Here is a 57,671-nt window from a genome sequence, read left to right as displayed (position 1 = left end):
TGTACCTATTAAATTAGAAAATGATGCGTTAAAAGCAATAATGCTTTATGATTGTCCAGGCAATATTGGACAATTGAAAAGTGATATAAAGTTAATTTGTGCAAGAGCATTTTTGGATTATATAATTGAGGAAAAAGAGATGGTAGAGGTCTCGTTATCAACATTACCGCAAAATGCAAAAGAAGGCCTTTTGAAAATTCACAATTTGAGGGATGAGATTGTATTCAAGGAAATAAGCAATAATGGAGATATAGTATTTAGCAAAAACACCGTAGGCGTAAAAGATAAATTGAACATTAATTTTCTAAAAAGTTCCTACAGTGCAGATGATGATTTGTATGACTTCATAATGGATAACTGGGAAAAATTTAACAGACAAGGGATGTCATCAGAGCACATAAGGGAAAACATAGAAAATCAGATACAATTGTACTATAAAAATTATCTATATCCAATAGAACAGAATACTGACGGCGTAAACAGAAGTGTTTTGTTTAAGTTTGTTGATCCGTATATATTGACTGCTGTGGAATATGCTTTTAATGCCGTTCGTGAAAGCTTTGATGGAGTAATAACTCAGAAAGCAATTTATCTATTGTCATTTCACATAAAAACAATGATTGAGAGGCTTAAAGTAGGAATTGCTATTTCGCATCCTGATAGAGAAAGTATAGCAAGAAGTTATAAATCCGCTTATAGTGCTGCAAATGTCATAAAAGAGAGGCTTGAAGAAAAATTGAATATGAATATCCCCGAAGATGAGACAGCTTTTATAGCGATGTTTTTGCAGGCGTTGCAGTATGGAAAGAATAGCAGCAAGATTGGTATATTAGTTATGGCACATGGAAATAGCACTGCAAGCAGTATTGCGGAAGTAACCAATAGACTTCTTGGCACTGATCATGTAAAGGCTTTGGATATGCCGTTGGAAGAAAAACCGGAGGTGACTCTTAATAAAGCTATCAATATGATAAAAGAGATTGATCAAGGTAAAGGTGTACTGATTCTTGTAGATATGGGGCTTCTTAGGACTTTTTCTGACATTATTACCGAAAAAACTGGTATAAAAACCAGGACTATTGAAATGGTCAGTACTCCATTAGTGCTTGAAGCTACAAGAAAGGCTTTGACTCCAGATATGGATATAGACAAGCTTGTAGATGAGATAATATCTTTGCATCCATTGTTAAGTGGTGATGGCAATGCAAGCGATATTACATCTGATGCCAACAATATTTCGCTATACGAAAAAAATTTAAAAGACCTTTTAGCCCAGACATTGAATTTTTTAAATCCTGATAAGGTTTATCCTGTCTTAAAAGGGATTTTAAATGATATTCTTAATGAGAAAGATAAAAAAGTAGAGGATGAGATATGGATAAAATTTTTATTTCACTGTGCTTGTTTGATAGAGAGGGGGATTAGAAAGGATTATTTGCCAAATAACGATTTAGATGTGATAAAAAGCCGCAAAAATGGTTCATTTCAATTGATAAAGAAGCATTTTGAGGCTGTGGAGAATCTTTTTGGAATAGAGATTCCAGATAGTGAGTATGCATATGTGGCTGAGATGATTGACACATATATTGACACACTTGAACTTAGGAACATGACACACATTTAATTGAATAAAAACATTTACATGAAGAAGTGTTTTCATGGCACACATTTTGAAAATGATGTTTTTTTCTCCTAAGAGACATTCATTTGCAGATAGGTCATTTTCATGGCATGATTTTTGCATTATAGAATTTATGAAAGATAAAACATCGCATTTTGAAAGGATGATGATCTTGATAGGGATATTGGTTGTAACACACGGTGAGTTTGGTAAGGAATTATTAAAAAGTGCTGAGTTAATATTGGGAAAACAAGAAAAAGTTATGTGTTTGGGACTAAATGAAGGTGATGATGTTTTAAAACTAAAAGATAAAGTAAGGCAAGGCATCATTGATCTTGATGAAGGAGAAGGTGTGTTGGTCTTGACAGATATGTTTGGGGGAAGTCCTTTTAATGTGACATCAGCCAACTTAAAGGAATTGACCTTTAATTATTTGACAGGAGTAAATTTACCTATGCTTATTGAAGCATTATCGTCAAGGCATAGCTATGATGTTGATACATTAGCTGATATGTGTTATAAGTCGGGAATTGAAGGGATTAGAAACATGAATAAAGAAATACTCAACAAGTAAATTTATACACTGCAATAAAGATGGCTCTTTAAAGAGTTATCTTTAAATATAAAAACTTAATAAAAAAAGGAGGACTTTATATGCATGTAAGTATTAGTGCATCACAAGCTGCAATCATTGCTTTATGGGTGGCTATAGTCGAGGCACGTGCTCTTGGTTATTCAACATTGATGCTTCGCTTCACGCCTTTGATGACAGGTCTTGTAGTAGGTATCGTCATGCACAATGTACCGGAAGCAATGGTAGTCACTGCTGCCATACAGTTAATCTACATGGGGTTAATCGCACCTGGTGGAACATTGCCAAGTGAGCCAGCAGTTGCGGCTTCTATAGCAGTTCCGGTTGCGGTTATGGCACATCTTGATCCATCAGCAGCAATTGCAATCGCAGTGCCTGTAGGACTATTAGGGTCATATTTGTATTCTTTTAGATTCCTTTTGAATACGTTTGTATTACGACTTACAGATAAGTATGCAGAAGAATTAAACGATAGAGGTTTGACATTGACAATAATTGTTTTGCCTATTTTAGTAAGCCTTGTATTGTTCTTCCCAGCCATATTTATAGCACTTTACAAAGGTACTCCTTTGATAGCGGCGTTGATAAAAACAGTCACAGCCGGCAAGCTATTCCATGTTTTGACGGTGATAGGTGGAGGATTACCTGCATTAGGAGTTGCATTGACACTTACAGTTATAGGCAAGAGAAAATTTGTCGTATTTTTCCTCTTGGCATACTTTATGGCTGTCATACTAAAATCGTTAAATGTAAATACTGTGACGTATGCTGTCTTAGGAGGAATAATGGCATATCTCTACGTTATGTTTACAAGCAAAGAAGCAGATAGCCAACAAATTTGAAGGAGGTAAGTGGCATGGAAGATGTAAAAGTGAAAAACAGTGTAAATTCAGCAAAAATTGATGACAGCAGCAAAAAAATCACAAGAAAAGATTTGCTTTTAGGATGGTTTAGATGGTGGTACGCCAATGAAATACCTCATACATTTGATAGAATGTTGGCACCCTCACTTTTGTTTGGGTTAATGCCTATTTTAAGGAAAATATACAAAAAGAATGAGGATCTTAAAGAAGCGTATAAAAGGCATCTTTTGTTTTACAATACGCAAGCAGTATGGGGCGGTGGCACAATACTTGGAATAATGGCATCATTGGAGGAGGAAAGGGCTAAAAAGCTAAATGAAGGCAAAATCGATGAAGCAGTTGATCCAGAGATCATAAATAGTACGAAAGTTGGATTGATGGGACCTTTGGCGGGCATAGGCGACGCAATAGATTCAGGTACGGTGCAGTATATTTTGATAGGCATATTCCTACCGTGGGCAAAAGCTGGCAGTGCATTGGGAGCTCTTCTTCCTTGGATATTGTTTGTTGCATTGACATTCACATATGGATATTATTTTACTGAATTGGGATACAGGCTTGGACGTTCTGCAGTCGTTGAAATTGTAAGCGGTGTAAGAATTAGAAAAATCATTGATGGATTATCTGTTTTAGGTACTTTTATGATGGGAATTTTGGCGGCTTCTTATGTGACAGTAAATACATCGTTAAAATGGACTTTGTCAGGAAAACAATTCGTCTTACAAGATATTTTAGACAAAGTATTACCTGGGTTGTTACCACTACTGACAGTTATGCTTGTATACTGGTATTTCTCAAGAAAAGGTTTAAAAATAGTGAAAGTGCTTTTGTGGCTAATAGTCATATTTGCGGTTTTAGGCTTTACAGGACTTTTATAATATTCATGGTTTAGCTTAATTGCCTTTAAAGGTGATTTAGCTAAACCTCTATTTTAAATAATGAGAAAGGATGATCATTATGGGAGAAATCATTTTTGCCAGAATAGATGATAGACTTATACATGGTCAAGTTATGACAAAATGGGTAAAAGGGTATAATTGCGACTCAATATTTGTCATTGATGACCAATTAGCAAAGGATGAATTCATGAAAAATATTTACATCATGTCTGCATCTACTGCTAATATTACATTGATGATATTGACCGTCGATGATTCAATAAAATTGTGGGAAAAAGATCATTACGACGGATTTAAAGTTATATTATTGTTTAAAAATATAAAAACAGTCAAAGACACAATTGAAAAAGGACTGCCTATAAAGAAGCTAAACATTGGCGGTATAGCAAAAAGCGCCGACAGGAAATTCATAATACCGACTGTAAGTCTTAACAAAGAAGAGACGGAATCACTTTTAAAACTTGAAGAAAATTATGGTGTGGAAATATTTTTCCAGACGGTACCTGAAAGCAAGAGAGTTGGACTTGATGCAGCACTTGGCGTCTTTAACATTAAAAGATAATTTTGTTTTTTCCAGCAATCTACTATTGCAATGAAAAGCATTTAGGTATATACTGTAATCAACAAGATGGTCCTGAGGAGTTTAGTTACGGTGAATTTGTTTTCAACCAACACCATGACAACGGGAATTTGGGTTCAATTACGTATGAAAAGCCCACGTTTTAAGGGACTTCAGAAGTAATTGACAGGATACCCACTTTAGAAGCGGGCTTGAAAACATAGCCGAACGGCTTCGCGGGATAGATTGGATGTAAAAAACCGGCAATTGCCGGTTTTTTTATACACAGATTTAAAAATCTCTTCATTTGTATTATAATTTATGGTGAGGTGATTTTATGAATCTAAATGTAGAAGGTGCTGTCTGTACTTTTCCAGATCATGTGACGCTGGAAGAAATATCAGAGCAGTTTAAAGACAACCATAAGTATAGGATAGTTGCAGCAAAAGTGGATAATCTCATGGTTGATTTGTCTACAAAGATAGACAGGGACTGCGAGATACAATTTGTCGATATGTCAACAGAAGAAGGGATGATGGTATATAGAAGAAGCCTTACGTTTGTTTTGATTAAAGCAGTTAAAGATATTTTGCCGACTTCAAAGGTTACAATTGAGCACTCTTTAGGTAAAGGTTTGTACTGCGAAATTCATGGTTCTACTGTGAACAATAAAATTGTGCATGATATAAAGCATAGGATGAGAGAGATAATAGATGCAGATTATCCGATAATAAAAAAGTATTTAGACAAAGAAAGTGCTGTAAATCTATTCTCGAAAGAAGGCTTAGAAGAAAAAGTAAGTCTTTTTAAATACAGCGATAAAGAAAAAATCCCTGTTTACTTTTGCGAAGATGTTGTAGATTTTTTCTACAGCCCATGTGTTCCATCTACAGGATATTTAAAGCTGTTTGATCTTATACTCTATTTTCCAGGAGTAATACTTTTATTTCCTGAACCAAAAAGTCCAGATGTGCTTCCTGTATTTGAAGATGTTCCTAAATTGGCATCTGTATTTAAAGAAGCTGAGGAATGGGCAAATATACTTAATATAGGATATGTAGCGTCTTTAAATGATATGATTAAAAGCGGAAATGGTAGAGAGCTTGTCTTAATATCGGAAGCGCTTCATGAAAAGAAGATTGCCACTATAGCAGATCACATATATCAAAATAAAATGATAAAGTTGGTCCTTATTGCTGGTCCTTCATCATCTGGTAAGACGTCATTTGTCCACAGATTAAGTGTTCAGCTTAGAGTAAATGGATTAAAACCGCTGCCAATATCACTTGACAATTATTTTTTGCCAAGAGAATTGACGCCAAAAGACGAATTTGGCAACTACAATTTTGAAACGATCGATGCTTTAGATTTAGAGCTTTTTAATGATCACATAATAAAGCTTATGCAAGGTGAAGAAGTAGAGCTTCCGATTTTCAATTTCAAAAAAGGAGAAAGAGAAAAAGCAGGGAGAAAGGCTAAACTTGACAGAAATCAGATAATTCTTGTAGAAGGAATACACGGTTTAAACGAAAAGCTCACAAAGGATATACCAAAAGACAGCAAGTACAGGATATACATAAGCGCTTTGACACAGTTAAACCTTGATGAACACAACAGAATATCTACTACCGAGACTCGACTTTTAAGAAGGATTGTGAGAGATAATCAGTTCCGCTCCAGTGATGCCGAGGAGACAATTCTTATGTGGCCTTCCGTAAGAAAAGGTGAGGAAAACTATATTTTCCCGTACCAAGAAGATGCAGATATCATGTTTAATTCTTCGCTTCCATATGAACTGCCTGTTATAAAGAAATACGCTGAACCACTTTTAAAAGAAATAAATAAAGATAGCAAGGCTTTTTCAATTGCACAGGAGCTTTTAGAGATATTGAGTTACTTTGTAAATTTAGAAGATGAATCTCCCATACCTCCAAATTCTTTGATGAAAGAATTCATTGGAGGAAGTTGTTTGGATGTGTAAAAAGTTCTAAAAAGGTATTGAATTAATATATTATTAGTGCTAATATTTTTTTAAGAAGAATTTTGGTCTTTTTGGTAATTTTAAATTTATTGGTATAAGGAGGGGATGTTATGAACATCATCGATCCTGTTGTTGGAGCTCTTATCAATTACATCGACAAAGATCCAGAGAAAAACCTTCAAGCAATGGCCAATCTAATGTCAAAAATAGCGGTATTGCCGAATCACAGACAGCAAATAGAAAGTGTAAAATCGTTTTTAGACGACAAGGACAGCAACTGGTATAAGTTTACAGTAAAAGGGATAAAAAACATTGACAAGAACATCTTAAAGACGCTCATGATAAACTTCCTTGTAAACGCAAGCCTTAAAGGTATTCCGAAACAGCAAGAGTGGGAACAAAAATTAGATGCCAATGTTCCGTGGGCGATACTTATGGATCCCACTGAAGCATGCAATCTAAATTGTGTAGGCTGTTGGGCAGGAAAGTACAATCCACACAATCTATCATTTGAGACGATGGATAGAATATGCAAAGAAGCAGAAGAACTGGGAGTTTACTTTATAGTTCTATCTGGCGGTGAGCCGACCGTCAGGATGAAAGACATAATAAAGCTTGCTGAAAATCATAAGAATCAGGTATTTCATCTCTTTACAAATGGTACGCTTATAGATGAAGACATGATAAAAGAAGTAAAAAGAGTGGGCAATATAACATTTGCAGTAAGCATTAACGGCTTAAAAGACAAAAATGATGAGATAAGAGGCAAAGGCACTTTCGATAAAGTGATGAAAGCCATGGATCTTATGAGAGAAAATGGGGTATTATTCGGTTACTCTGCTACATACACTAAAACTAATATTGAAGAAATATTCAGTGATGAGTTTGTAGATATGATGATAGACAAAGGTGCTTACTTTGCATGGTACTTTACTTACATTCCTGTTGGAAAAGATCCTGATGTAAAATTCATGGTATCGCCTGAACAAAGAAAATACGCTTATGAAAGGATAAACTATATAAGAGCTACGAAAGAGCTGTTTGCAATCGACTTTTGGAATGACGGAGAATTTAGTGGGGGATGCATAGCAGGAGGCAAGAGGTATCTCCATATAAATGCAGCAGGCGATGTTGAGCCATGTGCTTTCATCCATTATGCTAATGTCAACATAAATGACGTAAGTCTGAAGGAAGCCCTTATGTCTCCTATTATGAAAGCTTACAGAAAGAGGATGCCGTTTAATCAAAATCATTTGAGGCCATGTCCACTTATAGACAACCCAGAAGAGCTTTTAAATATAGTGAGAGAATCCAACGCAAGGCACACGGAAAACAGCGATGCATCACATATTGAAAATTTGTACAGTGATTTAAAGGAAGTTGCAGAAAGATGGGGAGAAGTAGCGGATGATATCTGGAATTCAAAGACATCTGCCAAAAAAGAAGCTTGACTGCAAAGGCAAAATACCCTATTATATGTGAGAGAAATGGGGTGTTTGTGTGCCTTTAACGAAAAGAAAGGTAGACTTTTTGGAAACGCTTATAAAGCTTTATGACAAGGATAAAGCTCCTGTACACTATGCTGACGTTGCAAGTTTTATGGGCATAAGCAAATGGACTGCCTATGATATGTTGACAGAACTAGAAGAACTGGGATATGTGAAGCGGCAGTATTTTATTGGTGAGGATAAATCTATAGGTAGATCCATATTGGTTTACATGCCTAATGAAAGTGCTTATGATGTGGTAAATAAAAGCAGTATACATGAGTGGAACAGTGTAAAAGAAGTCTTATTGAATGTGATCAAAAAAAATGATGATTCCATATCAGTTGACGATTTTATGAACGAAAAAAAAGCTGCTTTAAAGCCTCTTAAGTTTTGTGCTTATGCCTTGACAACGTTGCTTTTGCAGATTAAGACACTTGATGTAACAGTAATTGAAAATATAAAAAATTCCATAAACATTAATGGCAGTGAAGCGCCTGTGATTTTGTTTGTTGGAATCGTGATTGGATTCTACATCGACTATCATTTGTCCAGTGAAAGCAGGAAAGTTTTTGAGAAGGTTAATATATTCCACAAATATATAAAGGAGCTAAGCGCAAATGACAAAACATTGTTAAATAACTTTTTGAAAGAATCGCTTTTGTACATTTAAGACCGTTTAGGTCTTTTTTTGTATAATAAAAGTTTTTTTTTAGAAACTAAATATTTAGGAGGTGTTTTTATGGACAGAGAAAAAGAGATAAGTGAGATAATAGATTTTGTGGAAAGGTACAAAGAATCAATGGCCAGTCAAATGGTGGTGTCGCGGATTTTAGGCGACAAAGGCGCTAAAGTAAATGAAGAAACTATTGATAAATTAAAAAACAGTATTGTAAATGCAGCGGAAGATGATTTGGAAGCGTGTTACTATATAATAAAATAAATATTTTGTTTTTTGCAAAAATATGATATATTAGATGTATAAAATAGCATAGGAGGTAAATATATGAAGGTATATGTAGATCAAGATTTGTGTATAGCTTGTGGCCTGTGCATCGACACGTGTCCAGCGGTTTTTGACTGGAATGACGAAGGCAAATCGCAGGCAATAGTCGATGAAGTGCCTGAAGGCGAAGAACAGGCTTGCCGTGATTCCATAGATGGTTGCCCTACTGAGGCAATAAAAGAAATATAAGTTTTGACAAATATATAAGTTTGGATATATACCTTCGCTGGAGGAAAAATAAAAGCGGAGGTGTTTTTTCTATGTCAAAGAGAAAGAAATTGTATGAAAAGGCTGAAGACGAGCTTGACTCATTAAAAGAAGAAGTTGCCGAAGAATTACACCTTGATGATGACATTGAAAGGCGTGGTTATGAAAATATGACTACCAGAGAAGTTGGAAAAATTGGTGGTAACATGGTTAAAAAGATGATTAAATACGCTGAAAAACAAATGGATGAAAAAGATGGCAAGATAGATTGATATTAGGCTGAAGGATATCCTTCAGCTAATTATTTATAAGTAATTCCTCTCATATAATTAAGCGATCATTTATGTAAAAGAAGGGAAAAAAGAGTCTATGTCGAATTCTTATTTATAAAAGGAGGGCTTTGAATGAGGGAATTAACACCAGAAAGTCTTAAAAAGCATATAGATCCAGATTTGCTTGGTTTTGAAACGACGGATGATGTGGAACCTTTGAAAGATCTCATAGGGCAGGAAAGAGCTAAAGATGCCATGGAGTTTGGTTTAAGAATCAAACAGAAAGGATACAACATATTTATTACTGGGATTACTGGTACTGGAAAATCCAGCTTTGCCATAAGCAGTGTTTCTAAAATCGCATCTTCAGAAAAAGTGCCAGATGATTGGGTGTACGTGTTTAATTTTGATAAACCGTCACAGCCAATTGCTATAAATTTAAGACCAGGTGATGGCAAGAGATTTAAAAACGACATGAGAGATTTTGTGGAGCAGCTTCAAAGAGAAATCCCTAAGGCATTTAATTCAAAAGCATACGATTTGCAAAAAAATGAAATTGTGAAGAAATTTCAAGACAGAAAAAATCAATTGATCCAAGAACTAAACGATTTGGCAAAAAATTTTGGCTTTGTGCTTAAAGAGACAAAAACTGGTATAGTAAGTATACCTGTTGTAGACGGTAAACAGATAAGCAATGAAGAATACGAGCTATTAGACGATGAGAAAAGAAAAGAGATAGAAGCTAAAGCGGCAAATTTTGAAGAAAAGGCACTGCAGATATGGAAGGATATACAAAGTATAGATAAAGAAACAAGGGATGCTGTTCACGAGCTTGACAATAGCGTAGGACTTATAGCTGTTGGACATTTGATCGATGATTTAAGAAATAAATATGCGGAATATGACGGTGTATCGAGATATCTTGACAGCCTTCAAAGAGATATATTAGAAAACATCGACAGTTTCAGAAGCGATGATGATGAAGACAATCAATTTCCATTTATCATGCGAAAGAACAAAAAAGATGTTTTCAAAAAGTACAGTGTAAATCTTTTTGTAGATAACAGCAATACAAATGGTGCGCCTGTTGTGGTGGAGTACAATCCCAACTACAACAATGTATTAGGAAACATTGAATACGAAAGCGATTTTGGAGTGGCGATTACTGATTTTACGAAGATTAAAGCAGGGGCTCTTCACAAGGCAAATGGAGGATATCTTATTTTACAGGCTAAGGATGTCTTGACGTATCCGTACGTATGGGATGCCATTAAGCGTACGCTAAAGACGGATAAAATAGCAATAGAAAATGTTGCGTCGTCTTACGGCCTTTTGTCCATATCATCACTAAAACCTGAGCCAATTGACTTAAATGTCAAGGTAATACTCATAGGAACTCCGTATTTATACTATATTTTATATAATTACGATGATGATTTTAAAAAGCTTTTTAAAGTTAAAGTTGATTTCAACGACGTGATGGATTTAAACGAAGAAAGCATCTTAAAAATGGCTTCTTTTATAAAGAAACATTGTATTGAAGACAATTTAAGGCCTTTTCACAAAACAGGAGTGGCAAAAGTCATTGAGTATTCAACAAGGATATCGGAAGACCAAAACAAATTATCTACACAGTTTAATGATATTGTTGAGATTTTATATGAATCAAATATCTGGGCGGAAATAGAAGGAAGCAAAGCTGTCACGGCTCATAATGTAGAAAAGGCTATAAAGGAAAAGATAAAGCGTGTCAACATGATAGAGGAAAAGTATATGGAATATTTTAAAGATGGAACTTTTTTGATGGATGTAGATGGTGAAAAAGTTGGGATTGTAAATGGGCTTTCTGTCATAAATTTAGGTGATTACCAATTTGGAAAGCCTTCCAGGATAACGGTTACCACTTACCCGGGCGAAGAAGGTGTGGTAAACATCGAAAGAGAAACCAAAATGAGTGGTCACATTCACGACAAAGGCATAATGATAATAACGGGATTTATAGGCAATAGGTATGCTTTGGATTTTCCCCTTACTTTATCGGCCAGAATATGCTTTGAGCAGCTATATGAAGGCGTAGAAGGTGACAGTGCTTCCAGCACAGAGCTTTATGGGCTGCTTTCAAGCTTATCAGATATTCCCATTAGACAGGACATAGCTGTAACTGGTTCTGTCAATCAATTTGGAGTCATACAGCCTGTAGGAGGCGTAACACATAAGATTGAAGGATTTTTCAAATTATGCAAAGTGAAAGGACTTACAGGAAGGCAAGGCGTCATAATCCCAGAGCAGAATGCAATAAACCTTGTTTTGGACGATGAAGTAATAGACGCATGCAAGAGTGGAAAATTTCACATATATACTGTAAATACGATAGATGAAGGTATGGAAATATTGACAGGTCATAAGATGAGTGATATAAACGAAAGAGTGAAAAACAAGCTAAGATTATTTTACAACATATTGACAAAAGAAAAGTCATCTGATAAAGAAAGGAATGTTTGATGTGACTTGCGTCACAAAAGAGGAGATTAAGGATTTTGCCTATAAGTCCGGCATTGACGTAATAGGCTTTGCAAGTCCTGATTGTCTTTTTGAGTATAGGGATTTATTGCTTTATAGACTTAACAATGGTTTAAATTGCAATATTGAAGAAAAGGATGTAGATAAAAGGATAAATCCCTATTATCTCCTTAGTGATGTTAAGTCGATAATATCTGTTGCTATATCTTACAACGTAGATTATAAATTTGAAGCACCGAGGTATGGATATGGGACTATTTCAAAGACTGCATGGGGCGTAGATTATCATAAAGTCATGATTGATTTGCTTAAAAAGCTGGAAAAATTTATTTCATCTAAATGCGGTGATGCCAAGACAGTTTTGCTTGTTGACAATAATCCACTTTTGGAAAGAGTCATCGCTTACAATGCAGGCATTGGATTTTTCGGGAAAAATAATATGATAATAAATGAGGAATATGGATCATACATTTTTTTAGGAGAGATGCTGATAAACATATCTTTTGAACCAGATTCAAAAGTTGAATCAAAATGTGGAAGCTGCAGAAGATGTCTTAAAGCATGTCCTGGGAAAGCATTGATTGAAGAATACAAAATAGACGCCAATAAGTGTTTGTCATATGCTACAATTAAGAAAGGATACTTAAGCGATAGCACATTAAAAAGATTAGGCACTCGCATATATGGATGTGATATATGCCAGGATGTTTGTCCATTTAATCAAAAAGCAAAGAAAGTCACAAGGCGCGAATTTACGCCACAAAATCTTAAACTTAAACACGATTTGAAAGATATTTTACGTCTTGACAACAAAAAGTTTAAAGAATTATTTGGAGATACATCGGCATCTTGGAGAGGCAAGAATACTATAATAAGAAATGCCATAATTGCAGCTATTAATTCAAATGACAAGGATGCAATCGAACCATTGAAAAAGCTTATAAACTCTGAAAGTGCTTATATAAGAGGCTATAGCGCATACGCTTTAAGCATCCTTGATAAAGAAAATGCTTTTTCATATATTGAAAAAGCTTATCTAAATGAAAAAGATGAATCTACAAAGGAGTTTATGAAGAAAGCCATAATGAATATTAGAGGTGAGACTTTTGAGGGTAACGAAAGATGAAGCGCTGGAGGTTGTAGAAATTCTTAAAAAAACATATCCTGATGCAAAGCCTGGTTTACATTTTAAAAATGCCTTTGAGTTATTGGTAGCAACAATACTGTCAGCACAGTGTACTGACAAAAGGGTCAACATGATTACAGAAAAACTTTTTAAAAAGTACAAATCGCCATTTGATTTAAAGGACGTTGATCCATTAGAACTTGAAGAAGAAATAAGGGATTGCGGTCTTTACAGGAATAAGTCGAGAAACATAATAAATACATGCAAAATTTTGTGCGATAAGTATGGCGGTACTGTTCCTAATGATATGGAAAAGCTTATGGAGTTGCCGGGTGTTGGCAGGAAAACTGCAAATGTGGTTATAAGCAATGCCTTTAAACAAGATGCGATTGCAGTTGATACCCACGTTTTTAGGGTGTCAAATAGGATTGGACTTGCAGAAAGCGATGATGTTTTAAAGACAGAACAACAGCTTATGGATATTCTACCTAAAAATTTGTGGTCTTTGTCTCATCACCTTCTTATATACCATGGACGAAATATCTGTATTGCACGGAAGCCTAAGTGTGATATTTGCCCTATCAAACATATTTGTAAGTTTTATAAAAATTTTATAAAAAATTAATCAGTATGTAATTTATTTGCAATGTATTTATAATATAATTAAATTGTTCTAAATTTAAAAACTAAATAATGGGGAGATCAAAATGGAGACAAAGGACACAAAAAGCATAAAGAGCAAAAGCAATTATTTTTATATCATTCTTCTTATATTAATAATAACTGTGTTTGCTGGTTCATTTGTGATGTTTTATTCTGTCATGAATCAAAATACTATCGCAAAGGGAGTTTTTGTAAATGGAATTAGTCTTAGTGGACTTACTAAATCTGAAGCGAATTCAAAACTGCAAGATAACCTTAAGACGGTGAACAATTTAAAAGTCGTTTTAAAGTACAATGACAAGCAGTTTGTGCTTCCAAGAGATGACGTTAAAATAGGCTACGACTATGATGCTATCGTCAATGAAGCTTATTCTATCGGCAAAAGTGGGAACTTCATAAATCGCATAAAGACCATATACAATATATCTAAGAACGGTAAATATCTTAAGTACAGTCCTATAGCCGATTTTAATGGTTTAGATAAATTTTTAATGGATGTATCGAAAAACATAGACAAAAATCCTGTTGATGCTAAGATATACGTGTCTGACGGCAAGATTAACATTACAAATGATATTTCGGGTTTAAAAGTCGATGCAAATAATACAATTGAAAGTATAAAAAGTGCAGTTAATAATGCGATTATGACAGGTGATGAAGATTATGTAGAAGTTCCTATCACGGTTAAAAAAGTCGATGCAAACATAAAGGCTTCAGAACTCGGCATGATAAAAGGCAAAATTGTCAGTTTTTCCACACAATTCAATACTGGTGATGCAAATAGGTCAGAAAATCTTGCTGTAGCTGCAAAAGCTGTAAATGGCAAGCTGCTTATGCCGGGGCAAGTTTTTTCACTTAATAAAACGTTAGGACCGAGAATCATACAGAATGGATATAAAGAAGCGCCTGTGATAATTGGCAACAAGCTTGTTCCGGATATAGGTGGTGGGGTGTGTCAAGTTGCTACTACCATTTACAACGCTGCGTTAAGAGCAGATATGAAAATCGACGAGAGGTACCATCACACATTTCCTGTTGGATACGTTTCGCCTGGGCAAGATGCTACAATCTCAGGAGATGTTCTCGATTTAAAGTTTGAAAATCCAACGAAATACCCTATATACATTGAATCGTACATCAGCGGAAATAACTTTGTAGTGAATTTTTATGGATATCCGGAAGATCCATGGAAAAGGATCGACATATATTCTGAAATTGTGGAGAAGTACGAACCAAAAGTAACGTATGTTGATGATCCTACTTTGCCTGAAGGAGTCACACAGGTAGATGTGGAAAAGCATACAGGATACAAGGTAAATACTTACAGGCTCATTTATGAGAACAATGTTTTAGTGAAAAAAGAATTTTTGTATACAGACATCTACAAGCCAGTTGACGGCGTTATAAGACGGGGTGTGAAAAAAGATGAAGTAAGTAACAATGAAAGTGTTCAAAGCCAAATTGATGACAAAAACGTATCTACAGAGGATTTAAATGGAAAACCACAAAATATAAATCCTACAAATTAAAAAACGAGCGATGCTCGTTTTTTAATTTGTTATCTTTTTTTTGCAATCAGGGCAGTAGCCATAAAAATACAATTTTTGATCCATCAAAAGGTAATCTGTGTGTTTGCTTACTTCACCAAGGAGATCATCTAATGCTGAGTCGTCAAGGTCATCTACCCTATTGCATCCGTAACATATCAAATGTGGGTGTGAATTGACATTTGCGTCATATCTGAAACTACCTTCACCAACATTAAGTTCTTGCACAAGTCCTATACTTTTTAACATTTCAAGCGTCTTGTAGACAGTAGCCAAACTCATTGTTGGGAAATCGGACGACAACGTCTTGTATATGGTTTCAGCACTTGGATGTTCTTTGGTATTTTTAAGCATGTTGATGATAGCAAGTCTCTGTGGTGTTACTTTTAATCCCTTTTCTTTCAGGATTGACGAGATATCGTCCATAATATCCCTTCTTTCTATGAAATATTAATTAATAAAATTTCTCTTGTAATATTTATAGTTACATTATACTATTGCAATTTTATGCTGTCAATCATTTTTTGAAATGCATAGTGAAAATCGTGAAAACTTGAAGTTGATTGTCAGTAATGGTATAGTAATATTGAAAAAATATTCTGATGAATGGGGGACTACGATGACATATAAATTAATTGCAATAGATATGGACGATACACTTTTGACGCATGACAAGCAAATCTCGAGAGAAAACTTAGAAGCTTTAAAAAAAGCTCATGATGCAGGTATTTATGTTGTCATATCAACAGGCAGGATTTATGCTTCTGCTTACGCATACTCGGAATTTTTAGGATTCAAACCATACATCATTGCCAGCAATGGAGCCATGGTGATAGATGACAATGATGAAGAAATTTATAAAAGTGTGCTTGATATAGACATATTGTCGTATTTGATAGATTTGGCGAAGGAAAACGACCTTTATTATCATTTTTACAGCGATAAAATTGTTTATTCACCGGAGATTACCAGCAAATTTCAAAAGTACGGCGAGTGGAACAGATTGTACGCCGAAACATTACGAGTAGAAGTGGAGAATATACCTTCTCATACAGAATTTGAAAGCAAGTTGAAAGACAGCATTGTGAAATTTGTAATGTTTGACGAAGATTCAGAGAAAATAAAAGCAGTGAGAAAAACGATAGATAACGAAAAAGGCGATAGATTAGAGACCACAAGCTCATTTCACAATAATATAGAAATATTAAATAAAGGTGTAAATAAAGGAAACGGCCTCAAGATATTGGGAGAATATCTGGGAATAGATAGATCAGAAATGGTGGCAATAGGTGATAGCGAAAATGATGTAGAGATGGTTGAGTATGCAGGTCTTGGTGTGGCAGTGGAAAATGCCATAGATAAACTTAAAAAAACAGCAGACTTTATCACAAAATCAAACATGGAAAACGGCGTCGCTTACGTCATAAATAAATTTATCTTGTAAGTAGATTTGCTTTTGAAAGGAGGGGTTCTTGTGAAAAAAACGGTCCATCTTAATTTGACAGGCCATGTGCAAGGTGTTGGGCTTAGGTATTCTGTTTACAACATAGCTTTGCGGCTTAATATAACTGGATATGCAAAGAATCTGTACGATGGAAGTGTTGAAATTGTGGCAGAAGGCAATGAAGAGGATATAAATATGCTTATCGATTACATAAAAAATGGACTAAGATGGGCAAGGGTAGAAAGTATAGCTCAAAAATGGGATGACTACCAAGGAATGTATCACACTTTTGAGATAATGTAGGTCACTTGTCTCCAAACTAAAAATATCCATTTTATAAACGGTTACAAGTATGTTATAATTGAAATGAAAATATTGATGTATATGAGGGTGTAGAATATGAAGCTGGATATGGGACTTAATTTAAAACAAGTACAGAAATTATTGATGACGCCTCAGCTTAAACAAGCCATTGAGATATTACAGCTAAATTCGTACGAGCTAAATGAGCTTATCACAAGTGAATTGGAAACCAACCCTATGCTGGAGGCGTACGAAGATAAGGAAGACATCATTGAGATTTACCATGAATTAAATAAAAATAGCGACCTTGAAAAATACAATTATAGCAGCGATGATGAAGAAAGAGACGACTTAAGCTTTGAAAACATGGTCTCGACTGATACGTCCCTCACAGATCATTTGCTGTTTCAACTTCATATAACACCTCTTACAAAGAAAATAAAAGAGATATGCAAAGTTATAATTTACGATCTTGACAGCAATGGTTATCTAAACGATGATATCGAAAAACTCAGTGAAGATTACAATTACAGTGAAGAAGATATTATGACGGCTTTAAATGTAGTGCAATCATTTGACCCGCCTGGGATCGCAGCGAGAAATTTAACGGAATGCCTCATGCTTCAGTTAAAAAGCAAAAACATGTATAATGGCGTAGTAAAAGAAATTGTGGAAAATTATTTAAACGAAATTGCGGACAACAAGCTTTCGTTTATAGCAAAGAAGTTGAATGTGGACATTAGAGAAGTGCAGAATGCTGTAGACGAGATAAAAAAGCTAAATCCGAGGCCTGGAAGTAGTTTTTCAAGCTACAATGATATAAAATACGTCATTCCAGATGCTTATATAAAGAAGATAGACGGCGATTATGTTGTGCTTATAAATGAGTCTTTGTATCCTGGCTTGAGGATAAATAAGTCGTATGAAAGTATTTTGACTGCTACTGATGATGACAATACAAGAAAATACCTTTCAAATAAAATTCAGTCAGCTATGTGGCTTATAAAAAGCATTGAGTCGAGAAGGGATACTTTGTACAAAGTGTTAAGCGCGATAGTGAAAGAGCAAAGGTCATTTTTTGACAGAGAGCAGAAATACATTAAACCTATGAACTTAAAGAAGATTGCAGATGCAGTAGGAGTTCATGAATCGACGGTAAGCAGGGCAGTAAACGGAAAGTACGTTGATACACCTTTAGGTGTTTTTGAAATCAGATACTTCTTCCAAAGCGGCATCGGCAATGGCGATGGTGAGATGTTTTCGCAGGAAATGATAAAAGAGATGATAAAGCAATTGATAAACGAAGAAGACCCTCAAGATACTTTAAGCGATCAAAAAATCGCTGAGATTTTGTCTCAAAAAGGCATAACGATATCGAGAAGGACTGTCGCTAAATACCGAGAAGAGATGAATATCCCATCGTCCAACAAGAGAAAAAGATATTGATAAAAGAGAGCAATAATTTTAGAAAATGCTCTCTTTTATCATATTGTCTATTGAAAAATTAGAAGTCTTAATATAAAATAGTATTGAAGGTAAAAATATTTATTTGATGTTTTGGTGGGACAGTTAAAATACAACGGGTCTATAAAAGTCCTGAAGAAGGTTTTGATACATGAATGACATAATATCATTACAACAGAAAATTGTGCCTGAGCTAATAGAACTGCTGCAAAAAAGGTATACTATAATGCGTAATATATATTTCAGCCAGCCAATAGGAAGGCGAGCTTTGTCATATCAGCTTAATATTGGCGAGAGGATAATAAGGACAGAGGTATCTTTTTTGAAGCGACAAGGCCTTATCGATATAAATCCTTTAGGAATGACTGTGACTAAAGACGGCGAGAAACTTTTGGAGGAGCTTAAGGAGTTTATCCATGAGTTAAAAGGCTTAAACAACTTGGAAAAAACTTTAAAAGATCGCCTGAAACTAAAAAAAGTCATCGTGATACCGGGTGATGTCGATAATGATAGGCTTATAAAAAAAGACATGGGCAAATCTGCTGCAGCTTACCTTAAAAGCATAATAAAGAATGACAGCATCATTGCATTGACTGGCGGTTCAAGTGTGATGGAAGTTGCAAATGAAATGCCTCAGTGCTACACCAAATCAAATATAATGGTTGTACCTGCAAGAGGTGGCTTAGGTCGCGAAGTGGAAAAACAAGCAAATACAATTGCATCAGTCCTTGCAAAAAAGTTAGGTGGTTCCTACAAAATGCTTCATATTCCTGACAACGTAGGTAAAGAAGCTATAGAGACCCTTATGAATGAGCCAGACATAAAAAGCGTTATTGACATATTGAAAGAAGCTGATATAGTGCTTTTTGGCATAGGACGTGCAGATGTGATGGCTGACAGGCGAAATTTACCTTCATCGACTAAAGAGTATCTTAGGAGTGTTGGTGCCACGTCAGAAGCATTGGGCTTTTACTTAAACATAAACGGTGAAACAGTTTATGAGACGCCAAGCATATTTCTCACAAAGGATGATTTAAAAAAAGTCAAAAATTTGATAGCTGTTTCAGGTGGCAAAAGCAAAGCTGATGCGATTATATCAACTTGCATAAGTGGAATGGTGGATGTCCTCATAACTGATGAAGGTGCTGCATTTGAAATATTAAAAAGTTGTTAATACACCGAAAGGTGTTTAATATAAAAAAATAAAAATTAAAGGAGGAAATATTATGACAGTAAAAGTAGGTATTAATGGCTTTGGTAGAATAGGCAGAAACTTTTTTAGAGCAGCATTAAAGAAAAATGTAGATCTTGATATTGTTGCATTCAACGATCTTACTGATGCAAAAACATTAGCACATCTATTAAAGTACGATTCAACATTCGGTCAATTCGAAGGCGAAGTCGTTGCAAAAGAGGATTCACTTGTTGTAAATGGCAAGGAAATAAAGATATTAAAAGAAACAGATCCTGCAAAATTACCTTGGAAGGAATTAGGTGTTGACATAGTTATCGAATCAACAGGTAGGTTTACAAACAAGGAAGATGCAGTAAAACACATTGAAGCTGGAGCAAAGAAAGTAATAATTTCTGCACCTGCTAAAAATGAAGATATAACAATCGTTATGGGTGTTAACGAGGACAAATATGATCCAAATGTACATCACGTTATTTCAAATGCTTCATGCACAACAAACTGCTTAGCACCATTTGCAAAAGTTTTACATAATAAATTTGGAATTAAGAGAGGTTTAATGACAACTGTTCACTCATACACAAACGATCAGAGGATACTGGATCTTCCTCATAAGGATTTAAGAAGAGCAAGATCAGCAGCAATGTCAATTATTCCGACAACAACTGGTGCTGCAAAAGCAGTTGCACTTGTATTGCCTGAATTAAAAGGGAAATTAAACGGTTTTGCAATGAGAGTTCCAACACCAGACGTATCTGTTGTTGACCTTGTTGCAGAGCTTGAAAAGAGCGTAACTGTAGAAGAAGTAAATGCAGCATTGAAAGAAGCAGCAGAAAACGAACTTAAAGGCATTCTCGGATATACAGATGAACCATTAGTATCAATGGACTTCAAAGGTGATTCAAGATCATCGATTGTTGATGGCTTGTCAACAATGGTTATGGAAGGCAATATGGTAAAGGTTGTTTCATGGTATGACAACGAATGGGGTTATTCAAACAGGGTTGTTGACCTTGCTAAGTATGTAGCAGATAGACTGTAATATCATAGGACAAGGCTTATAACCTTGTCCTAAAATATATAGATAGGAGGTATATTATGAAAAAAACTGTAAGGGATATCGATGTAAAGGGCAAGAGAGTCCTTGTAAGGGTAGACTTTAATGTGCCTATGGACAGTGAAAAAAATATAACTGATGATACGAGAATAAAAGCGGCATTGCCTACTATCCAATATCTTTTAGACAATAATGCAAAGGTGATATTAGTATCACACTTAGGAAGGCCGAAGGGCAAGTTCAACATGGAGTATTCTATGAAGCCTGTTGCAAAAAGGCTTTCAGAGTTACTCGGAAAACAAGTCATTGTAGCTGATGATGTAATAGGTGAAGATGCTAAGGCAAGAGCTAACGCATTGAAAGACGGTGAAGTGCTGCTTTTAGAAAATGTCAGATTCCACGCTGAAGAAGAGAAAAATGATCCGGATTTTTCAAAAGAGTTGGCATCATTGGCTGACGTATTCGTCAACGATGCATTCGGTACAGCTCATAGAGCGCATGCATCTACAACGGGAGTTGCAAGTTACCTGCCAGCAGTATCTGGATTTTTAATTGAGAAAGAGTTAAATTTCATGGGCGGTGCTTTGGAAAATCCAGAAAGACCTTTTGTAGCAATACTTGGCGGTGCAAAAGTTTCAGATAAAATCGGCGTCATCACGAACCTTTTAGACAAAGTTGATAGTTTGCTTATTGGCGGCGGTATGGCATACACATTTATAAAGGCTGAAGGCCACGAAATAGGTAAATCCCTTTTGGAGGAAGATAAATTAGAGCTTGCCAAAGACTTAATCGAAAAGGCTAAGCAAAAAGGAGTCAAATTGCTTTTACCGGTAGATACAGTAGTCAGTGCAGAATTAAAATCAGGCGTTCCATACGAAGTGGTTGACATAGACAAGATGCCTAATGACAAAATCGGTGTAGACATTGGACCGAAGACAATTGAAGAATTTTCAAAAGTCATAAAAGGTGCAAAGACAGTAGTTTGGAATGGCCCTATGGGTGTATTTGAAATCAGAGAATTTGCAAAGGGAACAGAGGCAATCGCAAAAGCTATGAGTGAATGCAGTGGCACTACTATAATCGGTGGCGGAGATTCTGCTGCGGCAGTTGAACAGTTAGGCTATGCAGACAAGGTGTCACATATATCGACAGGTGGCGGTGCGTCATTAGAATTCTTAGAAGGCAAGGTATTGCCTGGAATAGCTGCATTAAACGACAAATAAAGAGGTGTTTTGATTGAGAAGACCTATTATCGCAGGTAATTGGAAGATGTACATGACGCCATCTGAAGCTATAAACCTTGTAAATGAGCTTAAGCCTTTAGTGTCTGGTGCAGAAGCAGAAGTTGTAGTAATACCGCCGTTTGTGGATCTTATAGACGTAAAGAAGGCCATAGATGGCTCTAACATAAAGTTAGGTGCACAGAATATGCACTGGGAAGAAAAAGGCGCATTTACAGGAGAAGTTTCACCGACTATGCTCAAAGAGATAGGTGTAGAGTACGTCGTAATCGGCCATTCCGAGAGAAGACAGTATTTCGCTGAGACAGATGAGACTGTGAATAAAAAAGTTAAATCTGCATTAGGTCATGGTCTTAAGCCTATTGTATGTGTAGGCGAATCATTATCTCAAAGAGAAGCAGGAGAAGCTTTCAATGTAGTAAGAGAACAGACAAAAAAAGCATTGGATGGCATTAGAAGTGAAGATGTCTTAAATGTCGTCATAGCTTATGAGCCTATTTGGGCTATTGGTACAGGTAAAACAGCTACGTCGAAAGATGCAAATGACGTAATAAAGGTCATAAGAGAGACTATTGCAGACATATACGGTATAGACATCGCTAATGAGGTAAGAATACAATATGGTGGCAGTGTTAAACCTGATAATGCTAAAGAGCTTATGTCAGAAAGCGATATTGATGGTGCATTAGTGGGCGGAGCTAGCCTTAAAGCGCAGGATTTCGCTAAAATTGTAAATTATTAAGGAGAGGATTGCATGCCCAAAAACTTTGTAATGCTTGTTGTCTTAGATGGATTTGGGATCTCTGACAGCAAAGAAGGAAATGCCATTTATTCAGCTAATACACCAAATTTAGATTATTACTTTAAAAATTATCCAAATACAAAGCTTATACCAAGTGGCTTAGCTGTAGGGCTTCCTGAAGGACAGATGGGAAATTCGGAAGTTGGACATCTTAATATAGGTGCTGGTAGAATAGTTTATCAGGAGCTTACAAGAATAAGCAAAGAGATTAAAGAAGGTGCTTTTTTCAAAAAGCAAGAGTTTCTTGATGCCATACAAAATGTAAAGAAGAATGGTTCAAAGCTTCATCTTTTTGGACTTCTGTCTGATGGCGGTGTCCACAGTCACATTACACATCTTTTTGCACTTATGAAGCTGGCAAAAGATGAAGGATTAGATGAGGTATACGTCCACGCATTTTTAGATGGCAGAGATGTTCCACCTGCATGTGCCAAAGAATACATAAAGGCTTTTGAAGATGAAGCGAATAGACTTGGCATTGGTAAGATTGCTACAATATCTGGAAGGTACTATGCAATGGATCGTGACAAGAGATGGGAAAGGACTAAAAAAGCTTACGATGCTATAGCATTAGGCAAAGGCGTTTTTGCTAATTCGCCTGAAGAAGCGATAGATATTGCATATAGCAAAGATCAGACAGATGAGTTTGTAGAACCGACGGTTATTTTAGATGGTGGCAAGCCAACTGCGACTGTGGATGCCAATGATTCGATAATCTTCTTTAATTTCAGGCCTGATAGGGCAAGACAAATTACAAGAGCTTTTATCGATGAAGTGTTTAACTTTTTTGATAGAGAAAAAGGATATATTCCTGTTTACTTTGTCTCCATGACGCAGTATGATATAACATTTGAAAATATACACGTTGCGTATAAGCCTGAGAACTTGAAGAATACTCTTGGCGAGTACCTAAGCGACAAAGGCATAAAACAGCTTAGAATAGCGGAGACAGAAAAATACGCCCATGTTACATTCTTCTTCAATGGAGGTGTAGAGGAGCCAAATAAAGGAGAAGACAGGATACTGATACCATCTCCTAAAGTAGCAACGTACGATTTAAAGCCTGAAATGAGTGCGTACGAAGTTACAGATACTGTGGTTGAAAAAATAAAGTCAAAACAGTATGGTTTTATACTGCTTAACTTTGCAAATCCTGACATGGTAGGTCATACAGGCGTATTTAGTGCTGCTGTCAAAGCGATAGAAGTAATTGATGAGTGCGTTGGCAGAATAGTGACGGCTTGTCAGGAAGTGGGTGGTACTATTCTTATAACTGCTGACCATGGAAATTCTGAGCAGATGATCGATCCAGTGACTAAAGAGCCACAGACGGCTCATACGACAAATCCGGTACCATTCATAGTGATAGGTGAAGGCGATGTAACACTTAGAAATGATGGTATTTTAGCAGATATAGCACCAACGGTGCTTGACATATTGGGACTGCCAAAACCACAGGAAATGACAGGTACGTCCCTAATAATAGGAAGATAAAAAACGAAAGGAGAATGTTTATGTCTATAATTGTTGATGTTTATGCAAGAGAAATACTTGATTCAAGAGGAAATCCAACTGTAGAAGTAGAAGTGGAATTAGATAGCGGTGCAGTAGGTCGTGCTGCAGTTCCATCTGGTGCTTCAACAGGTCAGTTTGAAGCTGTTGAGTTAAGAGATGGTGACAACAACAGATACTTAGGAAAAGGTGTATTGAAAGCTGTAGAAAATGTAAATGAAAAGATCGCTCCAGAAATAATTGGAATGGATGCAATAGACCAAGTGGCAATAGACAAAGCCATGATTGATTTAGATGGAACTCCAAACAAATCAAATCTGGGTGCGAATGCAATTTTAGGTGTTTCATTGGCAGTTGCTAAAGCTGCTGCTGAAGAAGTTGGCTTGCCACTTTACCAGTACTTAGGTGGAGTAAATGCAAAAGTGCTTCCTGTGCCAATGATGAACATTTTAAACGGCGGAAAGCACGCTGACAATAACGTCGATATACAGGAATTCATGATCATGCCTGTTGGTGCGCAAAGCTTCCATGAAGCTTTAAGGACATGCGCTGAAGTTTTCCACAATTTAAGATCAGTGCTTAAATCAAAAGGATTAAGCACTACAGTTGGCGATGAAGGTGGTTTCGCACCAAACCTTACATCAAATGAAGAAGCAATACAGGTAATATTGGAAGCAATCCAAAAGGCAGGATATGTACCTGGTGAAGATGTAGCTATAGCTCTTGACCCAGCTTCATCTGAAATGTACAAAGAAGATGGGAAATACCATTTCGATGGAGAAGGCGTTGTGAGAACATCAGAAGAAATGGTGGACTACTGGGAGCAGCTTATAAATAAATATCCTATCGTTTCGCTTGAAGATGGTTTAGCAGAAGAGGATTGGAACGGATGGAAGCTCTTAACAGAAAGATTGGGCAAGAAAATCCAATTAGTTGGCGACGATCTTTTTGTTACAAATACAGAAAGACTCTCAAGAGGAATTAAGATGGGTGTTGCAAACTCTATCCTCATTAAGCTTAATCAGATTGGTACACTTACTGAAACGCTTGATGCGATAGAGATGGCTAAGAAAGCAGGATACACTGCTGTCGTATCACATCGCTCAGGTGAGACAGAAGATTCAACTATTGCAGATCTTGTTGTTGCTGTCAATGCAGGGCAAATTAAGACTGGTGCTCCTTCCAGAACAGATAGAGTCGTGAAGTACAACCAATTGATGAGGATAGAAGAAGGGTTAGGCGGAATAGCACAATACCTTGGAAAAGACGCATTTTACAACGTAAGATAATTTATCTCTGCATAAAAAGAAGCTCAGTATCAATATACCTGAGCTTCTTTTAAATTTTTCTTTTCAAATCCGATCGCATCTACAAATGCACCTGATGCAATCATAAAACTGCCAGCCAAAATAAGCAAATCAGGATTTTCGATGATAATTTCATCTTTGTTTTCATTTTGTCTTATCGATATTATATTCAAGGCGTACAGTAAAAAAGTTCCTATAAAAATAATCCATCTGCCAGAAACTGCAAGATTTTCTTTTGTTATTCCATCGCTATTTATACCTATTGCGAAAAGTATATAACCGATAGCTGTTACAAGAGAGTTTGCAGACGATAACTTTGAAATAATGGAAGATAGCGTCATAAAAATCATCCTTTATAATCTTGTTAACTAATTTATGCTATTCATTGTATTAGAAATATGTGTGCATTGTATTTAAAAGTATCTTGATATAATTAACTTATAGGTGATAAAATAGTATTATGATTATGCAAAAAAAGAAATGGGATGTGATAAAATGCCAAGACCTCAAAAATGCAGATGGGTAAAATGTGAACCAAACATAAATTATTTTAAGCCAGTAGGAATACCTATGCACTCATTAAGTGAAGTGGTGCTTACAGTTGAAGAGTTTGAAGCTATACGTCTAAAGGATTTAGAAGGATTAGAACAAGAAGATTGTGCGGAAAGGATGAAAGTATCAAGGCCTACATTTTTTAGGATCATCATGTCAGCTCGTGAAAAAGTTGCAGATGCACTTGTAAATGGCAAAGCCATAAGAGTAGAAGGCGGCAATTACAAAGTCTACGGTGAAGACGTACCCCACCATGGACATGGACATTGCAATAGGCATGGCATGATGAGTGAATCAATTTCTGATGAAGAAAATTAGTGCTTGATATAAATATGCTATTGCTATATAATATATAATAGTGTAAATATGATTTTCGGAGGTTAAACATATGCTAAAAATAATAGTACTTATAATTCATATTATTGTTAGTTTGTTTATGATGGCAGTTATACTCTTGCAACAAGGGAAAAGTGCAGGTATATCCGGGGCAATTGCAGGTGGTGCAGAGACTTTCTTTGGTAAAAACAAGGCCAGGACGATGGAAGGTACTTTGGAGAGGCTTACGACGATAAGCGCCGTAGTTTTCATAATTACTTCATTGATATTGACGTTGCTGATGGGAAAATAATATCGTCTATATAAAATAAAACCCTTATTGGGTTTTATTTTTGTGAGAAGGTGATATGATGAAAATAAGGGAAATATCCGAGGATATGGAGTATAAGATACTATCACCGTATGCAGCACACAGTAGAGAATCAAAAGGGAGAACAAGAGACGAGGAAAAGTGCGATATTCGCACAGATTACCAAAGGGATAGAGACAGAATCATACATTGTAAGGCTTTTAGGAGATTGAGTCATAAGACGCAGGTTTTTATATCTCCTGAAGGTGACCACTACAGGACGAGACTTACGCATACTTTGGAAGTTGCACAAATATCAAAAACTATCGCAAGGGCATTGCGGCTTAACGAAGACTTAACCGAAGCTATAGCGTTAGGTCACGATTTAGGGCATACCCCTTTTGGCCATTCGGGTGAGGAAGTTTTAAATAGGCTTTTAAAAGATGGCTTTAGGCATAGTGTCCAAAGCTTAAGAGTGGTGGATGTGATAGAAAATAATGGTTTAGGGCTTAATCTGACATGGGAAGTGCGAGATGGCATCTTAAATCATTCCACATCCGGAAATCCTGGAACATTGGAAGGTAAAATCGTTCAATTAGCAGACAAGATTGCCTATGTGAATCACGATATTGATGATGCAATTCGAGGTAAAGTATTGACAAATGATGATATACCAAAAGATTTAAGGCGTATATTAGGAGAGACTCACAGCAAGAGGATAAACACAATGGTTAAGGACATAATTGAAAACAGCATGGGAAAAGATAGTATCTCCATGAGCCGTGAGATTTATGATGCTACTTACAGCCTTAGAGATTTTTTGTTTAAAAAGGTTTATATAGGTTCGAAGGCAAAAAGCGAAGAGGCAAAAGCGAAAAAAGTTGTTGAACAGCTTTTTTATTATTTTTGTGAAAATGTGGACGACATGCCAGATGAATTTATCGAATTAACACATGAATATGGTAAAGAACGGGCAGTTGCTGACTATATAGCAGGAATGACTGATAAATACGCTATAACAAAGTATAAAGAGATTTTCTTACCATCACCGTGGGAAGATAAAAATTTCTAATATGTAAAAATTTCAAGAAGGATTTTAGGAATTTATGTCGAATATATTAATTCCATGAAAATTTTATAATTCTTTTTTAAAAAGAGGATTTTCCTATTTTTTGTCGAACTATTAATTAAGGTGGTGTTTATGTCTTATTCAAAAGACGTAATTGATAGGGTAATAGAAGAAAATGATATAGTTGATGTTGTCTCAAGTTATGTTTCGCTTAAAAAATCTGGCAAAGACTTTAAGGGATTGTGCCCATTTCATCATGAGAAAACACCATCTTTCAATGTAAGCCAAGAGAAGCAGCTTTATCATTGTTTTGGTTGCCAAGCCAGCGGAAATGTCATTACCTTTGTAATGAATATTGAAAATGTAGGTTTTAAGGAGGCCGTTGAGTTCTTGGCAGATAGAGCTGGTATAGAGATTGAAGAAGAAAATTTGTCAGGTTTAGAGTATCAGAAAAAAAAGCTGAAAGATGAAATATATGAAGTCAATAGGTTAGCTGCTTTGTTTTATCACAGGTATCTTTATTCTAAATTTGGACAGGCTGCATTAAAATACCTCTACGATAGGGGCATAGACGACATTACGATAAAGAGATTTGGATTGGGGTTTTCTCCGCCAAGTGGACTTGAATTGCTTAAGTATTTAAAGCGCCGCAATTACAATACTGACGTACTTGTAAGCGCTGGTCTTGTTTCAAAAAGCAGCACTGGATCATATTACGATAGATTTAAAAATCGGGTAATGTTTCCTATAATAGACGAGAAAAACAATGTGATAGGTTTTGGCGGCAGAATCATGGATGATGCAAAGCCAAAGTATTTAAATACTCCTGAGACGGTTGTTTTTAAAAAAGGAAAGACCTTATATGGAATTAATTACGCCAAAAAATCTAAAGAAGATATGTTTATTATCGTTGAAGGATATATGGATGCTATAGCATTGTACCAAAGCGGACTTGACAATGTCGTCGCATCGTTGGGTACTGCGCTGACTTTAGAGCAAGGTAGACTTATAAAAAAGTACAAAAACACTGTCGTAATTTCATATGACGCAGATGAAGCAGGCATTGAGGCCACAATGAGAGGTCTTAACCTTTTAGATGAACTGGACCTAAATGTAAATATATTGACAGTACCTAATGGCAAGGACCCTGATGAATATGTGAGAAAAGAGGGTTTTGACGCATTTAAAAAGCTTCTTGAAAAGACAGATACATTGATAGAATATAAGATAAAGAAGTACAAGCAAGATTTGGATTTAGAAAAACCATCAGACAGGATAAAGTATATCAAAAAGGTGTGCAAGGATCTTGCCACAGTTAAAGACGAAGTAAAGCGAGATGTGTATATTTCCATTGTATCAAAAGACGCTGAAATACCTGAAAATACTATTAGAGCAGAAATAGACCAATTTGTCAAGGGTTTTTTGCAAAATAATAAAAAAATTAGGTATACAGTTGGCAATAATAGGCATAATATTAAATACAGTGGAGCAAAAAAGATACCGTCTCTTAAGTACTTGATTGCACTGCTTTTAATTGACAACAAGCTTTATAGCAGGGTGAAAGGTAAGCTTTCTGTAGATGACATCGAAGACGAACATTTAAAGTCAGTGATGTCGTATATTTTTGAAAGGCTTGAAGATGGTGGCCATGTGGATGTAAAAGACCTAAGCTTTATGCTGGACAATGCTGATTTAAAAGACGAATTTAACGATATATTCAACGTGCTGTATAGCGAGAAAGTGGCAAGCGAAAAAATAGTGGATGACTGTGTAAGAGAGATAATCAAAGACGACATACGAAGAAAAATAGCGAGCATTAAACGCGAAATTGACGATTCATATAATGCTGGTGACATTGAGAAGGAAAGAGAACTTTTGATACAATTACAGAAATATGAAAAGGAGATGCTGAGTTTAAAAAATGGCTGAGAAAAAGGTTGCCCAAAAGGAGGGGACACCCATGAATAAAGAAAAAGTAAAAAATTCTATAAAAGAGCTTATTGATAAAGGCAAAAAGAATGGCATGCTGACGTATAATGAAATAATGAATTCTCTTGAAGATATTGATATGGATGCAGATCAGATAGAAAAAGTATATGATACATTCGAAAAGTTGGGTATAGAAATCGTGGGAGAAGAACCACAACAAGATGAATTAATTCCAGAGGAAGATCTGGATTTGGATCTTACTATTCCTGAAGGAATAAATATTGATGATCCAGTAAGGATGTACTTAAAGGAAATAGGAAAAATACCTCTTTTATCTCCTGATGAAGAGATAGAGTTGGCAAAGAGGATAGAAAAAGGCGATGAGGAAGCTAAAAAAAGGCTTACGGAAGCGAATTTGAGGCTTGTTGTAAGCATTGCTAAACGATACGTAGGCAGAGGTATGTTATTTCTCGATTTGATCCAAGAAGGAAATTTAGGTCTACTAAAAGCTGTAGAAAAGTTTAACTACAGAAAGGGATTTAAGTTTAGCACATACGCTACGTGGTGGATAAGACAGGCAATCACGAGGGCTATAGCTGATCAAGCCAGGACGATACGCATTCCTGTCCATATGGTAGAGACTATTAATAAGCTTATAAGGGTTTCAAGGCAACTTTTGCAGGAATTGGGACGTGATCCTCTACCAGAGGAGATCGCTAAAGAGATGGATATGTCAGTTGACAAGGTCAGAGAGATAATGAAGATTGCTCAGGAACCAGTATCGTTAGAGACTCCTATAGGCGAAGAAGAAGACAGCCATCTTGGCGATTTTATACCAGACGAAGATGCTCCAGCCCCTGCTGAAGCGGCAGCATTTACTATGCTTAAAGAGCAGCTTATAGACGTTTTGGATACTTTGACGCCGAGGGAAGAAAAGGTGTTGAGGCTAAGATTTGGATTGGATGACGGAAGAGCAAGGACATTGGAAGAAGTGGGCAAAGAATTCAATGTTACAAGAGAGAGAATAAGACAGATAGAGGCAAAGGCATTGAGGAAATTAAGACATCCAAGCCGCAGCAAGAAATTAAAAGATTTTTTGGATTAACACTGCTTGACACCGGTTAAAAATGTAGTATAATAATAAATGTATTCCTCAGTAGCTCAATGGTGGAGCAACCGGCTGTTAACCGGTAGGCTGTAGGTTCGAGCCCTACCTGAGGAGCCATATTTAGGGCCTTTAGCTCAGTTGGTAGAGCGGTCGGCTCATAACCGATTGGTCCGGGGTTCGAGTCCCTGAAGGCCCACCATATAATGATGAAAGGATAGGCATTTGATTTTACAAATGCTTTTTATTTTATAGTATGAAGCTGTCACAGAGATTAAATTCTATCGTCAAAATGATAAAACTTCATTCTAAAGTTGCTGATATAGGTACAGACCATGGATATATACCAGTCTACCTTTATTTAAATGGCATTTCAGACTACATAATTGCATCAGATGTAAAATCTACTTCTCTCAATAAAGCAATTGATGTTATTAAAAAGTACAATCTGTCAGAAAATATAATTGTACGGCTTGGCGATGGATTAAGCGTTTTAATGCCAAATGAAGTTGATACGGTTGTAATAGCCGGTATGGGTGGCATTTTGACTTCAGATATTTTAGAAAAAGGCAAAAGCATTGCTTCAACTGTAGAGAGATTTATCTTGCAGCCTATGACGGCATCTGACCATCTTCGCAGGTATATTTATGAGAATGGGTATTTGATTGTTGATGAAGGTTTAGTCTTTGAAAAAGGGAAGTTCTTTGAGATAATTGCTGTAGAACATGGCAAGGGGAGAGTCCACGACGAAATTTTTTATGAAATCGGTGAAAAACTCTTTCAAAAAAGTCACCCATTGCTTAAAGATTATATATCATATAAGATAGGAAAGCTAAAAAAGATTTTTGATGAAGTCTCGAAAAGCAATGAAAGTGATTTACTGAAAGAGGATATTTTAAATAAAATAAAAAAATATGAGGTGTTATTGTATGAGTCTGAAATGCCAGACAATAGCGGGAATGATTGACAAACTTGCACCACACAAATGTGCTGAAGAATGGGACAATGTTGGGCTTCTTGTGGGGAATCCCAGAAAAGATGTGTCGTCTGTCATGGTGGCTTTGGATGCCACAAGAGAAGTTGTATTAGAAGCCATATCAAAGAAAGTCGACATGATTGTAACGCATCACCCTATAATATTTAAACCATTTAAGAATTTACGTACTGATAATCCGTTAGGCGAAGTTTTGACGATGCTTATAAGAGAAGACATACCTGTGTATTCAGCGCATACCAACTTTGATGCTGCAAAGGGCGGAATGAACGATATTCTCTGCAACATACTGGGAATATACGACGAGGAGATTTTGCAAGTTACGTATAAAGAAGGCTATAAGAAAATTGTAGTATATGTTCCGATTGGATATGAGGAAATAGTAAAGACAGCTATGTGCAATGCAGGTGCAGGCTACATAGGAAATTACAGCGATTGTACTTTTCAAACGATGGGCATAGGAAGTTTTAAACCGTTAGAGGGAACGAATCCTTTTATAGGTGAGATAGGAAAAGTGGAAAATACTCAGGAGGTTAGAATAGAGACTATAGCACCAGATAAATTGGTAAATAGGGTTATAAGTGCTATGTTAAAAGTTCATCCATATGAAGAGGTAGCTTATGACATATACCCTGTTGAGACATTGTATGACGAATATGGAATCGGGAGAGTAGGCTTAATAAAAGACACTACATTAGGCAACCTCGCAAATGATGTAAAAGCAAAACTTGGCTTAAAAAACATACGTGTCGTAGGCGATTTAAACAAGACAGTTAAAAAAGTGGCTGTATGCGGTGGCAGTGGTGGTAGCTTTGTATCAATTTCAGCTTTTAAAGGTGCCGATGTTTTGATAACAGGTGATGTTGGCTACCATGATGCAGTAGATGCAAGGCATATTGGACTGGCTATAATAGATGCGGGTCATTTTGGCACAGAGAAGATTTCTGTAAATTTCATCGCTGAATACATAAGGGATGAAGCGCAAAAAATGGATGTAGACTTAAATGTCATTACCAGCGAAGCACAAGCTGATCCGTTTATGTTTATGTAATAATTGCCAGTTGACAAACTTATTTGATAGTGGTATCATTCTATATCTGGAGAGTAATACTTACGAGTAAGCCAGATGGTCGCGTACATTATGTACGAGGAAAGTCCGAGCTCCACAGGGCAAGGTGCCGGGTAATACCCGGTGGAGGTGACTCCAAGGAAAGTGCAACAGAGATATACCGCCTATCACTAATTCGTAAATAATAATGCTTTTATTAATAGCGAATTGGCGGTGGGTAAGGGTGGAAAGGCGAGGTAAGAGCTCACCAGCATCCAGGCGACTGGAATGCTCTGTAAACCCCACCTGGAGCAAGGTAGAATAGGAGGGAAATACAAGTGGCCCGCTTGACCCTCGGGTAAAACCGCTGGAGGTATCAGGTAACTGATATCGTAGATAGATGACCATCTAAAACAGAACTCGGCTTATAGACTTGCTCGTATTAAAAGGCAAAAACTCAATGTCATGTGGCATTGAGTTTTTTTAAATAATTTTTTATGAGAGAGGTTGTAATTTTAAATGGCTTATGAGAATCAAAATGTAAAAGTTGTAGTTGGAATGTCTGGAGGAGTAGATTCCTCTGTGTCTGCACTGCTTCTTAAAGAACAAGGATACGATGTGATAGGCATATTTATGAAAAATTGGGATGAAGAAGATGATTCTGGGTACTGTACTGCAGCAGAGGATTACGAGGATGTTGTGAGAGTTTGCGATAAAATAGGCATTCCTTACTATTCGATAAACTTTACAAAAGAATATTGGGACAGAGTTTTTCAGTATTTCTTGAATGAATACAAAAGCGGTAGAACACCCAATCCAGACGTAATGTGCAACAAAGAGATAAAGTTTAAGGCTTTTTTGGAGTTTTCGATGAAAATTGGAGCAGATTATATTGCAACAGGCCACTATGCAAGGATAGAGCATACAGATGGGCACTACAAGATGCTAAAAGGTGTAGACAAAAACAAAGATCAGACGTATTTTTTATGTGAGCTTGGGCAGAAGCAGTTGTCAAAGACGATGTTTCCAATAGGACACCTTGATAAATCGGAAGTGCGGGAGATAGCACGAAAGGCAGGTCTGAAGACGGCTGATAAAAAAGACAGCACAGGTATTTGCTTTATCGGAGAGAGAAAGTTTAAAGAATTTTTAAATCAATTTCTGCCTGCGAAGCCGGGAGAAATAAGGGATCTGTCGGGGCGCGTATTGGGACGTCATGATGGGCTTATGTTTTACACATTAGGACAGAGAAGGGGCATCGGCATAGGTGGTGTAGGTACAGGAGAGCCTTGGTTTGTAGTTGACAAAGATGTTGAAAACAATATACTTTATGTTGCACAAGGTGATAAAAATCCTGCATTGTATTCATACGGCTTGTTTACGAAGAATGTAAATTGGATAGACGGTGACATGAACTTCGATGAACTTAGGTGCAAAGCAAAATTCAGGTATAGACAGCCTGACCAAGACGTAATGGTTTTTAAGAAAGACAATGGTTATTTAGTTGTGTTTGATAAGCCTCAAAGAGCTGTTACTCCAGGGCAATTTGTCGTCTTTTACGATGGTGAATACTGCCTTGGAGGTGGCGTGATAGAGACCATATATAAAGATGAAAAAGCCTTGATATAAAAAGCGATTGAAGGTTTACATCATTTTTGATATTATATAATTGTAAAATATTAAAAGGAGATGGATGAATTGAGTATTCACATAGGTGCAAAAGATGGAGAAATTGCAAGTACAGTATTATTGCCTGGAGATCCACTGAGGGCTAAGTACATTGCAGACAATTTTTTAACTGATGTAATTTGTTACAATGAAGTTCGCGGAATGTACGGATTTACTGGTTATTATAAAGGTAAAAGAGTATCTGTTCAGGGAACAGGTATGGGTATACCATCTATATCCATATATGTAAACGAGCTTATCCAAAGCTACAACGTAAAAAATCTCATAAGGATAGGCACATGCGGATCAATGCAAGAAGATATAAACATAAGGGATGTAATATTAGCAATGGCGTCATCGACAGATTCCGCCATAAATAAGATCAGGTTTAATGGCATGGACTATGCTCCTACAGCCAGTTTCAAGCTCCTGAAAAAAGCTTATGATGCGGCTTTGGAGAAAGGTATCAACGTAAAAGTAGGCAATATACTTTCATCAGATACATTTTACAACGATGATAAAGATAGCTGGAAATTATGGGCTAAGTTTGGCGTTTTAGCAGTTGAGATGGAAACAGCAGGTCTTTACACTTTAGCTGCTAAGTATGGAGTAGATGCTCTTACCATATTGACAGTAAGCGATAGTTTAGTTACAGGTCATGCTACATCTGCAGAAGAAAGGCAGAAGACATTTAACGATATGATAGAAATTGCTCTAAATATCGCTGAATAATATGTGGGAGTGATGAGAATGCAACCACTAAAGTTTAAACCCATATTTATGGAAAGGATATGGGGCGGAGATGCCTTGAAGACAAAGTACGGCTTTAATGTACCTTACGGCAAAAAGATAGGTGAGCTTTGGTGCATTTCTGACAATACAACTGCTGTAAGTGAAGTAGATGGCGGTATTTACGATGGAGTTAAATTAAGCGAACTTGCAAATAAGCATGGAGACGAGCTTTATGGAGAAGGCAAATCGTACGGTAGATTTCCATTGCTTATAAAGATAATAGATGCCAATGATAAATTGTCTGTTCAAGTGCATCCAGATGATGATTACGCTTATCATCATGAAAATGGCGATATAGGCAAAACAGAAATGTGGTATATAATCGATGCAAAGCCTGGTGCCAAACTTATCTGTGGTTTAAAAGAAGGCACGACGAAGGAACAATTTAAGTCATTGCTTGAAAAGGAAAGTCTTGAAGAATGTCTAAATGAGATAGAGGTAAAGCCAGGAGATGTAGTGTACATACCTTCAGGGATGGTACATGCCATCGGAGAAGGCATACTAATCTGCGAAATACAGCAGAATTCGGATTTAACTTACAGAGTCTATGATTACAATAGAGTAGATGACAATGGAAACAAAAGAGAGCTTCACATTGATAAAGCTTTAGACGTGATTGATTTTAATTTAAAAAGCGATAAAATAGTTCCTAAATATAAAAAGGTAGATGGGGGAAGCATTGCCAATGTCGTTCAGTCAAAATACTTTAAAACGGATGTAATCTATGTTGAGTCAACGGTCAATATAGAGACTAACGGCATTTTTAATACGTTGGTGATGGTAGAAGGCGAAGGAAAGATAATTTACGAAGATGGGGAAGCCGATTTGAAAAGCGGTGAATCGCTTTTGATACCTGCGTCAATTGGCAAATACACCATTACTGGAAATTGCAAACTTATAAGGTCTTACGTGTAGAAAGTGATGTTGACATAGAGGTAAAAATATAATATACTAAACATGTAAGGCGAGTGGGGTTATAGCCCAGCTGGTTAGAGCGCTACGTTGACATCGTAGAGGTCACAGGTTCGAGCCCTGTTAACCCCACCATTTTAACTAATTTAAAATTTAAATATAGATTTTTAAGTGGGGTTATAGCCCAGCGGTTAGAGCGCTACGCTCACATCGTAGAGGCCACAGGTTCGAATCCTGTTAACCCCACCAATCTGAAATATGCAGCTTAAAAAGCTGTTTTTATTTTGCAAAAAACCGCCTCTAAAAGGCGGCTTGAACAACATTTCTACTTTTTGACAAAAAAGTAGAAATCATCACCATCTTATGATATAATTATTTTTGATGGGGATGTAACTCAGCGGGAGAGTACCACATTCGCATTGTGGGAGTCGAGGGTTCAAATCCCTTCATCTCCACTTAGAAAAATCAAGGGTTTGGACATTTTACTTAAGTCCAACCCCTTTTTTGTGCCCAATTGGTGCCATATTTTTTTATTTTTTTCATTTTAGTGGATGGAATAAAAGGTTCCCATGATATAATAGTTTGGGAGGGATGATTATGAATGAAATGTGCATAATAGACAGATTCGAAGGTGATTACGCTGTAATTGAGTTTGGGCGTATTACATTTAATTTTCCTCGTACTCTTTTACCAAAAGATTTAAAAGAAGGCGATGTAATAAAGTTTGATGTACGAATTGACAGTGAAGAAACGCTTAAGCGAAGCCAGAAAATAAAAAGGCTGGCAGATGAACTTTTTAGAGAGTAGAGAGGTGCATCATGTTTAAAAAAATAGCAATTTTCGGTTTGATATTTGCTTTAGTTTTTTCTTTGGTTGGATGTTCTGACACCACAAATTTCAATCAGAAACAAGGCGAAATTCAGAATTCTACAGTACAATCTAAAGATGGCTTACTTAAAGTGTATTTTATCGATGTAGGACAAGGCGATAGCATTTTTATTAAGACACCTGACAATAAGACAATGCTAATCGATGCTGGTGTACCAGAAATGGGGAAAAAGGTCGTCGACTACATAAAAAGTTTAGGTGTAACAAAAATCGATATATTAGTTGGAACACACCCACACGAAGATCACATTGGTGGAATGGATAGAGTAATAGAAAGCTTTGAAATAGGAAGATTTTACATGCCAAAGGTGACTACAAATACAAAGACATTTGAATATGTATTAAATGCTGCAAAAAATAAGGGATTGAAGATAGATGTGGCAAAAGCAGGAGTGACTTTGGACCTTGGTCCTTCTGTTAGTGCTGAAATTATAGCGCCAAATAGCTCTAAATACGCCGATCTTAACGAATACAGTGCAGTGATAAAACTTACTTATAAAAACACATCGTTTTTGTTTACTGGCGATGCTGGTGCTGAATCGGAGAGGGAAATGATTGAAAAGGGGTATGATTTGAAGTCGGATGTACTTAAAGTTGGTCATCATGGAAGCTCAACATCAACTACTGCGAGCTTTTTAGATGATGTCAGTCCTAAATATGCTGTAATCTCCTGTGGAAAAGGCAATGACTACGGACATCCCCACAGTTCTACATTGAAAAAACTTAAAGCCAGAAACATACCGGTCTATAGGACAGACGAATGTGGGACAATAATTGCTGTAAGCGATGGGCAAAGTATTTCGTTTAATGTGAAACCAGGCGATTACACACCGGGACAAAAAAACTAAAAACGGATTTTTGTTACATAAATATGTAGATTTCATGAAAAGATATAACCAGAAAGAATTATGAGGAGGTTATATCTCATGAAAAAATATAAAAGATATATTGCGATGATGCTGATTTTTGTTATGGTGCTTGCAACTGCATCATTGGCAGGATGCAAAAGCTCAGTTAAAAAACCAGTTACATCAAAGAGAAGTTTAAATGTTGTTGGATTTTATGTTGATTCACCTGGATACGACAACTCATACAATTCGCTTGTAAAATACGCGAAGTACATGGACACAGTTTCACCACTTTGGCTTACTGTTCAAGGTGATGGATCTGTTAAAGATTCAACAAATCCGCAAGCTTTAAACTTTGCAAAGAAAAATGGTTTAAAAGTTGTACCGCTTGTAAACGTGGCTGACAGCAAGGATTCAGTTTTGCTGGATTCTAAAGTGAAGACTGAGACCATGAATGAGCTTATAAGTCTTCTTAAAAAACATGGATTTGACGGATACAACATAGACTTTGAGTTTATCCCACATGGCACAAAAAATTATGTTAAGGATAAAGACTACCTTACGGCATTTATGGGTACTTTTAGGACGATGATGAAAAGAGAGGGTAAAATCTTAGATATGTCTGTGATTCCTCATTATCAGGTTTCACCTGATATATCGGGAATTTACGATTATCACAAATTGGCACCATTGGTTGATCATGTGACATTGATGACTTACGACAGGCATAATGCCTCATCGCCACCGGGACCAGTATCTCCGGAGCAGTGGGTTGAGAACAATGTGAAGGATGCATTAAAAGAAGGCTTTAAACCAAGTCAGATTTGCCTTGGTGTTGCGACGTATGGATACGATTGGCCTGCAAATAAGTCAGGTGGTTTTTCTGCTCCAACAAAGACGATACTTCAGAATGCTCAGCAGAAAGGTGTGACAGTACAGTGGAGCAATACGTATCAAGAGCCATATTACACATATTATGACAGCACATATGGCGCCACAAGGCAGGTATGGTTTGAAAATTCTACGACGATGGCTGAGAAAATAGATATAGCGAAAAAATACGGCATTCATGGCATTTGCATATGGAGAATAGGTTTTGAAACACCATCATTTTGGCAGGTTATAGCCAAAAAGATTGGAGCAAAGTAAGTAGTAGCCACTCGCATAGCGGGTGGTTTTTGATTCATCTGTAAATTCAATAAAACGTTGACTTACTGTTAAAAGAATAATATAATCAAATCATGACAAATAAACATATATTGGAGGTTAGTTATGTATATACCATCTATTAGCCCGTATGCATTTAAAATTGGACCGATTGCTGTACATTGGTACGGAATTTTTATGGCTTTATCTATAGCTGCTGGTGCATATTACTTGTACGTTAGGTCGAAAGAGCTTAACTACGATGAAGATTTCTTGTTAAATCTTTTGATGATTGTGGTTATATCCGGAATAGTAGGAGCAAGATTGATGTTTGTATTGGCGAATGACATTGATTGGTTTTACAAAGATCCGATACATATTCTTAAGATTTATCAAGGTGGACTATCATGGCATGGAGCTGTATTGGGAGGATTTCTTGCAGGCCTTTATTACTGCCATAAGAAAAACGTCAAGATAAATCCATTGGAAGATTATGCTGTCATAGGATTGGCTATAGGGAATATGCTTGTAAGAATAGGAAATATATTTAACCAAGAGGTTTTGGGAAGGCAAACTGATTTTGCTTTTGGAAGATGGCCCGCACAATTAGTTGGTGTAGCAATGGGACTTATCCTTTTAATACGTTATTTTTACATCGAGAGAAAGCACATGCCGTATGGGTATCAGTTTTGGTCTTTTATATTTTACTATCAGCTTATGAGAGGGCTTATTGAAGAAACTGTAAGGGACAATCCACTATTTTGGCCAGTTTATCTAAATAAGCACCTTGGAATCGGCTTTTTTACTTTGACGCAGATTGCAACTCCTTTCATACTTATATTGGCATACTGGATGATGAGGCGTGTATTAAATGATCCAGAAAATAAGAAAGTAAATTATTGACCTGCTTTACGCGGGTTTTTTATATAATGAAAAATGAGAGAGGGAGATTGTGATGGAGAAAAAAGAATTATTTAAAAGATTGCTTTCGATGATAGAGAAATCATCAAGTGAGATAGATGATTTAAACTATTTTTACCATGAGGTTGTGAAAATATTGGACAGCAATTTACCTTACTACAATTGGACAGGTTTTTATTTCATGGAAGATGGGATGTTGAAACTTGGCCCATACATAGGAAGGCCCACAGAACATGTGAAGATAAACGTTGGTCAAGGTATATGCGGCAGAGCCGTGACTGAAAATGCCACAATTGTCGTAGATGATGTGACAAAAGAGGACAATTACTTGGCTTGTAGCATCGAGACAAAGTCTGAGATAGTAGTGCCTATAAGAATTGGCGATGAAATAATCGGCGAAATTGACATAGACAGCGATGAAAAAGCGGCTTTTGACGATGATGATAGAGCATTTTTAGAAGCTGTGGCAGAAATAGTCAGCAAAAAAATAAAAAATGATCATATAATATCAAAGAAAACTGAGAAAGGAGAGACAACATGAAAAGATCTTCTGTTGTGTTGATTTCAGTAGCAGCAGTCGTGCTATTAATAGTTGTTTACTTTTTTTCAAGTTATAACGGGCTTGTAAGTCAGCAGGAAAATGTAAATAGCAAGTGGAGCCAAATAGAAAATCAGCTACAAAGGAGGGCTGATTTGATTCCTAATCTCGTTGAGACTGTAAAAGGTTATGCTGCACATGAACAGTCTGTGTTTGATAGCGTAAATAAAGCCAGAGAGAAGCTTCTTGCGGCAAATACTGTACAAGAAAAAGCCAACGCCAATGATGAGCTTGGAACAGCTTTAGGAAGGCTTCTGGCCATATCAGAAAACTATCCTAACTTAAAAGCCGATCAAAATTTCAGGCAGTTAAGCGATGAATTGGCAGGCACAGAAAATAGGATCGCCGTTGCCAGAATGGATTACAACAATGCTGTTCAGCAGTATAACACCAGCATAAGGCAGTTTCCTAACGTCATCATAGCAAGAATGTTTGGATTTACGGAGAAACAGTATTTTAAAGCACAAGCATCAGCATCAGAAGTTCCAAAAGTCGATTTTTCGAAATAGGGAGGTTATGTGGTGTTAAAATATGCCAAAACATTATTTTTGCTGATATTTTTTCCTATACTAATTTTTGGCCAAATATTTGCTGCTACAATTCCTCCTAAGCCTTCCCAGTACGATTATGTGTACGACTACGCAAAACTTATGAGCCAAAGCGATATTGATACAATAAGAAACATAGGGAAAGAGATAGAAAACTTAACTGGTGCTCAAATCATCGTAGTGACGGTTGACGATATAGGAGACTATCAAATATCAGATTACGCATTAAGCTTATTTAGAAACTGGGGAATTGGACAGAAAGACAAAAATAATGGCGTACTTCTTTTAGTAGATAAAAAAAGGCTATTGGAAGGATTAAGCGGCAAAGTATTTATATCTGTCGGATACGGGTTGGAAGGTGCTATACCAGATTCTGTAGCAGGAAGGATTTTGGACGATTACGTACTGCCTAAATGGAATGATAAAGATTATTCTGGGGGCATTGTAGAAGGATATAAGGCAATAGCCACATTGGTTGCCAAAGAATACAATGTGGATTTAAAAAATGTTGACCAAAGCCAGTATGCTCAGCAAAATGATAGTGGCAGTAACAAAGCAGAAGGAATAATTTCTATAATCGCTATGATAATATTGCTTATTATTTTTTCTAATATACGCGGATGGTGGTGGCGCGGTCCTGGCGGGTTTGGCCCTGGAGGATTTGGTGGCTTTGGCGGATTTGGAACTGGCGGCGGTGGCTTCGGAGGAGGCTTTGGCAGCGGAGGAGGTGGAAGTTTTGGCGGTGGTTCCACCGGTGGAGGTGGAGCTGGCCGCTAAACTCTAAACTTTCCTCTTTCATATTGCTTTGGCCATTCTACATCTTCTTTAAGGTCGTGGGCTGCATACAGGGGCCAATACGGATTTCTTAGAAGCTCACGGCCTAAGGCTATTAAATCAGCTTTTCCGTCTTTGAGGATTTGCTCAGCCATTTCAGCTTTTGTTATTAGACCTACCGCTGCTGTTTTAAAACCAAGCTGATTTTTTATTTTTTCAGAGTATTTGACTTGATAGCCTGGATAAAGATCGATTTTCGCATTTAAAAGTCCACCGCTGCTTGCATCTATCACGTCGACGCCCAAAGGCTTTATGTATGATAAAATTTTTATCATTTCGTCAATGTCGATGCCGCCTTCAATGTAATCGTCGGATGAAACTCTTACAAATAAAGGTTTATTTTCTGGCCATACTTTTTTTACAGCTTCTATGACTTCTTTAAGCATTCTCACTCTGTTATTGATATCACCGCCGTATTCGTCATTTCTCTTGTTTGACAGGGGCGACAGAAATTCGTGTAGCAAATAACCGTGCGCCGCATGTATTTCAATGGCATCAAAACCAGCATTCAAGGCTCTTACCGTTGCATCTTTAAACTTTTCTACGATAGCATTTATTTCTTCTTTTGTGAGTTCATGTGGCAATTTATAATCATCGCTCCAGTTTATTGCTGAAGGCGCAACAGGCGTTTCATCTGCCACTTCTGATTTTCTTCCAGCATGGGCTAATTGTATTCCCATTGTAACACCGTGTTTTTTGCACTCATCAACAATTCTTTTGAGTGGTTCTACCTGTTGGTCGTTCCAGATGCCAAGATCGCGATCAGTTATTCGCCCTCGACTTTCTACTGCCGTTGCTTCAACCATTATTAACCCTACACCGCCGACGGCTCTGCTGACGTAGTGAACAAAGTGCCAACTGTTTGCAAGTCCATCTTTATCAGCGGAATACTGACACATTGGAGACATCATAATCCTGTTTTTTATGGTAATGTCTTTTATTTTTATAGGTGTAAATAACATAAAAACATCTCCTTTCAAAATATATATTACCACTTAGGGTGCAAAAATAAAAATTATCAAATAAAAAGTTATTTTACAAGCAAAAACGTATTCATTAAGATTGTTTTATTTCTATTTTCCGCAATTCGTGTTATAATATATGTTGTAGATTTTAAAAAGGAGGGCGTAACGTGAGAGAAAGAGTAGAAGAAGTTTTAAAGCTTTTAAGACCTTCTCTTCAAGCAGATGGCGGAGATGTGGAACTCGTCGACGTTACTGACGATGGCGTAGTTCAAGTAAGGCTTACAGGTGCTTGCGGCGGCTGTCCATTTGCAGTAATGACATTGAAAGAAGGAATAGAGAGAGCAATAAAAGAAGAAATACCTGAAGTAAAGGAAGTTGTTGCTCTTTAAGATAAAAAATCCGGAATTAACCGGATTTTTTTGTGTTAAAAAAAGGATTTTTTAAAAATACATAGAATACTATATATGGTAATATTTTACTTAATGGAGGTATTCTATGTATGATTAAAAGGATTTTTCTTTTAACTTTGACGTTGCTAATTGCATTTAGCTTAAATGCTTTTTCATTTGGTTTTCCCGGCGATACTCAAAATCAAGATTACTTAAAATTGTTAAAAGATAAGATGCCATTTATAAGTGATATGTCGGTAGATCAAATCAGAAAAAATAGCGATGGATCTATCCAAATAAACATGAAAAGCGAAGGCGATACCTACAAAACCCTTGATGCTGTATTAGACAATAATGGAAACATCAAAAGCGTAGATTATTACGTTGATCAAATGAAATATTTATTTGGCAAAAGTAGTGAATCGAAAATAAGCAGAGATGAGGCTATAATCATAGGCAAAAAACTTTTGGAAAATGTTTTTGGAGAAAAATTTGATTATGTATCTGAGATCAATGATTCAATGTATATTGATGATGTTTTGGAAAGACCAATAATTTATAAATTTCGTTACAAGAATTTAGTTGATGATATACCGGTTTACAATATAGATGCTTATGTTTACATTGACTCTGAAAGTGGCGATATATTGAAATTAAAGGGGCAGCGCGTAGATGAACTATCTTTTGATAAAAATATAAAGATGATTGACAATGTTGGCGCGTTAAATGTGTTTAACAGCAAGTTTAATCCCATTCTTGTGTATTTGAAAAACAACAACGATAATTTTCCTAAATATCGGCTGTACTATGCTTTAAGCATCGATTATAATCTCGTTGGTATAGACGCAGTAAATGGTGATTTGGCAGATTTTAATGGTAATATGCTATATGATGATGTTTTAAAGATTAAATGTGATGCCAATGATTTTAAAAAATCGTATAGCATAGTAGCTAACGATGAGGCATTGAAAATAGCAATGAATGAATTGAATAACTTTCACATAAAAGATATTAAAGTATTAGACAGCAAGACAATTGAAAGGTATTTTCTTACTAAAAGAGAAACATATACATTTAATATGAATCATACTGATAAAAGCCTAATAGCCAATGCAAATATAGCAGTCGACAAAGAGACAGGAAATATAATAAGCGAGAACGTAGATATTTCTGATGATGATGGGTTATTTGATACGTATGGCAATTTGGACAGAATAATCGGTTTTACAAAGGAAATTTTAAGAGAAAAAGATTGTAATTTGGATCTTCTAAAGAAACCTGCCATAGAAGATGATGATTATACATACGTATTTTATCGAGTTTACAATGGTGCAATAGTTTTGGATAATTATGTGAGAATTAAAACAGATAAAAACGGCAAAATAATAAATGTCTCATTAAATTGGGATGAGGCCGATAAACCATCAAAAGCAGACATTTTGAATGAAAGTATTGCAAGAAACATATTAATAGATGAGAAACCATCTCTTTATTATTTGTATACAAGCAAATATGGACTTATGCCAATATACCGTTTGCCTACGATGGATTTAATAGTGGATGCGTTGACTAAACAAAAAATATCCATAAATGAATTCGAAAAAGGATATTAGGAGATGATACGATGGATGAAAAATTAAAGATAGAGGCGGCTAAAGAGTTGGGGCTATTAGATAAGGTACATAAGGTAGGATGGTCGAATTTGACAGCACAAGAAACAGGGAAGATTGGAGCCATTGTGAAAAAGAAAAAATATAAATCGGCCATGTAAAATTTTTGTTGTGGTGGTATACTTGTATTTGAGGTGAGACAAATGGGTCAAGAGGATGTATATGAAAAAGTTGCAAGGTTGATAGAGAATTCTAAAAAAACTGTTGTACTGACAGGTGCTGGAATATCTACAGAAAGCGGCATTCCTGATTTCAGAAGTCCAGGAACTGGACTTTGGGAAAAGATGGACCCTATGGAAGCACTGTCAACAAGAGTTTTATACAATGACCCTAAAAAGTTTTACGACAATGGTTTTAAAATTTTGCTGTCCATGAAAGATGCAAAGCCAAACAAAGCACACTATATATTGGCGCAACTGGAGAAGGATGGGTTTATATCCAGTGTAATTACTCAAAACATCGATAATTTGCACCAAAAAGCAGGATCGAAGAAAGTATACGAAGTACACGGCCAGACGAGGACAGGAAGTTGCACAAATTGTGGTACAGTGGTACCAATTGATTTGCTGGAGGTCAAAGTGTCTAATGGGGAAATCCCGCCTAAATGCGACAAATGCAATGGGATTTTAAGGCCAGATGTTGTAATGTTTGGAGATCAGATGCCTGAAGATTTTGAAAAGGCATGGCATGAGGCTGAAAACAGCGATTTGATGATAGTCATTGGTTCATCGCTTACTGTATCACCTGTAAACTTTCTTCCCGGACTATCAAAGCATCTCGTTATAATAAATAAGTCAGAGACACCTGAAGATAGAAGGGCAGATGCAATTATAAGAGAATCGGCAGGCGAAGCTTTAAGCAAAATCGTAAGATATTTAAAGGCGGCACAACAAGGCTAAAATTCATTTGACAATGTATATGTTTCAGTGCTATTATAAAGAAGTAAATTATTTATCACGTTTGGAGGAAGATATAATGGTAAGAGGTAAAGTAAAATGGTTCAATGCTGAGAAAGGTTATGGCTTCATAGAGAGAGAAGGAGGCTCAGACGTATTCGTTCATTACTCAGCAATTGAACAGGATGGTTTTAAGACATTAGAAGAAGGTCAGGAAGTTGAGTTTGATATAGTGGAGGCTGAAAAAGGGCCACAAGCCGCTAACGTTAAAAAAGTTTCCTAATGGATAAAATCAACCCTAACAGCAATGTTAGGGTTTTGAAATATAGATGAGAATATATGGTTAATTTAAGAAATATTAGTATTGATTATAAAAACGTTTTATTGCAATTTAAGGGTGGTTGAGGTTAATGAAAAATAAAGAAAAAATTTTTATTGAGTTGAAAAACCTGTCAAATGACCTTGATATAACAAAAAAAAGAGGTTTGACTGCAGAAGAGATTGCTGATAAGTTAAATATCAAAAGGAATGTTGTCAGCCATTTTTTAAATGAATTGCATAAAGAAGGTAAAGTTGTTAAGATAAATACGAGGCCAGTTTATTTTATAGATAAAGAGTTTTATGAGAAACAGTCGAATTTGTTTAGAAATAAAATTTCTGATTCTGAATCACCTATAAAGATAAAAAGTGATGATCCTTTTATGAAATTAATTGGATATAATGGAAGCCTTAAGGAACAGATTAAACTCTGTAAATCTGCAGCATCTTATCCGCCAAATGGTTTACCTATTTTACTGATTGGTCATACAGGTGTTGGGAAAAGTTTTATTGCGCAGCTTATATATGAATATGCAAAATCAATAAATGCTGTGGAAAAAAATGCGCCTTATATTATATTTAATTGCGCAGAATATGCCAACAATCCGGAATTATTATCGGCTAATTTATTTGGTTATGTAAAAGGTGCTTTTACTGGAGCCGACAAAGATAAAAGTGGACTTTTAGAAGAAGCTAATGGTGGATATCTCTTTTTGGATGAAGTTCATAGATTACCGCCGGAAGGTCAAGAAAAATTATTTTTGTTTTTGGATAAAGGTTTATTTAGGAGGTTAGGTGAGACAGGTAATTGGAGGACGTCAAAAGTCAGATTTATATTTGCGACAACTGAAGATCCTGAACAAACTTTAATAAAAACTTTCCTAAGAAGGATACCCCTTGTTGTTAATATTCCATCACTTAGTGATAGACCTTTACATGAGAGATTACAATTAATATATAATTTTTACAAAAATGAAGCAAAAAACCTTGAAATGGATATATTAATAAGTAAACAAGTTTTAAACGCATTAGTTAAGACAAATATTTCAGGCAATATAGGCAAAATGATAAATGTCATAAAATATAGCTGTGCTCAGGCATATAGTCAAATATCGAGGAATAAAATTAGTATATTACGAATTCATTTATATGATTTGCCAAGAGATCTACAGTATAATGCTGAGGACTTTCTAAAAGACAGTTTACAATTTAACGGTATGTTTATATCTCATAATAAAATAGATAAATATTTTGTTGATGATGTGGAAAATGATAAGAATATAAATGAAATAACAGAAAAGATATTAGATTTGTTTGCTAAATTTAAAAACGAAAATTTAAATATAGATAAGGTAAAAAATGAATCCTTGATGTATTTGAATCAACTTTCTGACATTGTTGTTTTTGGTAATAGTGAGAATCAAAATTTTGCAGACTCATTGTTGTTTAATACTATAAAAAGTGTAATAGACAATGTTTTAAATGTTATTGAAAATAATTATGGAATAAAATATTACGGTAATACTAGTATTGTATTAGCGCATTTTACCAATAAATTATTAGAGAATGTATCTATAAAATATGCTTCTAAAGTTGAAATTGTAGTAAATATTCTAAAGAATGTTTTCCCTAAAGAATTTATAATTGCTAATAAGATGATTGAACTTATCGAAGTTAATCTGGATGCTAAACTCGAGAAAATAGCTATTATTTATTTTACACTTTATATAAAAAGTATAAATAAAAATGATAATATAAACGTGATAAATTCGATAATAATTGCACATGGTTATTCAACTGCAAGCAGTATAGCAAGCGTTGCGAATAGACTTTTAGGACATTTTATCTTTGAAGCCTTTGATATGCCAATAGATATGTCAACACAAGATATTATGTTAAAGGTGGAAAGTTATTTAAAAAATATCGATACTTCAAAAGGTATTATTATATTAGTTGATATGGGCTCGCTAGAAGATATATACAAGTCTTTGATTAATGTAGTAGATGGAGATATAGGTATTATAAACAACATTACAACTCAACTGGCGCTGGATGTAGGTAACAGAATTATACAGGGACAATCTTTAGAACAAATTGTTGTAGAGTCTGTTAAGAAAAATAATAGCAGTTACAAATATATAAAATCAAATAAAAACAAAAAGACCGGTATTATAACAACATGTATGACTGGAATAGGAACGGCTGTAAAGATAAAAGATCTTTTGTATGAATGCTTAGCAAATGATGGCATTGAAATAATTGCATATGATTATGATAGGCTTAAAGGCAATGGATTTAAAGATGAGATATTCAAAAATTACAATGTAAAGCTTATAATAGGGACGGCTGATCCTGGAATAAAAGAGGTTCCATATCTGTCTTTGGAGGATTTGATTGCAGGGCGCGGAGATTTTATACTTAATAAAGTATTAAAAGATTTAACTGATGATAGAACTATAGAGCAGATTAATCAAGCTATAGTTAAGCTTTTTTCACTTCAAAATGTATTGAATTATTTAACTATATTAAATCCTGATAAAATAATTGATCAAGTTGAAAAAGCTATTTCAGATTTGGAATTAAGTTTGGGATTTAAATTTTCAAATGATTTAAAGATAGGGTTGTATATACACATAAGTTGTCTTATTGAAAGGCTAATTATGAAAGATCCAATTATGTCTTACAGTAATTTAAATGAGTTTGAAAAGTGTCATAGACAGTTTATAGATTTGATTAATTCTAGCTTTAGTGTCATAAAAGATATCTACAAAGTTCAAATACCAACGTCGGAAATAGGTTTTATATATGATATAATACATCAGAAGATTAATGATCTGGCTATTTAAAAATAACAAGGTATGGCACAACTTTTGCAATTTATTGTCTAAGAGGAGGTAAAAAATTAAAAAATGGTTGGAATAATTTTGGTATCACATGGGCCGTATGCTGAAGCATTATATGAATCACTAAAAATGATATATGGTGAGCAAGAAAAAGTTGAAGCGATTAATTTCACGATTGGAGAAAGTATAGATGATCTTAAAAAAAAGATAAATTTAGCAAAAAAAAGATTACAAACCGAAGAAATATTAATATTTGCTGACATAATAGGAGGCAGTCCGTATAATGTAAGTTCATTGGAGATAGATGACAAAGTTAATGTCATAACAGGTTTCAATATGCCTATGATTTTGGAAATTTTGTCAAAGAGAAATGAAAGATTATCAGTTGTATCAGATATTGCTAAAAATGCGGGCAAAAATGGAATAGTGGATGTTCATGAGAAATTATCTGAGAGACTTAACAAGCTTTGCGATTAGGAGGAATAACAAGATGTTGAAAGTGGTTCGCCTTGATGAGAGATTAGTGCATGGACAGGTAGTAAATAATTGGTGTTCAAGTGAAGCTATAACTGAAATAATTGTAGTTGACAAAAATGTAGTAAAAGATGAAATACGCAAAACTTTCATCGAGATGGCAGTTCCTGAAGACATAGAAGTGCTGTTTTGTGATGTTGATAGTGCTATCAAAATATATGAAGAAGAAAGCAAATATGAGAACTTGATGATTATATTTAGTAATCCTTTTGAAATATTAGAATTTTTGGACAAAGGAGGGAAAATAAATAGAATTAATATTGGCGGGCTGCCATATAAAAATGGTAAAAAACGTATAACTACCGCTGTGTATTTAAATGAGAATGAAATTGATGTTTTAAAAGAAATAGCTAAAAAAAATGTTTCTTTAGATGTAAGGATGCTTCCAAATGATAGAAGTATTAATATATTGACATTAATACAATCTAAGGAGGAATGACGATTGACAATAACAAAATTTATATTGTTATTTATTGTCACGTCAATTTCGGGAATAGGAGCTGCAGCAGAAGAATTTCAAACACATAGACCTTTGATTTCATCTACTTTAGTGGGTTTAGCTCTTGGTGATCTAAAAACAGGAATTATAGTTGGGGCTTCTATGGAGTTGATAGCGTTAGGGTGGATGACAATTGGTGCATCTGTTCCACCTGATCCTGCTATTGCAGGCACTATAGCTGCTGTAATGGCTATTATAGGAAAACAAAATATTGGCGTGGCTATAAGTATAGCTGTTCCAGTTGCGGTTGCTGGACAAGTGTTACAAATTGCTCAAAAAAGTACAATTGACGTATTTATAATGCATTTAGCAGATAAATATGCGGAAAAAGGTAGTACAAAAGGTGTAACTGCAATGCATTTTTTGACTGCGATACCTAGTGCATTAAGAGTCTCGATACCGTCTTTAATGGTAGCTTATTTTGCTAATGCGTCTAATGTAAGGGCTTTATTAGATAATCTACCAAAATCAATTACAATTGGCTTGCAAGTTTCTTCTGGTTTTTTAGTTGTAGTTGGTTATGCTATGATTATGGAATTATTAAATGCTAATGAATTACTGCCATTTTTCTTTATTGGATTTTTGACTATGACTTTTACTAAAATGACTTTAGTTGGATTAGCAATTATGGGAGCTAGTTTTGCAGCAATTTTTTATTTTTATTTCATAAAAGATGAAAATAAAAACGCACATAGAAATAAAAGAAGTAGAATTATAAATAATATAGCTGATGATATTGATAATGAAAAAAATGATGAAGCAATTATTAAAGATGAATCATTAAAGATAGGGCATAAAGATCTTTTAAAGATATTCTGGAGAATGCAATTCTATCAAATATCATGGAATTATGAAAGAATGCAAAATTTATGTTATTGCTACAGTATAATTCCTGTATTGAAAAAATTATATAAAACAAAAGAAAAATTATCAGAGGCTTTAAAGAGGCATATGGAATATTTTAACACCCATCAATTTACCGTGCCGATAATTTTAGGATTAAATGCTGCAATGGAAGAAGCTTTAGCGAACGAAGAAAAAATTAATGATGAAGCTATTACAGGAATAAAAATAGCTTTAATGGGACCGTTAGCGGGTTTAGGAGATCCAATATTCTGGGGAATATTTAGACCGATGATTGCAGCCATAGGTGCAGGAATAGGTCTCAGTGGAAGTTTATTAGGACCTTTAATATTTTTTGTAGTTATAAACTCGGTGCGATTAGTTATGCGATATTATGGATTAATGATTCCTTATTATAAAGGTATAAATATGATTGCGTCTATGAAAGAAATATTGCCTAAAATAATGAAGACAGTTGCTGTTTTAGCTTATGTTGTAATGGGTGGATTGGTAGCTAAATGGACGATAATCAATATACCAATCAAATTATATTCCTATTCAACTGAGGGCAAAATGTTTGTTGTTACGGCACAACAACAGTTAGATACTATAATGCCTAATTTATTACCACTTATATTAACTTTTTTAATATATTGGCTTCTTAAAAGAAAAGTTCCTGCAATATTTTGTATTATTGGACTTATGATTTTAGGGATTATAGGTTATAATTTAGGCTTTTTAGGGTTAGCTTCGTAGATTTATAGATATAGTGTAATTGACAGTTTACGTAATGACCGATTTAGGAAATATAGTGTAACAAGTTATTTATAAAATTAAGATTATTTACTGTAAAGAACGATGAAAAAGCATGTCTAGCAGTTTTACACTGCTTGGCATGCTTTTTGCACTATATAAAGTTAAATCTTTGAAAGAGAGGGGGGTAGAGATGCCAGTACCAAATATTTTATTAGTACGTATAGACAATAGGCTGGTTCATGGTCAAGTAGGTGTTACATGGACTACATCTTTAGGTGCAAATTTGATTGTTGTTGTTGATGATGAAGTCGCAAAAGATCCACTTCAACAAGAATTAATGGCTGTTACTGCTCAAGCGTCAGGTGTTGGAATTAGATTTTTTTCAGTGGATCAAACAATAAATATAATCCATAAAGCAGCACCAACTCAAAAGATATTTATTGTTTGTAAAACACCTGAAATAGTCAGAAAATTAATTGACGGTGGTGTACCAATAAAAGAGGTAAATGTAGGTAATATGCATTTTTCACAAGGCAAACGCCAAATCAGCAAAAAAGTTTATGTAGATGATAAAGACCTGGATGAATTACATTATATTAAGAAAAAGGGAGTAAATCTTTATATACAGGATGTTCCTAGTGACAGAAAAGAATATATTGATTGAGGAGGTAATGATTTATGCATAGTATTACATTAGTACAAGGTTTACTGCTGGCAATCTTAGCAATTATAGTTGGTATCGATTTTTGGCTGGAAGCATTATTTTTGTTTAGGCCAATTATAGTAGGAACACTGACAGGATTAATACTTGGCGATCCACAGACAGGATTAATTGCAGGTGGTCTTACTGAATTAGCCTTTGCTGGATTAACTCCTGCGGGTGGAACACAACCACCTAATCCTATTTTAGCAGGAATAATGACAACTGTCATTGCGTATACTACAGGAACTGATCCAAAAACAGCGATTGGATTAGCATTACCGTTTAGCTTTTTAATGCAGTATATAATATTATTTTATTATTCGAGCTTTTCATTCTTTATGCCAAAAGCTGATAAATATGCTGAAGAAGCAAATACCAGTGGTCTTGTTAAATTAAATATTTTGACAACGGCAATTGTTGCAATCAGTTATGGGGTAGTCGTATTTTTAAGTGTTTATGTCGCTCAGGATTTGATGAAAATACTAGTTAAATCTATGCCTGTATGGTTAGGACATGGTTTTGAAATAGCGGGTGGCATATTGCCGGCTGTTGGATTTGGAATGCTTCTAAAAGTTATGATGAAAGGTCAATATGTACCATATTTCATTATAGGATTTTTTATAGCATCTTTCATACCTTTTTCAAATTTGCTTCCAGTGGCTGTAATTGGTGCAGCTTTAGCAATATATGAATATTTTAATTCAAAGAATAAATTAGTCAAAAATGAAATGATGGCAATGAATGGAGATGATTATAATGAAGGAATCTAAAAAAGTATTGACTAAGAAAGACATAACTAAACTGGGACTTTTATCTTCTTTTCTGCAAGCTAGCTTTAACTATGAAAGAATGCAAGCTGGCGGATTTACAGTTGCACAATTGCCTTTTTTGAAGAAGATTTACAAGAACGATAAAAAAGGTCTATCAGAAGCAATGACGGACGATTTGGAATTTATAAACACACATCCAAATTTTGTAGGATTTTTAATGGGATTGCTTTTATCTTTGGAGGAAAATCATGAAGATAGAGCTATCATTAAGGGTTTGAAAGTCGCTTTATTTGGACCACTGGCTGGAATTGGAGATGCAATATTTTGGTTTACAATTTTGCCGATAGTTGCTGGTATTTGTTCTTCATTTGCTATGCAGGGAAATGCATTAGGCCCAATATTGTTTTTCTCTGTATATTTGACAATATTTTTACTTAGGATAGTATGGACACATTTAGGCTATAATTTAGGCACAAAAGCGATTGATTTAATTAAGACTAATTCACAAATTATTTCTAAAGCTGCATCAATATTAGGCATAACTGTCATCGGAGGTTTAATAGCATCTTATGTTCACATAAATGTTGTAAGTAAGATTGCTATAAATGCTAAACATGCTGTATCTTTACAGACAGATTTTTTTGACAAAATTTTTCCTAATATATTGCCATTAGGGTATACGCTGTTGATATTTTATCTTCTAAAAAAGAAAAATGTAAGTCCGGTAATACTTATTTTAACGACATTTATACTAGCTATCTTACTATCATTTATTGGAGTTTTATAATATGAAGAAAAATATCATATTAATTGGGCATGGAAATTATGCAACAGGCATGAAAAGTTCGATAGATTTGATAGCTGGTATAAATAGTCATTTATTTGCTATAGATTTTACAGAAAATGATTCTGATATAACTTTAAAAGAAAAGATACACAATGTGATAGATGAGATTATTGATCAGCCAATATTATTTGTTTGCGATATCGCAGGAGGAACTCCATTTAAAGTGGTTGCCAGCATTGCTAATTTTAATGACAATATGGAATTGGTAGCAGGATGCAATTTAAGCTCGTTGTTAGAAGCGATATTTCAAAATGACACATTGAGTTTAGATGAACTAGCTGAATTTATTGTTAATGCTAGTAAAAATTCAACAATTCGATTTAAAAAAATTGCAGTAAGTCAAGTGAAAAATGTTCAAGAAATAGAAGATGGAATTTGATTTAGGAATGTTTAGGAATGGGAGCAGGGCAATAGATATTTTAGAACCTCTGCTCCTAAATAACTTCATTAAATTTTGTAAAATTTCCAGTAAATTTTTATTTGGATACGTAAAAGATGCTAAATAAAATGATTTATAGTCATATTTTAATATATAAATTTGATGATTTTGATTGGAAGTGATTACATGCATCAAAAAAAATGTGTATTATTTGATGTTGATGGAACATTAGTAGACACTGAGAAAGTTACTATTGAAGCGTTAAAGATAACTATGAAAGAACTTTACAACAGAGATTACAGCAAGAATGAACTGAATTTTGCTGTAGGACTTCCTGGTAAGCATACTCTACACAAACTTGACATTGAGAATATTGATGCAACACTTAGAGTTTGGAATGAACAAATTCGAAAATTTATAAATGAAGTGAGGATATACCCTCAAATAGAAGAGACTCTTAATTCCTTAAAAAATAAAAATATTAAATTAGGAATTGTTACTTCAAGATATGGTTTTGAAGTAAAAGAAGACATTATGCTGAATGAAATTTTACATCATTTTGATTTAATAGTGACATATGATGAAAGCTTAAGGCCAAAACCATATCCTGATCAATTGTTAAAAGCATTAAAAGAGCTTAATAAAAATCCAGATGAAGCGGTATATGTTGGTGATACAAATTATGATTACGGATGTGCGAAAAGCTGTAATGTGGATTTTTTGCTGGCTAATTGGGGAGAAGTCGATCGAAGAGATAATTTCGATGATAAAAATATAAAAATATGCAATAAACCATTAGATTTATTGGATTATATTATAGGGGGTTAGATGAATGGCATTAGTCAATACAAAGAAAATGCTGGATGACGCAAAATTAAATGGATATGCAGTAGGTGCGTTTAACATACACAACCTCGAAACATTAAAAGCTGTTGTAAAAGCTACGTATGAGATGAATTCACCGTTAATTTTACAGACAACACCAGGTACAATTAAGCATGCAGGAGAAGACTATATAGCAGCAATTGCAAAAGTGGCATCTGAGAAATATGACATACCAATAGCATTACATTTAGACCACGGAAATTCTTTTGATATTGTTGTAAGATGCTTAAGAGCAGGTTACACTTCGGTTATGTTTGATGGGTCAATGCTTCCTTACGAGCAAAATGTTGCTGCTACCAAAAAAGTAGTTGAAATAGCTCATGCAGCAGGCGTTTCTGTAGAAGCAGAGCTTGGCAACATAGTAGGTGTGGAAGACGATATGTACGTAAATGAAGACACAAATGCATTTACAGATCCCAAAATGGCTGTAGATTTTGTAGAAGAGACGGGAGTTGACTCACTGGCTATAGCAATTGGGACAGCACATGGCCTATACAAAGGAGAAGTAAGACTTGACTTTGACAGATTAAAAGAAATAAGAAGCTTGATATATATTCCGTTAGTACTTCATGGTGCATCAGGTGTGCCCGATAATTTAGTAAGGAAGGCAATAGAGCTTGGTATAAACAAATTAAACATAGCAACAGAACTAAAGATTCCTTTTGCAAATGCAATAAAAGAGGTATTCAAAAATAACCCTAGCGAAAGTGATCCAAGGAAATACCTTGCACCCGGTGAGAAAATTGTAGAAGAAGTGGTAAAAGAAAAAATAAAGCTTTTTGGCTGTGGTGGTAAAGCATGATATTGACAGTTACGTTAAATCCCTCAGTCGACAGAAGTTATAGGGTTGACAATTTTCAGATTGATAAGATTTTTAGAGCTCAGGAAGAAAACAGCGAAGCAGGCGGTAAGGGACTAAATGTTACGAAAGTCATAAGAACATTAGGAGAGGATGTAAAAGCAACAGGATTTTTAGGTGGTAAAGCGGGAGAATTCATAGAAAGTGAGCTTAAAAAAATAGGTGTTGATTGCAACTTTATAAAAATAGATGGTGAAACCCGTACATGCATAGCAATATTGGATCCAATATTTAATACTCAAACGGAAATTTTAGAAAGAGGTCCTAAGATATCTCAAGAATATATAGAAAAATTTTTAGAAAGTTTTTATGAATTGTCCAGAATCTGCAATATTATAACAGCATCGGGAAGTGTACCGTCCGGTGTACCGGAAGATATTTACGTAGAATTAATAAACATTGCCAGAAAAAACGGGGCCAAATTCATTTTGGATACAAGTGGTGAATATCTCACAAATGGAATTAAGGCAAAACCTTTTATGATTAAGCCAAATAAGGAAGAGTTAGAGAAATTGCTAAATAGAGAGATCAAAGACATCCAAGATATTAAAAGAGCGATATTAGATCTCAATCAGACAGGAATAGAGGTTGTATCGGTTTCCCTAGGTAGTGAAGGTTCCGTAATTTCATGCAGTGATGGAGTGTTTAGGCTTAGGCCACCTAAAATAAAAGCGTTAAGTCCCGTAGGCTCAGGTGATTCATATGTAGCAGGCATGACTGTAGGAATTAAAAGAGAGCTTAGCTTGATTGATTCTGCAATTCTAGAAACTGCGTGTGGAACGGTAAATGCCATGTATTACAAGACAGGATATGTTACTATAGAAGAAGTAGATTATATAAAAAATAAAGTTTATGTAGAAAAAATTTAATATTAATTTGGATTAGACCAGCTAGTAAAAGTCAATAGGTTTTAAAAAGAAATTTAAAATTTTTTACGTTGTAAAAAAGGGTATAGCAAACAAACTCAATTAAGAGCCGAACTTTGAAAACTTAATATAGTTAATAGCTATTTCCAAGTATAGTGCAAGACTTTAAGCAGCTTTATGAATGTTCTGATATTGTTGTTTGTGTTCATCAGGTGTCTTTAATACAAAAGGCTTATTATCCCTTAGAACAGCAAATACAATATCTGAAATCTTGTGCATAACAGCTCCAAGAGCTACTTTTTTAGGTTTTGATTCCTTCTTTTTCTGGTAATAATCATAAAGTACAGGATTTATTGCTATACCATTTCTTTTAACTCTTACAGAAGCTAAAGCAATGGCATAGAGAACACGTCTAGCAATTTTAGAACCTCTTTTGGACATTTTATTGTCATTACCTTTAAAATGTCCAGATTCATTAACAGAAGGATCTACACCAAAATATGCAAA

Annotated in this window: 61 protein-coding genes, 5 tRNA genes and 2 other RNA genes (1 of these 68 running past the window's edge); 64 read left to right on the top strand and 4 right to left on the bottom strand. The window is 35.4% G+C overall.

Features of this window, described 5'->3' with window-relative positions:
- The 16 genes from HNR52_RS06615 to HNR52_RS06540 form a co-directional block, all read left to right on the top strand.
- Positions 1-1,624 carry the 3' portion of a sigma-54-dependent transcriptional regulator gene (locus HNR52_RS06615; protein WP_435620043.1) on the top strand. It extends 1,031 nt beyond the left edge of the window, so the window shows 1,624 of its 2,655 coding nt (coding positions 1,032-2,655); its start codon lies beyond the left edge, outside the window; its stop codon occupies positions 1,622-1,624.
- A 52-nt stretch (positions 1,625-1,676) separates the two neighbouring features.
- Positions 1,677-2,195 carry a PTS sugar transporter subunit IIA gene (locus HNR52_RS06610; RefSeq protein WP_435620042.1) on the top strand — a complete coding sequence of 173 codons (519 nt, stop codon included), beginning with the start codon at positions 1,677-1,679 and terminating at the stop codon, positions 2,193-2,195.
- A gap of 80 nt (positions 2,196-2,275) precedes the next feature.
- Positions 2,276-3,055, top strand: coding sequence for a PTS mannose/fructose/sorbose/N-acetylgalactosamine transporter subunit IIC (locus HNR52_RS06605; protein WP_435620041.1), 780 nt, complete (start codon positions 2,276-2,278; stop codon positions 3,053-3,055).
- Between the two features lie 14 nt (positions 3,056-3,069).
- Positions 3,070-3,954, top strand: a complete 885-nt coding sequence (locus tag HNR52_RS06600; RefSeq protein ID WP_435620040.1) for a PTS system mannose/fructose/sorbose family transporter subunit IID — start codon at positions 3,070-3,072, stop codon at positions 3,952-3,954.
- A 79-nt stretch (positions 3,955-4,033) separates the two neighbouring features.
- On the top strand, positions 4,034-4,537 hold the full coding sequence (locus HNR52_RS06595) for a PTS sugar transporter subunit IIB (protein WP_435620039.1): 504 nt from the start codon (positions 4,034-4,036) through the stop codon (positions 4,535-4,537).
- A 66-nt stretch (positions 4,538-4,603) separates the two neighbouring features.
- Positions 4,604-4,781, top strand: a non-coding RNA gene (gene ssrS / locus HNR52_RS06590) — 6S RNA.
- Between the two features lie 90 nt (positions 4,782-4,871).
- On the top strand, positions 4,872-6,515 hold the full coding sequence (locus HNR52_RS06585) for a nucleoside kinase (protein ID WP_435620038.1): 1,644 nt from the start codon (positions 4,872-4,874) through the stop codon (positions 6,513-6,515).
- Between the two features lie 110 nt (positions 6,516-6,625).
- Positions 6,626-7,966 (top strand): radical SAM/SPASM domain-containing protein, encoded by a 1,341-nt coding sequence (locus HNR52_RS06580; RefSeq protein ID WP_435620037.1) that lies wholly within the window; start codon positions 6,626-6,628, stop codon positions 7,964-7,966.
- 49 nt (positions 7,967-8,015) lie between these two features.
- Positions 8,016-8,675: a helix-turn-helix domain-containing protein gene (locus HNR52_RS06575; RefSeq protein ID WP_013787590.1), complete on the top strand. Its 660-nt coding sequence runs from the start codon at positions 8,016-8,018 to the stop codon at positions 8,673-8,675.
- 69 nt (positions 8,676-8,744) lie between these two features.
- Positions 8,745-8,945: a hypothetical protein gene (locus HNR52_RS06570; protein ID WP_013787591.1), complete on the top strand. Its 201-nt coding sequence runs from the start codon at positions 8,745-8,747 to the stop codon at positions 8,943-8,945.
- A 63-nt stretch (positions 8,946-9,008) separates the two neighbouring features.
- Complete coding sequence (locus tag HNR52_RS06565; protein ID WP_013787592.1) at positions 9,009-9,197, top strand: ferredoxin; 189 nt, start codon at positions 9,009-9,011, stop codon at positions 9,195-9,197.
- A 71-nt stretch (positions 9,198-9,268) separates the two neighbouring features.
- Positions 9,269-9,487 carry an alpha/beta-type small acid-soluble spore protein gene (locus HNR52_RS06560; protein WP_435620036.1) on the top strand — a complete coding sequence of 73 codons (219 nt, stop codon included), beginning with the start codon at positions 9,269-9,271 and terminating at the stop codon, positions 9,485-9,487.
- A gap of 132 nt (positions 9,488-9,619) precedes the next feature.
- Entirely contained in the window at positions 9,620-11,989 is a 2,370-nt protein-coding gene (locus HNR52_RS06555) for a Lon protease family protein (protein ID WP_013787594.1), read from the top strand.
- 1 nt (position 11,990) lies between these two features.
- Entirely contained in the window at positions 11,991-13,133 is a 1,143-nt protein-coding gene (queG, locus tag HNR52_RS06550; RefSeq protein WP_435620057.1) for a tRNA epoxyqueuosine(34) reductase QueG, read from the top strand.
- Complete coding sequence (gene nth, locus HNR52_RS06545; RefSeq protein ID WP_435620035.1) at positions 13,114-13,758, top strand: endonuclease III; 645 nt, start codon at positions 13,114-13,116, stop codon at positions 13,756-13,758. Before queG ends, nth begins: the two co-directional genes overlap by 20 nt.
- Before the next feature lie 82 nt (positions 13,759-13,840).
- A complete protein-coding gene (locus tag HNR52_RS06540; protein WP_435620034.1) occupies positions 13,841-15,325 on the top strand; it encodes a VanW family protein in 1,485 nt (494 codons plus the stop codon).
- A 21-nt stretch (positions 15,326-15,346) separates the two neighbouring features.
- Here the strand turns inward: HNR52_RS06540 and perR are convergent, their stop codons facing one another.
- Positions 15,347-15,769: a transcriptional regulator PerR gene (gene perR / locus HNR52_RS06535; protein ID WP_013787598.1), complete on the bottom strand. Its 423-nt coding sequence runs from the start codon at positions 15,767-15,769 to the stop codon at positions 15,347-15,349.
- Positions 15,770-15,962: 193 nt separating this feature from the next.
- Here perR and HNR52_RS06530 point away from each other — a divergent pair, with 193 nt between their 5' ends.
- From HNR52_RS06530 to eno, 9 genes are all read left to right on the top strand, one after another.
- A complete protein-coding gene (locus HNR52_RS06530) occupies positions 15,963-16,787 on the top strand; it encodes a Cof-type HAD-IIB family hydrolase (protein WP_435620056.1) in 825 nt (274 codons plus the stop codon).
- A 30-nt stretch (positions 16,788-16,817) separates the two neighbouring features.
- Positions 16,818-17,090, top strand: coding sequence for an acylphosphatase (locus tag HNR52_RS06525; RefSeq protein ID WP_435620033.1), 273 nt, complete (start codon positions 16,818-16,820; stop codon positions 17,088-17,090).
- A 96-nt stretch (positions 17,091-17,186) separates the two neighbouring features.
- Positions 17,187-18,536 carry an RNA polymerase factor sigma-54 gene (gene rpoN, locus HNR52_RS06520; RefSeq protein ID WP_013787601.1) on the top strand — a complete coding sequence of 450 codons (1,350 nt, stop codon included), beginning with the start codon at positions 17,187-17,189 and terminating at the stop codon, positions 18,534-18,536.
- A 169-nt stretch (positions 18,537-18,705) separates the two neighbouring features.
- A complete protein-coding gene (locus HNR52_RS06515; RefSeq protein WP_435620032.1) occupies positions 18,706-19,728 on the top strand; it encodes a sugar-binding transcriptional regulator in 1,023 nt (340 codons plus the stop codon).
- 52 nt (positions 19,729-19,780) lie between these two features.
- On the top strand, positions 19,781-20,788 hold the full coding sequence (gene gap, locus HNR52_RS06510; protein WP_435620031.1) for a type I glyceraldehyde-3-phosphate dehydrogenase: 1,008 nt from the start codon (positions 19,781-19,783) through the stop codon (positions 20,786-20,788).
- Positions 20,789-20,844: 56 nt separating this feature from the next.
- Positions 20,845-22,026 (top strand): phosphoglycerate kinase, encoded by a 1,182-nt coding sequence (locus HNR52_RS06505; RefSeq protein WP_435620030.1) that lies wholly within the window; start codon positions 20,845-20,847, stop codon positions 22,024-22,026.
- A 13-nt stretch (positions 22,027-22,039) separates the two neighbouring features.
- The gene (gene tpiA / locus HNR52_RS06500; protein WP_013787605.1) at positions 22,040-22,786 is read left to right on the top strand and encodes a triose-phosphate isomerase; all 747 of its coding nucleotides are present in this window, start codon (positions 22,040-22,042) and stop codon (positions 22,784-22,786) included.
- A 12-nt stretch (positions 22,787-22,798) separates the two neighbouring features.
- On the top strand, positions 22,799-24,340 hold the full coding sequence (gene gpmI / locus HNR52_RS06495) for a 2,3-bisphosphoglycerate-independent phosphoglycerate mutase (RefSeq protein WP_435620029.1): 1,542 nt from the start codon (positions 22,799-22,801) through the stop codon (positions 24,338-24,340).
- A 20-nt stretch (positions 24,341-24,360) separates the two neighbouring features.
- Complete coding sequence (gene eno / locus HNR52_RS06490; protein WP_435620028.1) at positions 24,361-25,647, top strand: phosphopyruvate hydratase; 1,287 nt, start codon at positions 24,361-24,363, stop codon at positions 25,645-25,647.
- 29 nt (positions 25,648-25,676) lie between these two features.
- Here the strand turns inward: eno and HNR52_RS06485 are convergent, their stop codons facing one another.
- Positions 25,677-26,006 carry a hypothetical protein gene (locus tag HNR52_RS06485; RefSeq protein ID WP_435620027.1) on the bottom strand — a complete coding sequence of 110 codons (330 nt, stop codon included), beginning with the start codon at positions 26,004-26,006 and terminating at the stop codon, positions 25,677-25,679.
- A gap of 154 nt (positions 26,007-26,160) precedes the next feature.
- Here HNR52_RS06485 and HNR52_RS06480 point away from each other — a divergent pair, with 154 nt between their 5' ends.
- The 23 genes from HNR52_RS06480 (at position 26,161) to HNR52_RS06370 (ending at position 42,085) form a co-directional block, all read left to right on the top strand.
- Positions 26,161-26,535: a DUF134 domain-containing protein gene (locus HNR52_RS06480; protein WP_085111553.1), complete on the top strand. Its 375-nt coding sequence runs from the start codon at positions 26,161-26,163 to the stop codon at positions 26,533-26,535.
- A gap of 70 nt (positions 26,536-26,605) precedes the next feature.
- Entirely contained in the window at positions 26,606-26,845 is a 240-nt protein-coding gene (gene secG, locus HNR52_RS06475; RefSeq protein ID WP_013298463.1) for a preprotein translocase subunit SecG, read from the top strand.
- Positions 26,846-26,903: 58 nt separating this feature from the next.
- Positions 26,904-27,914, top strand: coding sequence for a deoxyguanosinetriphosphate triphosphohydrolase (locus HNR52_RS06470; protein ID WP_435620026.1), 1,011 nt, complete (start codon positions 26,904-26,906; stop codon positions 27,912-27,914).
- Positions 27,915-28,043: 129 nt separating this feature from the next.
- Positions 28,044-29,840, top strand: coding sequence for a DNA primase (gene dnaG / locus HNR52_RS06465; protein ID WP_435620025.1), 1,797 nt, complete (start codon positions 28,044-28,046; stop codon positions 29,838-29,840).
- Positions 29,841-29,871: 31 nt separating this feature from the next.
- Positions 29,872-30,945, top strand: a complete 1,074-nt coding sequence (rpoD, locus tag HNR52_RS06460; protein ID WP_013787612.1) for an RNA polymerase sigma factor RpoD — start codon at positions 29,872-29,874, stop codon at positions 30,943-30,945.
- Positions 30,946-30,990: 45 nt separating this feature from the next.
- Positions 30,991-31,065 (top strand) — tRNA-Asn (locus HNR52_RS06455).
- A gap of 6 nt (positions 31,066-31,071) precedes the next feature.
- A tRNA-Ile gene (locus tag HNR52_RS06450) sits at positions 31,072-31,147 on the top strand.
- A gap of 54 nt (positions 31,148-31,201) precedes the next feature.
- On the top strand, positions 31,202-31,912 hold the full coding sequence (locus HNR52_RS06445) for a tRNA (adenine(22)-N(1))-methyltransferase (protein ID WP_435620024.1): 711 nt from the start codon (positions 31,202-31,204) through the stop codon (positions 31,910-31,912).
- A complete protein-coding gene (locus tag HNR52_RS06440) occupies positions 31,875-32,990 on the top strand; it encodes a Nif3-like dinuclear metal center hexameric protein (protein WP_013787614.1) in 1,116 nt (371 codons plus the stop codon). Before HNR52_RS06445 ends, HNR52_RS06440 begins: the two co-directional genes overlap by 38 nt.
- A 63-nt stretch (positions 32,991-33,053) precedes the next feature.
- Positions 33,054-33,431: RNase P RNA component class A (rnpB, locus tag HNR52_RS06435), an RNA gene on the top strand.
- A 75-nt stretch (positions 33,432-33,506) separates the two neighbouring features.
- Entirely contained in the window at positions 33,507-34,616 is a 1,110-nt protein-coding gene (mnmA, locus tag HNR52_RS06430) for a tRNA 2-thiouridine(34) synthase MnmA (RefSeq protein ID WP_435620023.1), read from the top strand.
- Between the two features lie 69 nt (positions 34,617-34,685).
- The gene (deoD, locus tag HNR52_RS06425; RefSeq protein ID WP_013787616.1) at positions 34,686-35,387 is read left to right on the top strand and encodes a purine-nucleoside phosphorylase; all 702 of its coding nucleotides are present in this window, start codon (positions 34,686-34,688) and stop codon (positions 35,385-35,387) included.
- 18 nt (positions 35,388-35,405) lie between these two features.
- Positions 35,406-36,362, top strand: coding sequence for a mannose-6-phosphate isomerase, class I (manA, locus tag HNR52_RS06420; RefSeq protein WP_013787617.1), 957 nt, complete (start codon positions 35,406-35,408; stop codon positions 36,360-36,362).
- 55 nt (positions 36,363-36,417) lie between these two features.
- Positions 36,418-36,494: transfer RNA gene (locus HNR52_RS06415), tRNA-Val, on the top strand.
- Between the two features lie 38 nt (positions 36,495-36,532).
- A tRNA-Val gene (locus HNR52_RS06410) sits at positions 36,533-36,608 on the top strand.
- A 134-nt stretch (positions 36,609-36,742) separates the two neighbouring features.
- A tRNA-Ala gene (locus HNR52_RS06405) sits at positions 36,743-36,814 on the top strand.
- 142 nt (positions 36,815-36,956) lie between these two features.
- A complete protein-coding gene (locus HNR52_RS06400) occupies positions 36,957-37,166 on the top strand; it encodes a DUF3006 domain-containing protein (RefSeq protein WP_435620022.1) in 210 nt (69 codons plus the stop codon).
- Positions 37,167-37,177: 11 nt separating this feature from the next.
- The gene (locus tag HNR52_RS06395; RefSeq protein ID WP_435620021.1) at positions 37,178-38,095 is read left to right on the top strand and encodes a ComEC/Rec2 family competence protein; all 918 of its coding nucleotides are present in this window, start codon (positions 37,178-37,180) and stop codon (positions 38,093-38,095) included.
- A gap of 78 nt (positions 38,096-38,173) precedes the next feature.
- Positions 38,174-39,244 (top strand): glycosyl hydrolase family 18 protein, encoded by a 1,071-nt coding sequence (locus tag HNR52_RS06390; protein WP_435620020.1) that lies wholly within the window; start codon positions 38,174-38,176, stop codon positions 39,242-39,244.
- A 123-nt stretch (positions 39,245-39,367) separates the two neighbouring features.
- Positions 39,368-40,144, top strand: coding sequence for a prolipoprotein diacylglyceryl transferase (locus tag HNR52_RS06385; RefSeq protein WP_435620019.1), 777 nt, complete (start codon positions 39,368-39,370; stop codon positions 40,142-40,144).
- Positions 40,145-40,196: 52 nt separating this feature from the next.
- The gene (locus HNR52_RS06380; protein ID WP_013787623.1) at positions 40,197-40,703 is read left to right on the top strand and encodes a GAF domain-containing protein; all 507 of its coding nucleotides are present in this window, start codon (positions 40,197-40,199) and stop codon (positions 40,701-40,703) included.
- Entirely contained in the window at positions 40,700-41,269 is a 570-nt protein-coding gene (locus HNR52_RS06375; RefSeq protein WP_013787624.1) for a LemA family protein, read from the top strand. The genes HNR52_RS06380 and HNR52_RS06375 overlap by 4 nt, the downstream gene beginning before the upstream one ends.
- A 12-nt stretch (positions 41,270-41,281) precedes the next feature.
- Positions 41,282-42,085: a TPM domain-containing protein gene (locus HNR52_RS06370; protein WP_435620018.1), complete on the top strand. Its 804-nt coding sequence runs from the start codon at positions 41,282-41,284 to the stop codon at positions 42,083-42,085.
- Here the strand turns inward: HNR52_RS06370 and namA are convergent.
- Positions 42,082-43,104, bottom strand: coding sequence for an NADPH dehydrogenase NamA (gene namA / locus HNR52_RS06365; RefSeq protein ID WP_435620017.1), 1,023 nt, complete (start codon positions 43,102-43,104; stop codon positions 42,082-42,084). The two genes, HNR52_RS06370 and namA, sit on opposite strands and share 4 nt — an antisense overlap.
- A gap of 170 nt (positions 43,105-43,274) precedes the next feature.
- On the opposite strand from namA, the gene HNR52_RS06360 reads away from it, so the two are divergent.
- The 16 genes from HNR52_RS06360 to pfkB all read left to right on the top strand — a co-directional run bounded on the left by HNR52_RS06360 (position 43,275) and on the right by pfkB (position 57,167).
- The gene (locus HNR52_RS06360) at positions 43,275-43,496 is read left to right on the top strand and encodes a NifU family protein (protein ID WP_013787627.1); all 222 of its coding nucleotides are present in this window, start codon (positions 43,275-43,277) and stop codon (positions 43,494-43,496) included.
- Positions 43,497-43,606: 110 nt separating this feature from the next.
- The gene (locus tag HNR52_RS06355; RefSeq protein ID WP_435620016.1) at positions 43,607-45,109 is read left to right on the top strand and encodes a peptidase propeptide domain-containing protein; all 1,503 of its coding nucleotides are present in this window, start codon (positions 43,607-43,609) and stop codon (positions 45,107-45,109) included.
- Positions 45,110-45,120: 11 nt separating this feature from the next.
- Entirely contained in the window at positions 45,121-45,267 is a 147-nt protein-coding gene (locus HNR52_RS06350) for an alpha/beta-type small acid-soluble spore protein (protein ID WP_014759292.1), read from the top strand.
- A 42-nt stretch (positions 45,268-45,309) separates the two neighbouring features.
- The gene (locus HNR52_RS06345) at positions 45,310-46,065 is read left to right on the top strand and encodes an SIR2 family NAD-dependent protein deacylase (protein ID WP_435620015.1); all 756 of its coding nucleotides are present in this window, start codon (positions 45,310-45,312) and stop codon (positions 46,063-46,065) included.
- Positions 46,066-46,141: 76 nt separating this feature from the next.
- Positions 46,142-46,345, top strand: a complete 204-nt coding sequence (locus HNR52_RS06340) for a cold-shock protein (RefSeq protein WP_013298441.1) — start codon at positions 46,142-46,144, stop codon at positions 46,343-46,345.
- 127 nt (positions 46,346-46,472) lie between these two features.
- A complete protein-coding gene (locus HNR52_RS06335) occupies positions 46,473-49,226 on the top strand; it encodes a sigma-54-dependent transcriptional regulator (protein WP_435620014.1) in 2,754 nt (917 codons plus the stop codon).
- A 63-nt stretch (positions 49,227-49,289) separates the two neighbouring features.
- Positions 49,290-49,700, top strand: coding sequence for a PTS sugar transporter subunit IIA (locus tag HNR52_RS06330; protein ID WP_435620013.1), 411 nt, complete (start codon positions 49,290-49,292; stop codon positions 49,698-49,700).
- 13 nt (positions 49,701-49,713) lie between these two features.
- The gene (locus HNR52_RS06325) at positions 49,714-50,196 is read left to right on the top strand and encodes a PTS sugar transporter subunit IIB (RefSeq protein ID WP_333510739.1); all 483 of its coding nucleotides are present in this window, start codon (positions 49,714-49,716) and stop codon (positions 50,194-50,196) included.
- A gap of 3 nt (positions 50,197-50,199) precedes the next feature.
- Positions 50,200-51,855 (top strand): mannose/fructose/sorbose PTS transporter subunit IID, encoded by a 1,656-nt coding sequence (locus HNR52_RS06320; RefSeq protein ID WP_435620012.1) that lies wholly within the window; start codon positions 50,200-50,202, stop codon positions 51,853-51,855.
- Positions 51,856-52,045: 190 nt separating this feature from the next.
- Positions 52,046-52,519 carry a PTS galactosamine transporter subunit IIB gene (agaB, locus tag HNR52_RS06315; protein ID WP_435620011.1) on the top strand — a complete coding sequence of 158 codons (474 nt, stop codon included), beginning with the start codon at positions 52,046-52,048 and terminating at the stop codon, positions 52,517-52,519.
- A 14-nt stretch (positions 52,520-52,533) separates the two neighbouring features.
- Positions 52,534-53,328 (top strand): PTS galactosamine transporter subunit IIC, encoded by a 795-nt coding sequence (agaC, locus tag HNR52_RS06310; protein ID WP_435620010.1) that lies wholly within the window; start codon positions 52,534-52,536, stop codon positions 53,326-53,328.
- The gene (gene agaD / locus HNR52_RS06305) at positions 53,315-54,115 is read left to right on the top strand and encodes a PTS galactosamine transporter subunit IID (protein ID WP_435620009.1); all 801 of its coding nucleotides are present in this window, start codon (positions 53,315-53,317) and stop codon (positions 54,113-54,115) included. Before agaC ends, agaD begins: the two co-directional genes overlap by 14 nt.
- Entirely contained in the window at positions 54,102-54,554 is a 453-nt protein-coding gene (locus tag HNR52_RS06300; protein ID WP_435620008.1) for a PTS sugar transporter subunit IIA domain-containing protein, read from the top strand. The genes agaD and HNR52_RS06300 overlap by 14 nt, the downstream gene beginning before the upstream one ends.
- Before the next feature lie 186 nt (positions 54,555-54,740).
- The gene (locus HNR52_RS06295) at positions 54,741-55,382 is read left to right on the top strand and encodes an HAD family hydrolase (protein ID WP_435620007.1); all 642 of its coding nucleotides are present in this window, start codon (positions 54,741-54,743) and stop codon (positions 55,380-55,382) included.
- 4 nt (positions 55,383-55,386) lie between these two features.
- Positions 55,387-56,241, top strand: a complete 855-nt coding sequence (fba, locus tag HNR52_RS06290; protein ID WP_435620006.1) for a class II fructose-1,6-bisphosphate aldolase — start codon at positions 55,387-55,389, stop codon at positions 56,239-56,241.
- Positions 56,238-57,167: a 1-phosphofructokinase gene (gene pfkB / locus HNR52_RS06285; protein ID WP_435620005.1), complete on the top strand. Its 930-nt coding sequence runs from the start codon at positions 56,238-56,240 to the stop codon at positions 57,165-57,167. Before fba ends, pfkB begins: the two co-directional genes overlap by 4 nt.
- A gap of 162 nt (positions 57,168-57,329) precedes the next feature.
- Here pfkB and HNR52_RS06280 read toward each other — a convergent pair.
- Positions 57,330-57,671, bottom strand: a 342-nt coding sequence (locus tag HNR52_RS06280) for a transposase (protein WP_435620004.1), incomplete at its 5' end; no start/stop codon positions are given.

The organism is Thermoanaerobacterium thermosulfurigenes (genome assembly GCF_051201035.1).
Lineage (GTDB): Bacteria > Bacillota > Thermoanaerobacteria > Thermoanaerobacterales > Thermoanaerobacteraceae > Thermoanaerobacterium > Thermoanaerobacterium thermosulfurigenes.
The sequence above is the reverse complement of the archived record's forward strand: the minus strand, read 5'-3'. Positions and strand labels throughout refer to the sequence as shown.

Coding starts and splice junctions, on each gene's coding strand:
- HNR52_RS06605 (WP_435620041.1), top strand. CDS start 2,276: ATGCATGTAAGTATTAGTGCATCACAAGCTGCAATCATTGCTTTATGG.
- HNR52_RS06395 (WP_435620021.1), top strand. CDS start 37,178: ATGTTTAAAAAAATAGCAATTTTCGGTTTGATATTTGCTTTAGTTTTT.
- agaB (WP_435620011.1), top strand. CDS start 52,046: ATGCCAGTACCAAATATTTTATTAGTACGTATAGACAATAGGCTGGTT.
- rpoD (WP_013787612.1), top strand. CDS start 29,872: ATGAATAAAGAAAAAGTAAAAAATTCTATAAAAGAGCTTATTGATAAA.
- HNR52_RS06610 (WP_435620042.1), top strand. CDS start 1,677: ATGATGTTTTTTTCTCCTAAGAGACATTCATTTGCAGATAGGTCATTT.
- pfkB (WP_435620005.1), top strand. CDS start 56,238: ATGATATTGACAGTTACGTTAAATCCCTCAGTCGACAGAAGTTATAGG.
- agaC (WP_435620010.1), top strand. CDS start 52,534: ATGCATAGTATTACATTAGTACAAGGTTTACTGCTGGCAATCTTAGCA.
- HNR52_RS06505 (WP_435620030.1), top strand. CDS start 20,845: ATGAAAAAAACTGTAAGGGATATCGATGTAAAGGGCAAGAGAGTCCTT.
- HNR52_RS06385 (WP_435620019.1), top strand. CDS start 39,368: ATGTATATACCATCTATTAGCCCGTATGCATTTAAAATTGGACCGATT.
- HNR52_RS06380 (WP_013787623.1), top strand. CDS start 40,197: ATGGAGAAAAAAGAATTATTTAAAAGATTGCTTTCGATGATAGAGAAA.
- HNR52_RS06580 (WP_435620037.1), top strand. CDS start 6,626: ATGAACATCATCGATCCTGTTGTTGGAGCTCTTATCAATTACATCGAC.
- HNR52_RS06325 (WP_333510739.1), top strand. CDS start 49,714: ATGTTGAAAGTGGTTCGCCTTGATGAGAGATTAGTGCATGGACAGGTA.
- HNR52_RS06350 (WP_014759292.1), top strand. CDS start 45,121: ATGGATGAAAAATTAAAGATAGAGGCGGCTAAAGAGTTGGGGCTATTA.
- HNR52_RS06560 (WP_435620036.1), top strand. CDS start 9,269: ATGTCAAAGAGAAAGAAATTGTATGAAAAGGCTGAAGACGAGCTTGAC.
- HNR52_RS06375 (WP_013787624.1), top strand. CDS start 40,700: ATGAAAAGATCTTCTGTTGTGTTGATTTCAGTAGCAGCAGTCGTGCTA.
- HNR52_RS06595 (WP_435620039.1), top strand. CDS start 4,034: ATGGGAGAAATCATTTTTGCCAGAATAGATGATAGACTTATACATGGT.
- HNR52_RS06570 (WP_013787591.1), top strand. CDS start 8,745: ATGGACAGAGAAAAAGAGATAAGTGAGATAATAGATTTTGTGGAAAGG.
- dnaG (WP_435620025.1), top strand. CDS start 28,044: ATGTCTTATTCAAAAGACGTAATTGATAGGGTAATAGAAGAAAATGAT.
- HNR52_RS06470 (WP_435620026.1), top strand. CDS start 26,904: ATGAAAATAAGGGAAATATCCGAGGATATGGAGTATAAGATACTATCA.
- secG (WP_013298463.1), top strand. CDS start 26,606: ATGCTAAAAATAATAGTACTTATAATTCATATTATTGTTAGTTTGTTT.
- HNR52_RS06400 (WP_435620022.1), top strand. CDS start 36,957: ATGAATGAAATGTGCATAATAGACAGATTCGAAGGTGATTACGCTGTA.
- agaD (WP_435620009.1), top strand. CDS start 53,315: ATGAAGGAATCTAAAAAAGTATTGACTAAGAAAGACATAACTAAACTG.
- HNR52_RS06530 (WP_435620056.1), top strand. CDS start 15,963: ATGACATATAAATTAATTGCAATAGATATGGACGATACACTTTTGACG.
- fba (WP_435620006.1), top strand. CDS start 55,387: ATGGCATTAGTCAATACAAAGAAAATGCTGGATGACGCAAAATTAAAT.
- eno (WP_435620028.1), top strand. CDS start 24,361: ATGTCTATAATTGTTGATGTTTATGCAAGAGAAATACTTGATTCAAGA.
- HNR52_RS06485 (WP_435620027.1), bottom strand. CDS start 26,006: ATGACGCTATCTTCCATTATTTCAAAGTTATCGTCTGCAAACTCTCTT.
- gap (WP_435620031.1), top strand. CDS start 19,781: ATGACAGTAAAAGTAGGTATTAATGGCTTTGGTAGAATAGGCAGAAAC.
- HNR52_RS06515 (WP_435620032.1), top strand. CDS start 18,706: ATGAATGACATAATATCATTACAACAGAAAATTGTGCCTGAGCTAATA.
- mnmA (WP_435620023.1), top strand. CDS start 33,507: ATGGCTTATGAGAATCAAAATGTAAAAGTTGTAGTTGGAATGTCTGGA.
- HNR52_RS06480 (WP_085111553.1), top strand. CDS start 26,161: ATGCCAAGACCTCAAAAATGCAGATGGGTAAAATGTGAACCAAACATA.
- HNR52_RS06345 (WP_435620015.1), top strand. CDS start 45,310: ATGGGTCAAGAGGATGTATATGAAAAAGTTGCAAGGTTGATAGAGAAT.
- HNR52_RS06585 (WP_435620038.1), top strand. CDS start 4,872: ATGAATCTAAATGTAGAAGGTGCTGTCTGTACTTTTCCAGATCATGTG.
- HNR52_RS06600 (WP_435620040.1), top strand. CDS start 3,070: ATGGAAGATGTAAAAGTGAAAAACAGTGTAAATTCAGCAAAAATTGAT.
- manA (WP_013787617.1), top strand. CDS start 35,406: ATGCAACCACTAAAGTTTAAACCCATATTTATGGAAAGGATATGGGGC.
- HNR52_RS06555 (WP_013787594.1), top strand. CDS start 9,620: ATGAGGGAATTAACACCAGAAAGTCTTAAAAAGCATATAGATCCAGAT.
- HNR52_RS06355 (WP_435620016.1), top strand. CDS start 43,607: ATGATTAAAAGGATTTTTCTTTTAACTTTGACGTTGCTAATTGCATTT.
- HNR52_RS06565 (WP_013787592.1), top strand. CDS start 9,009: ATGAAGGTATATGTAGATCAAGATTTGTGTATAGCTTGTGGCCTGTGC.
- perR (WP_013787598.1), bottom strand. CDS start 15,769: ATGGACGATATCTCGTCAATCCTGAAAGAAAAGGGATTAAAAGTAACA.
- namA (WP_435620017.1), bottom strand. CDS start 43,104: ATGTTATTTACACCTATAAAAATAAAAGACATTACCATAAAAAACAGG.
- rpoN (WP_013787601.1), top strand. CDS start 17,187: ATGAAGCTGGATATGGGACTTAATTTAAAACAAGTACAGAAATTATTG.
- HNR52_RS06440 (WP_013787614.1), top strand. CDS start 31,875: ATGAGTCTGAAATGCCAGACAATAGCGGGAATGATTGACAAACTTGCA.
- HNR52_RS06295 (WP_435620007.1), top strand. CDS start 54,741: ATGCATCAAAAAAAATGTGTATTATTTGATGTTGATGGAACATTAGTA.
- gpmI (WP_435620029.1), top strand. CDS start 22,799: ATGCCCAAAAACTTTGTAATGCTTGTTGTCTTAGATGGATTTGGGATC.
- HNR52_RS06330 (WP_435620013.1), top strand. CDS start 49,290: ATGGTTGGAATAATTTTGGTATCACATGGGCCGTATGCTGAAGCATTA.
- HNR52_RS06340 (WP_013298441.1), top strand. CDS start 46,142: ATGGTAAGAGGTAAAGTAAAATGGTTCAATGCTGAGAAAGGTTATGGC.
- HNR52_RS06335 (WP_435620014.1), top strand. CDS start 46,473: ATGAAAAATAAAGAAAAAATTTTTATTGAGTTGAAAAACCTGTCAAAT.
- HNR52_RS06390 (WP_435620020.1), top strand. CDS start 38,174: ATGAAAAAATATAAAAGATATATTGCGATGATGCTGATTTTTGTTATG.
- HNR52_RS06445 (WP_435620024.1), top strand. CDS start 31,202: ATGAAGCTGTCACAGAGATTAAATTCTATCGTCAAAATGATAAAACTT.
- HNR52_RS06540 (WP_435620034.1), top strand. CDS start 13,841: ATGGAGACAAAGGACACAAAAAGCATAAAGAGCAAAAGCAATTATTTT.